The organism is Rugamonas sp. GW822-FHT03B10, from assembly GCF_058801745.1.
The window spans coordinates 435,070-492,740 of record NZ_JBXANP010000002.1 but is presented as its reverse complement, the minus strand read 5'-3'; the positions used below and the strand labels follow the sequence as shown (position 1 = coordinate 492,740).

Genomic DNA, 57,671 nt, shown 5'->3' with positions numbered 1-57,671 from the left:
CATCTCGCCGTCGCCGCAGAAGGCCCACACCTTACGCTCGGCCGTGTCGGCGATCGAGCGCGCGTGCAGGTACTTCAGGAAGCGCGCCTGGTAGATCGCCATCAGCGGGCCCAGGCCCATGGACACGGTCGGGAACTGCCAGAATTTCGGCATCAGTTTCGGGTGCGGATACGACGACAGGCCCTTGCCGTCCACTTCGCGGCGGAAGTTCAGCAGTTGTTCTTCCGTCAGGCGGCCTTCGAGGAAGGCGCGCGCGTAGATGCCGGGCGAGGAGTGGCCCTGGATGTACAGCAGGTCGCCGCCGTGGGTGTCGCTGGGGGCTTTCCAGAAGTGGTTGAAGCCGATGCCCAGCATGTTGGCCAGCGAGGCGAAGCTCGACAGGTGGCCGCCCAGGTCGCCGTCGGCGCGGTTGGCCTTGACCACCATCGCCATCGCGTTCCAGCGCATGAACGAGCGCAGGCGCTCTTCCAGTTCCAGGTTGCCCGGGCAGTGCGCTTCCTGGTGTTGCGGGATGGTGTTCACATAGGCCGTGTTGCTGGAGAACGGGATTTGGGCGCCGCGGCGGCGCGCCAGGTCCACCAGACGCTCCATCAGGTAGTGCGCGCGGTCCGGCCCCTCTTGCTCGAGCACGGCTTCCAGTGCATCAAGCCATTCTTTCGTTTCTTGCGAATCAGGGTCGATGGCGGTGAGCGCCGTTACCTGGTCAAGTTGAGCTGACATGTATGAAGTCTCCTGTGTGAATGCCTTGATCCAGGGATCGCCGGCGGACGTACTACGCTGATTATTTACCAATACGACAATTTAGTGGGTAGATTCTAACAGCACTTCCACGCTTTTTCAAATTGCGATATGAGTTTTTATAATGTGGAATGCTGTGTCGTTTTTCGTCACGATGGGTGCTGCATCGCAGCATGCACGCGCGCGCGAAGATCGCCGGAAATGCGGCAAGAATGCCCGTCGCTAAAGGAAGAAGCACGAAATCGCAAGTTGTATAGGCAGCACTTGACAGACATGGCGGCGAGGACTAGGACTGCCAGACTGTCTTATTTCACCAATGGAAATTACAGGAGATTTGCGCGCAATCGGCCGGAAGAAGCGGCGACACCGGTCGGCTCACGGCTTGAGCATCCACTACCATATAACGCGCTGGCGTACGCCTCAAGGGGCTACGCCAAGCCATCATGGCCACGCAGAATGAGCGCGTGCAGTCCGTGCGCGCGGCCTGCGTCGCACATCCGACAGCATCAAATTCCTCCAACCGGACTATCTTTCTCGCATTACAATAAAAGACGCCCCCCCACCCGCGTTCATGACATGTCGCCGATGAAAACTCGATGCCGCCAAAAAGCGATGCTATGCAGCCTGGTGTTTGGCCTGCTCTGCGGTAGAGTCAGCGCCGAGGGCATGAGCTGGTGGCTGACCGACTTCCCGCCCTACTCCAGTCCGGAGAATGGCGCGCCTGGCAGCGGCGCGGTGGATCAGGTATTGCGCGGTGTCATCGCCGCCTGGCCGGAGAAGATGGACCATCGCTTCTGGGTCGCCAACACCAGCCGCATCTGGACTTCGATTGATGCCGGCACCGAGGCCTGCTATACGAGCGCCTTGCATACGCCGCAACGGGCCAGGCAAGCCTACCTCAGTGACGTTTTCATGCTGCCGCCGATCCAGCTAGTTGTCCGCAAGGACCGCCTCGACAAGGTGCCGATGAACGCGAACGGGGAAGTGCAGTTCGCCGCCCTGCTGGCCCGGCACGACATCAACGGCATCCTGGTCTCCGGACGCGCCTACGGCACGGAACTCGATGCCGCCCTGGCCGGCAGCCGGCATGGCGACAATCTCACTTTCAGCAGCACCAAGGTGCTTGGCGCCAATCTGTTCAAGATGATCGCGGCGGGGCGGGCCGACTACACGCTCGATTACGATTTTATCCTGTCCTACCAGACCAAGGACGCGGCCGCGCTCGACACCCTGACGACACGCCCCATCGATATCGCCAATACGCCCCTGATCGGCAGTTTTGCCTGCCCGCGTACCTTGTGGGGGCACAAGATGATAGAGCGGATAGACCGCATCGTCAGCCAGCTCGCCCAGGACGCGCACTACCGCGACCAGTTCGAACAATGGCTCAATCCCGGCACCCGGTCCCACTATGCCGCCAGGTTCGAGCAGTTCTACAGGAACCGGGCCAGGAACCACCCATTCAATCCCTGACAACCGCGCCGGAACCGGCGCCGATGGCCGGCCAGGCCTGCGAGACTCGTCGCCCACCCCCGCCCGGCTTTATAATCGTGTTTTTCCCTCCAACTGCCAAAATCATGCCTGCACAACTGATCGACGGAATCGCCCTCTCCCAAAAACTGCGTGGTGAAATCGCCGCGCGCGCCGCCGCGCTGACCGCCAAGGGCAAGCAGCCCGGCCTGGCCGTGATCCTGGTCGGCGAAGACCCGGCCAGCCAGGTCTACGTGCGCAACAAGGTCAAGGCTTGCGGCGACGTGGGCTTCCACTCGGTGCTGGAAAAGTACGACGCCGACCTGTCCGAGGCGGCCCTGCTGGCCCGCATCGCCAAGCTCAACGCCGATCCCGCCATCCACGGCATCCTGGTGCAAATGCCGCTGCCCAAGCACATCAACCCGCACAAGGTGATCGAGGCGATCTCCACCACCAAGGACGTGGACGGCTATTCCGTGCTCAGCGCCGGCGAACTGATGACGGGCCTCGAAGGTTTCCGCCCCTGCACGCCCTACGGCTGCATGAAGCTGATCGAATCGACCGGCGTCGACCTGCGCGGCAAGCACGCGGTCGTGATCGGCCGCAGCAACACGGTGGGCAAGCCGATGGGCCTGCTGCTCTTGCAAGCCAACGCCACCGTCACCATCTGCCATAGCGCGACGCCGGATCTGGGCGTGCATACCCGTCAGGCCGACGTGGTGGTGGCCGCCGTGGGCCGCCGCAACACGCTGACGGCCGACATGGTCAAGCCGGGCGCCATCGTGATCGACGTGGGCATGAACCGCGACGACGCGGGCAAGCTGTGCGGCGATGTCGATTTCGCCGGCGTCAAGGAAGTGGCCTCGCACATCACGCCGGTGCCCGGTGGCGTGGGTCCGATGACCATCACCATGCTGCTGATGAACACGGTGGAAGCGGCCGAGCGCCTGTAAGAAAAACAGCCCGGGGCGCCCGCCGGACGCCCCGGTCAGCAGTACGTCGTTCCCGCGCAGGCGGGAACCCATACCCGGCGTGCCACCAGTCTGCAAGGCGCGTGGCGACACGCCCGGTATGGAGCCCCGCCACCGGCGGGGACGACACCGAACCACCACACTGGAACCGCCATGACCACCGACGCCCTCAATCCCCTGCTGGACTTTAGCGGCCTGCCCCGCTTCGACGCGATCAAGCCCGAGCACGTCACGCCCGCCATCGACACGCTGCTCGAACGCAGCCGCGCCGTGGTGGCGCAACTGGAGGCGGACGCGGGCGCCGTGAGCTGGGACGGCTTCGTGGCGCCGCTGGAGAACGCCACCGAACTGCTGGGCCGCGCGTGGGGCATCGTCAGCCACCTCAACAACGTGGTCGACACGCCCGAGCTGCGCGCCACCTACAACGAGAACCAGCCCAAGGTGACCGAGTTCTGGACCGCGCTGGCCCAGAACGAGGCGCTGTTCGGCAAGTACAAGGCGCTGCGCGCCAGCGCCGAATTCGCATCGCTGGCGCCGGCCCGCCAGCGCATCATCGACAACGCCGTGCGCGACTTCCGCATGGGCGGCGCCGAACTGCCGGCCGAGCAGAAGGAACGTTTCGCCGCGATCCAGGAAGAACACGCGGCCGTCTCCACCCGCTTCTCCGAGAATGTGCTCGACGCCACCAACGACTACAAGCTGCTGGTGGCCGACGAGGCCGACCTGTCCGGCGTGCCGGACGACGTCAAGCAGGCCGCCCGCGCCGCCGCCGAGAAGGAAGGCAAAGCCGGCTACGCATTCTCGCTACACTTCCCGTCCTACTTCCCGATCCTGCAATTCGCCGACAAGCGCGAGCTGCGCGAGACGGTCTACCGCGCCAACGCCACCAAGGCCTCGGCCGAGGGCACCATGTTCAGCGAGCGCGACAAGTGGGACAACACGGCCAACATCGTCACCCTGCTCAAGCTGCGCGACGAGGAAGCCAAGTTGCTCGGCTACCGCAACTTCGCCGAAGTGTCGCTGGTGCCGAAGATGGCGCAAAGCCCGGAACAGGTGATCGCCTTCCTCGAAGACCTGGCCAAGCGCGCACGTCCGTTCGCGGAACAGGACCTGGCCGAGCTGCGCCAGTTCGCCAAGGACGAGCTGGGCCTGGCCGAGCTGGCCGCCTGGGACTTGCCGTACGCGTCGGAAAAACTGCAGGAGCGCCGCTACGCGTTCTCGGCCCAGGAAGTGAAGCAGTACTTCCCCGAGCACAAGGTGATCGACGGCCTGTTCCGCCTGGTGCAGAACCTGTTCACCGTCACCATCCTGCCGGACACGGCCACCACCTGGCACAAGGACGTGCGCTTCTTCCGCATCGAGCGCCATGGCAAGCTGGTCGGCCAGTTCTACCTCGACCTGTACGCGCGCGCCGGCAAGAGCGGCGGCGCGTGGATGGACGACGCGCGCGGCCGCCGCATCGACAGCGGCGGCGCCGTGCAGACGCCGGTGGCCTACCTGACCTGCAACTTCACCGAGCCGGCCGTGGTGGACGGCAAGGCCCAGCCTTCGCTGTTCACGCACGATGAGGTGATCACCCTGTTCCACGAGTTCGGCCACGGGCTGCACCACATGCTGACGCTGGTGGACGAGATCGGCGTGTCCGGCATCTCCGGCGTGGAGTGGGACGCGGTGGAACTGCCGTCCCAGTTCATGGAGAACTTCTGCTGGGAATGGGAGGTGCTCGAACATATGACGGCCCACGCGCAGACGGGCGCGCCGCTGCCGCGCGCGCTGTACGACAAGATGCTGGCCGCCAAGAACTTCCAGTCCGGCCTGCAGACGCTGCGCCAGGTGGAGTTCTCGCTGCTCGACATGCACCTGCACTTCGACTACGACCCGAACGGCACCCAATCCGTGCAGCAGCTGATCGACGACGTGCGGCGCCAGTTCGCCGTCATCATCCCGCCCGCGTTCAACCGCTTCCAGAATTCGTTCGGCCACATCTTCGCCGGTGGCTACGCGGCCGGCTACTACAGCTACAAGTGGGCCGAGGTGCTGTCGGCCGACGCCTACGCCGCCTTCGAGGAAGCCAAGGCGCTGGGCGGCGCCGACCTCACCTCCGAGACCGGCAAGCGTTTCCAGCAAGAGATCCTGGCCGTGGGCGGCTCGCGCCCGGCGCTGGAATCGTTCACGGCCTTCCGTGGCCGCGAACCGAGCATCGACGCGCTGCTGCGCCACAGCGGCATGGCGGCCTGACACCCACGGCGGCAACCACGAGGAGCGCACCATGACCAGCACGCCAGCCGTATCCCGCATCCAGCACCGGGCCGCCCCGCTGGCGGCGATGCTGGCCTTGTCGTTGTCGCTCTGGGCCGGCCCCGCCGCCGCGCAGATGTTCAAGTGGGTCGACGGCAACGGCGTCACCCACTACAGCGACGCGCCGCCGCCACCGGGCGCGCCGGCCCACACCCGGGTGGAGATCAAGTCCTTCTCATCCGGCCCGCAGGCGGAGCTGCCGCCGCAGCTGGCCGAGGCGATGCGCTACCGCCCCGTCACCTTGTTCAGCACCAGCCCGTGCGACGTCTGCGACCAGGCCCGCGCCATGTTGCGGGCGCGCGGCATCCCGTACACGGAAAAGACCGTCAACACGGTGGAAGACCACGCTGCCCTGAAACAAGCGGGCAGCAACGGCCAGTTGCCGCTGTTGCTGGTGGGACGCCGCAAGCAGATCGGCTACGAGCAGAACAGCTGGGATGTGCTGCTCAGCGACGCCGGCTATCCGGTGGACAATGTGCTGCCGCCCGACTACCGCCAGCCCGCCCCCGTGCCGGCCGCGCCGCCGCCCCAGCCCGGTGCCGCGGAACAGGCCGCCGCCGCGGCCAGGGCGGCCGCCGAGGAAGCGGCCAGGCTGAAGAAATTGCCACCGCTCAATGCAACGCCTGATTTTCAGTTTTAACATGGCGCCTATACAATCGAGTTCCGGCTCCCCGACCACCCGACTATGACCCGCATCGACTTCCACACCAACGTTCCCGACAAGCTGGCCTACGCCTGCCGGCTGGCCCGCAAGGCTTACACGGCCGGCCACCGCATCGTTCTGATGACCGAGGATGCGGCGCAGCTGACCGAACTTGACGGCATGATGTGGACGTTTTCCGCCACCGACTTCCTGCCGCACGTGCCCGCCGGCGATGCGCTGGCCGCCGCCACCCCCATCGTCCTGACCGACAGCGACGACGCTGAACTGCCGCACCACGAGCTGCTGGTGAACCTGTCGCGCCGCATCCCGGCCGGCGTGGACGGCTTCCAGCGCGTGATCGAAGTCGTGTCCGCCGACGAGGCCGACGCCGCCGCCGGCCGCCAGCGCTATGCCGCCTACAAGCGGCAAAGCCATCCCCTGACCCACTTTGTCGCCAACAAGTCATGACTCCAGCCCATCCGTTTGACGCCAGCATCCCCGTCCTGACCGAAGTATTGCGCGACGACCCCGCGCCGGCCGCGCACAGCGCGCCCGTTCCGCACGCCGACGAGGACGGCCAGCTGGAAGCGCGCGCGCTGGCCGGCTTCAGCGACGACGAGTGGGACATGCTGGAACAGCGCCTGGCCACCCGCATCGTGCAGCAACTGCAAAGCCGGGTCGATTTCGTGCTGGAACAACGCATCAAGGACAGCATGGCCGAGGTGCTGAGCCACGCGCTGCGCGACCTGACCAGCGAAATCCGCAGCGGCCTGCAGGGCACGATAGAAAAGATCGTGGCCCGCGCCGTGAGCCAGGAGCTCACGCACCTGCAGGCCCGCAAATAATCCAGGGGTCAGACGCCCGGTCCCGCCGACAACAAATCGTCCTTTGCGAACGCGATAATTTGTTGTACCTTTTGCCCTTGTACAAATTTCCTCCCGGCCTGGCCGGGGCGCCGCCGTGATCTATTCATTGGAGAATGTTTATGCTGTTCAAGACTAAGTTCATCCCACTCGCCATCGCCCTCGCGTTCGCAGGCAGCGCCGGCGCGCAAGAAGTGGTCAAGATCGGCCACGTGGGCCCCGTGTCGGGCGCCTCCGCCCACCTGGGCAAGGACAACGAGAACGCGGCCAAGATGGCGATCGACGACTTGAACGCCAAAGGCGCCAAGATCAACGGCAAAGCCGTGAAATGGGTGCTGGTGCCGGAAGATGACGGCGCCGATCCGAAACAGGGCACGGCCGTGGCGCAGAAACTGGTCGATGCCAAGGTCAATGGCGTGATCGGCCACCTGAACTCGGGCACCACCGTGCCCGCCTCCAAGATCTACTATGACGCCGGCATCCCGCAGATTTCGCCGGCCGCCACCACGCCGCAGTACACCAAGCAGAACTTCAACACGGCCTTCCGCGTGGTCGCCAACGACAACAAGCTGGGCGGCACGCTGGGCGCCTACGCGGTGCAGAAGCTGAACGCCAAGAAGATCGCCATCATCGACGACCGCACGGCCTACGGCCAGGGCGTGGCCGAGGAATTCGTCAAGGGCGCCAAGAAGGCGCTGCCGGGCGTGCAGATCGTCGGCAAGGAATTCACCAACGCCAACGCCACCGACTTCAACGCCATCCTGACCAGCATCAAGGCCAAGAACCCGGACCTGGTGTTCTTCGGCGGCATGGATTCGGTGGGCGGCCCCATGCTGCGCCAGATGAAGGCGCTGGGCATCAAGGCCAAGTTCATGGCCGGCGACGGCGTGTGCACCGAGGCGCTGCCGCGCCTGGCGGGCGACGGCATCGGCGAAGGCCAGGTCACCTGCGCCGAAGCGGGCGGCGTGACGGCCGACCAGCAGAAAGGCATGGACGACTTCCGCGCCCGCTACAAGCAAAAATACAATATGGACGTGCAACTGTACGCGCCCTACGTGTACGACGCCGTGATGACCATGGCCACCGCGATGCAGGACGCCAAGTCGGCCGAGCCGGCCAAATACCTGCCCTACCTGGCCAAGGTCAAATACCAGGGCGTGACGGGCCTGATCACCTTCGATCCGCATGGCGACATCAAGGATGGCGCGCTGACCCTGTTCACCTACAAGGGCGGCAAGAAGACCAAGATGGAAGTGGTCAAGTAAATCATGTAAGTAAGCACTCACGGCCGGGCCATGGGCCCGGCCCCGCTTGTCGAGGGGACAAAAAAAACGCGCCGTCACCGGCGCGTTCGTTTTTTGGATCCGGGCGGATTACTTCTGCGCCAGCACCCACTTCACCAGGGTGTGGGCTTCCGCCTCGGTCACCTGTGGATTGGCTGGCATCGGGATCGCGCCCCAGGTGCCGGAACCGCCCTTCATGACTTTTTGTACCAGCTTGGCTTCAGCATCCTTTTGACCAGCGTATTTCGCGGCCACATCCTTGTAAGCCGGACCCACCAGCTTGCTGCTCACCGCGTGGCAAGCCAGGCAGTTTTTCGATTTGGCCAAATCCAACCCCGCGTCCGCCATCGCAGCTTGCGAAGCGAAAGCCGACACTGCAACCATACCAACCATCATCAAAGTGCGTTTCATCGTCATCTCCATAGTAAAACCAGCGGCAATTCTACCGTGTTTTGCGCCAGCGCACGGCAGCGAACGAGAATACAACGCCGTCCATTCGTTTGCCGTTGACGTTCGGACGAAAATTGCCCCCTGTAAAGCCCATTTCTTTGTAAGATGATGTAATACGAGGAGTTGCCATGCCACTGATATTGCTGATCGTCGCCCTGGTCGGGCTGCGTTATTTTGAAGTCTGGCGTTTCGCCCAATTGTCGTGGTGGTGGATCGTCGGCGTGATGGTGTTCGCCTTCATCTGGTTCGAATTCCTGGAGCCGATGCTGGGCCTGGACAAGCGCAAGGCGCACGACGTCGACGAACAGCGCCGCAAGGCGCGCGTCAAGCAAAGCTTCGATAAGAAAAAGAAGTGATGGCGGGCACTGCCACTAGTGCCGCTGAGTTATGCCCCGGCTAGAAAACCGTCATTCCCGCGAAAGCCGGAATGACGGTATTTAGGTTCCGGGCCTGAACTTAGCTGCATTCGGCCCTGGCACCGTCGTGAATCAGCGCTTGAGCTGCGACAGGTCGCGCACGGCGCCGCGATCGGCCGAGGTGGTCAGCGCGGCGTAGGCCTGCAGCGCCTGCGAGACGTAGCGGTCGCGGTTGACCGGCTGCCAGGCCTGGTCGCCCTTGGCTTCCATGGCGGCGCGGCGCGCGGCCAGGTCGGCGTCGCTGATGCGCAGGCTGATCGTGCGGTTCGGAATGTCGATGTCGATCATGTCGCCCTCCTCCACCAGGCCGATGGCGCCGCCTTCGGCCGCTTCCGGCGAGGCGTGGCCGATCACCAGGCCCGACGAGCCGCCCGAGAAGCGGCCGTCCGTCAGCAGCGCGCAGGCCTTGCCCAGACCCTTGGATTTGATGTACGAGGTCGGGTACAGCATCTCCTGCATGCCGGGGCCGCCTTTCGGACCTTCGTAGCGGATGATGACCACGTCGCCTTCATGCACGGTGTCGCCCAGGATGCCTTCCACGGCCGCGTCCTGGCTTTCGAACACGCGCGCCTTGCCGCTGAATTTCAGGATGCTTTCGTCCACGCCGGCCGTCTTCACGATGCAGCCGTTTTCCGCCAGGTTACCGTACAACACGGCCAGGCCGCCGTCCTGCGAGTAGGCGTGCGCCTTGTCGCGGATGCAGCCGGTGGCGCGGTCGGTGTCCAGCGACGCATAACGCTCCGATTGCGAGAACGCGACCTGGGTCGGCACGCCGCCGGGCGCGGCGCGGAACAGCTGCTGCACGGCCGGGTCGGCGCTGACCTTGATGTCGTTGCGCGCGATGGAGTCGGCCATGGTCGGCGCGTGGATGGTCGGCAGCGAGGTGTCGAGCAAGCCGGCGCGGGCCAGTTCGCCGAGGATGGAAACGATGCCGCCGGCGCGGTGCACGTCCTCGATGTGGAACTTGTCGGTCATCGGCGCCACCTTGCACAGGCAGGGCACCTTGCGCGAGATGCGGTCGATGTCGGCCATGTCGAACGCCACGCCCGCCTCGTGCGCGGCGGCCAGCAGGTGCAGCACGGTGTTGGTGGAGCCGCCCATGGAGACGTCGAGCGCCATCGCGTTCTCGAACGCGGCCTTGGTGGCGATCGAGCGCGGCAGCACCGAGGCGTCGTCCTGCTCGTAGTAGCGCTTGGCCAGCTCGACGACCAGGCGGCCGGCGCGCAGGAACAGTTCCTTGCGGTCGCTGTGGGTGGCGACGATGGTGCCGTTGCCGGGCAGGGACAGGCCCAGCGCCTCGGTCAGGCAGTTCATCGAGTTGGCCGTGAACATGCCCGAGCACGAGCCGCAGGTGGGGCAGGCCGAACGTTCGATCTCGGCCACGTCGGCGTCGCTGACGGTGTCGTCGCCGGCCTTGATCATGGCGTCCACCAGGTCCAGCTTGATGATCTTCTGCGCGCCGTCCACCACCTTCAGCACCTTGCCGGCCTCCATCGGACCGCCGGAGATGAACACCACGGGGATGTTCAGGCGCATGGCGGCCATCAGCATGCCGGGGGTGATCTTGTCGCAGTTGGAGATGCAGACCATGGCGTCGGCGCAGTGGGCGTTGACCATGTATTCGACCGAGTCGGCGATCAGGTCGCGCGAGGGCAGCGAGTACAGCATGCCGCCGTGGCCCATGGCGATGCCGTCGTCCACGGCGATGGTGTTGAATTCCTTGGCCACGCCGCCGGCCGCTTCGATCTCGCGCGCCACCAGCTGGCCCAGGTCCTTCAGGTGCACGTGGCCGGGCACGAACTGGGTGAACGAGTTGACGACGGCCACGATCGGCTTGTCGAAGTCGCCATCCTTCATGCCCGTGGCGCGCCACAGGGCGCGCGCGCCTGCCATGTTGCGTCCGTGGGTGGTGGTGCGTGAGCGGTATTGCGGCATGATGTCGGTCTCCAGAGTGAAAAGCTAAGGGCTATCTAAGCCCAGCGTAATACCATCAGGGTGCCTTGCGCGGGTGGCCCTGTCAAATATATGATTTACCCGTCTGTGAGTCGCAAAACATATCGAAACTTTCAAAACGAATAGAAACCCATATCAATGAACCTGGAATTGCGGCAATTACGCTATTTCGTCACCGTGGCCGAGGAACTGCACTTCGGCAAGGCGGCGCTGCGCCTGCACATGACCCAGCCGCCGCTGTCGCAAACCATCCAGGCGCTGGAGGAATTGCTGGGCGCCGCGCTGTTCGAGCGCAACCGGCGCGGCGTGACGCTGACGGCGGCCGGCGCCGCCCTGCTGCCCGAGGCGCGCCGTATGCTGGCCCAGGCGCAGGAGCTGCCGCAGCTGGTGCAGCGGGCCGCCGCCGGCGAGGTCGGGCGGCTGTCGCTGGCCTTCGTGTCGTCGGCCGACTACAGCGTGCTGCCGCCGTTCCTGCGCGCCTACCGGGCCGCCTATCCGCAGGTGCAGATCAACCTGCAGGAGGCGACCTCCGACCTGCAGCTGGACGACCTGCTGCACGCGCGCATCGACGCCGGCCTCTTGATCCCGCCGCTGCCCGACAAGAGCCGCGCCGAGCTCGACTACCTGCCGGTGCTGAACGAGCCGCTGATCCTGGCCGCGCCGGCCGGGCTGGACGCGCTCAGCACGCCCGGTCCCGTGGCGCTGGCCGACCTGCCGCCGCTGCCGCTGATCATCTTCCCGCGCGCCATCGCGCCCGCGCTGTACGACGCCGTGCTGGCCGTGTTCGGCGCGGCCGGCATCACGCCCGAGATCGGCCAGCAGGCGATCCAGATGCAGACCATCGTCAGCCTCGTCTCGGCCGGCATGGGGCTGGCGCTGGTGCCGCAATCGGTGTCTAACCTGATGCGGCCCGGGGTAGAATACCGCTCGCTGCGCGACCCCACGCCGCTGGTCGAAACGGGACTGGCCTGGCGCCGCGACCACGTGACGCCCGTGCTGCAAGGCTTTTTGGATTTACTACGAAAGAACACACCATGCTGATACACCCTATGCCCGATCCGGTCGCCGTTCATCTGGGCCCGATCGCCGTCCACTGGTATGGCCTGATGTACGTGCTGGCGTTCGCCATGTTCATCGGCCTGGGCCGCGTGCGCATCAAGCAGCCGCACATCGCCGCGCTGGGCTGGAAGAACCAGGACCTGGACGACATGCTGTTCTATGGCATGCTGGGCGTGGTGCTGGGCGGCCGCCTCGGTGAAGTGCTGTTCTACCGGCCCGCCTTCTTCTTCGCCAACCCGATCGAGATCGTCGAGGTGTGGCACGGCGGCATGTCGTTCCACGGCGGCTTCCTCGGCGTGATGGTGGCCATGTGGCTGTGGTCGCGCAAGGCCGGCCGCAACCTGATGGACGTGTACGACTTCATCGCGCCGATGGTGCCGCTCGGTTACGCGGCCGGCCGGCTCGGCAACTTCATCAACGCCGAACTGCCGGGCCGCGTGGTCAGCGACCCGTCGCTGCCATGGGCCATGCTGTGGCCGGACACCAGCTACCCGCTGCTGCCCAACCCCGTGTTCCTGCAAGGCCTGCGCCATCCGTCGCCGCTGTACCAGATGCTGATCGACGGCATCCTCGTGTTCGTCATCCTGTGGCTGTACGCGCGCAAGGCGCGGCCGCGGCTGGCCGTGGGCGCCATGTACACGCTGCTGTATGGCTGCGCGCGCTTCTTCACCGAGTATTTCCGCACGCCGGACTGGGAGGTGAACTGGGGCGGCATCCCCATCACGTCGGGCCAGATGCTGTCGCTGCCGATGATCGTCGGCGCCTTGATCCTGCTGGCGTGGTCCTACAAGCGCAATGTGGTGATGGGCGTGCCGCCCGCCACCAAGCCGGCCTGACCTGCCAAAAGGACAAAAGGGTCAGCCCCTGGGGTCCGACCCTGTGGTGAGGCCCTAGCGCAGCGCCTTCCACAGCATGTACGCGGCCAGGCAATACAGCACCACCGCGAACATTTTCTTCAGCGACTGTACCGGCAGCCGGTGCGCCGTGCGCGCGCCGACCGGCGCCAGCAGCACGCTGGACGTCACGATCACCCCCAGCGCGGGCAGGTAGATGAAGCCCAGCGAATACTGCGGCAGTCCCGCCACATTCCAGCCGAAATAAATATTCGACAGCGTGCCCGCCAGCGCAATGGGAAAACCCAGCGCGGCGCTGGTGGCCACGGCGTTGTGGATCTTCACGTTGCACCAGCTCATGAACGGCACCGAGATGAAGCCGCCGCCCGCGCCCAGCAGGCCGGCCAGCACGCCGATCACGCCGCCGGCCGCGAACATGCCCGCCCTGCCCGGCAACTCGCGGCCGGCCGCCGGCTTCCGGTTCAACAGCATCTGCGTGGCCGAGAACGAAATGAAAACGGCGAACACCAGCGCCAGCGTGGGCGACGGCAACTGCTTGCCTATCCACGGCCCCACCCACGACCCGACCAGGATGCCAGGTGCCAGCAGTGCCGCGATCGGCCAGCGCACGGCCCCGTGCAAGTGGTGCGCGCGCACCGACGATAACGATGTAAACAGTATGGTGCCCAATGAGGTGGCGATCGCCATGTGCACGATCACCTCGGGCGGGAAGCCCTTGGCGCTGAAGATCATGGTGATGAACGGCACCAGGATCATGCCGCCGCCGATGCCCAGCAGGCCGGCGCAAAAGCCGCCGAAGGCGCCCATGGCCAGCAAGGCCGCGATCAGGGTCCAGTCCATCAGGCGTCCTTGTCCAGCAGCTTGACGATGGTGTTCCACTGGCCCTTGGTGACGGGCGTGATGGACAGCCGGCTACCCTTCTGCAGCAGCACCATGTCCTCCAGCGCGGCGATGGTGCGCAGTTCGGCCAGCGGCAGCAAGCGCGTCTTCCTCGTCGCGCGCACGTCGATGGAGATCCAGCGCGGCTGCTCCGGCGTGGCCTTGGGATCGTGGTATTTGCTGTGCGCGTCGAACTGGGTGGCGTCCGGATACGGCGTGCCCACCACCTCGGCCAGGCCGGCGATGCCGGGCTGCGGGCAGCTCGAATGGTAGAACAGCACACCGTCGCCGGGGCGCATGGCGTCGCGCATGAAGTTGCGCGCCTGGTAGTTGCGTACGCCGAACCATGCCACCGTGTGCGCGGGCGCGGCCAGCACGTCGTCGATACTGACTTCGTCCGGTTCGGATTTCATCAACCAGTATTGCATGGGCACCGCCTCTCAAAACATACGGACGTAAAAAAGCGGCTGCGCATTCATCATGCTCGCAACCGCTCTTTTGGAATGAAGCCCCGCCTGTGCCGTTATGCCGGCATCCCGAACCTGATGGTTCAAGGTGGTCACAGTTAGTTCAATTTCGGGTTCGTCGGACTAGCGACGCTCACGCCCACCAAACAAAATCCCGCGACCGATGCACATAAATGGTTCAAGGAATATATGGCATTCGCGAACACTGCAGGGTGACACGGAGTTTACTCTCTCAGCCCGTTTTGGGGAAGGCGTTTCGCGCACTAAAACAGGGTTTCTTGTGGCGTCAGCGCGTTATCGAGCACCTGATTCATGGCCGCGATCTTCTGCTGCACTTCCAGTATAGACAAGTCCGACAACGGTCCCTGCGGCGCCTTCACGGACAGGAATTCGGCCGCCACGGCCAGCGCCGCCATCACGGCGATGCGGTCGTTGCCCTTGACTTTGCCGGCGTCGCGGATCGCGCACATCTTCTTGTCGAGGAAGGCGGCCGCCTCGCGCAGCGCGCGCTCCTCGTCCGCCTTGCACATCAGGCGGTAGGGCTGGCCCATGATGGTGACGTCCAGCTGCTTCATTGATTCTGCTCCTGGTCAGGCAAGGCGCCGTCGGCTTCCGCATCCGCTTCGCCGTCGAGCGCGGGGATCTGTTCGAGCAGGGCCGAGACGCGGCTGTGCGCCTCGCTCAGGCGCTTCTGATAACCGATGTTTTCCACCACCAGCGCGGCGTTTGCCTGACGCAACTGGGCGTTCTCGCGGCGCAAGGCCGCGGTCATCTCGGCCAACTGGTCGATCTTGTCGGAAAGTTCTTGGAATTCTGAAATCATCCCGTCACTATAGGATGGCTTGCGAAGGCGCGTCAACCGCTACACGGCAGAGAACACGCATATTTTTGAGGCAAGACAGGAATGGCACAGGCACGGACGCGCGGGCCGCGTCAAGGGGCGACGGCGGCCTGCGCGCGCTTGCGCCAGGCGCCGGGGCCGACGCCATGGTGGCGCTTGAAGGCGCGGTTGAAGGCGGCCTCGGACTGGTAGCCCACCGTTTCGGCGACGCTGCCGGTCGCCTGCTTGCCCTGGTCCAGCAGCCGCGCCGCCTGCGCCATGCGCAACTGGGCCAGCACGTCGGCCGGGGTGGCGCCGGCCGTCTGCCTGAACAGGCGCGCGAACGTGGCGCGCGACACATGGCACAGGGCCGCCAGTTGCGCCAGATCCCACGGCCTCTCCGGCTGCGCCAACATGGCGTGCAGGGCCGCCTGCAGCCGGCGCTCGGCCAGCAGCGCGAACAGGCCGGGGACCGTCAGCGCCTGGTCCATCCAGGCCCGGATCAGCAGCGCGAACAGGGCCGACGCCAGCTGACCGACGATCGCGCCCGAACCGGCGCGCGGCATTTCCGCCTCCGACTGCAGCATCGCCATCAGGCTGCGCAGGCTGGCCGCGTCGGGCCGGTCGGCGGTGCGCACAACCAGCAGCGGCGGCAAGGCGGCCAGCAGGCCACGGCCGCCGCCCGCTTCCGCATCGAAGTGGAATTCGCCGCACAGGATGTCGGCGGCGGGGCCGTCGCCGCCGTTGCGCACCTCGCGCAGCAGATGCTCGCCGGGCAGCACGTGCAGCGGCGACGCGGCGCCCGCCTCCCCCAGCGACAGGCGGTGCGCGCCGCCGTGCGGAAATACCACAATGTCGCCGGCCTGCAACGGCACGCCGTTTGCGGCGGCGCAATCGAGCGCCGCGCTGCCGCGCACGATCAGGTGGTAAGGCGCGATGCCCGGTCCGGCGGCCGGGTGGTCCAGCACCCACGGCGCGCCGAAATGGCAGCGCACGTCCAGGGCGGTACGCAGGGGATAGACGGCGAGCAGGCGGCTGAGAGCATCCATGGCGGTGACGAGGACGGTGACGGTTGAGACGAATGAGCAAATTCTAGCGCATTTCGAGCATTAAAAATCTCACGGACGACGCCTACACTGCTCTCCATGGCATCGACATCGCATGCCAACTCTCTTAACCACTGAAAGGAATCACCATGGACCGTCTGTTCACCCAACCCGCCGCCAACGCCACCGGCGCTGCCGCCCAACTGTTTACCGCCATCAAAGGCGCGATCGGCAAGGTGCCCAACGCCTATCTGGCGCTGGGCAACAACAGCCCGGTGGCGCTGGAGGCGGCGTTGAACCTCGACGGCGCGCTGCGCAAAAGCACCCTCAGCGCCAAGGAAGTCGAAGTGATCAAGCTGGCCGTCAGCCAGCAAGCGGGTTGCGACTATTGCGTGGCCGCGCACACGCTGATGGGCGGCAAGGCCGGCCTGAGCCCGGCGACCATGCGCGCCGTGCGCAGCGGCGATGCCAGCGGCGAAGCGCGGCTCGATGCGCTGGCGGCCTTCGTCCACACCCTGGTCGGCACCAGCGGCACGGTGCCGGCGGCGGCGGTGGAGGCTGTCAAGGCGGCCGGCGTGACGGACGCGCAGATCGCCGACACCACGCTGGCGATCGCCGCCATCACGCTGACCAACCTGTTCAACCGCGTCAACGACACCACGGTCGACTTCCCCGCCGTCGCCTGACGCGCGCCGTGACGTGATCCCTCCCCCGGCCGCCGCCCTCGCGCAGGCGGCCGGGCAATGGCCGGCGCCCGCCGAGGCCAACAGTTTGACAAGTATGTCTTGAAATACCCCCCCACCGTCCCTATAATTGGCACTCGTTAGCAAGGAGTGCTAACAACGATTTTCGCTGTTTCATCGACTGAAGCAGTCTTTGTGATTCTTTTGGCAACAACCCATTGATAGGAGTTTTGTATGAACCTTCGCCCCTTGAACGATCGCGTCATCGTCAAACGCCTGGACCAGGAAACCAAAACGGCATCCGGCCTGATCATCCCTGATGCGGCTGCTGAAAAACCTGACCAAGGCGAAGTGCTGGCCGTCGGCAATGGCAAGATTCTCGATGACGGCAAAGTGCGTCCGCTGGACGTCAAAGTCGGCGACCGCGTCCTGTTCGGCAAATACGCCGGCCAGACCGTCAAGATCGACGGCCAGGAACTGATGGTCATGCGCGAAGAAGACATCATGGCGATCGTCACCAAGTAATTGGTCACCGCCTTAACAAATTCCACGAAATTCAGGAGAAAACAACATGGCAGCTAAAGAAGTAATCTTCGGCGACGCAGCGCGCGCCAAAATGGTCGAAGGCGTCAACGTCCTGGCCAACGCAGTCAAAGTCACCCTGGGCCCGAAAGGCCGCAACGTGGTGCTGGAGCGCTCGTTCGGCGCCCCCACCGTCACCAAGGACGGCGTGTCCGTTGCCAAGGAAGTCGAACTGAAAGACAAGCTGCAGAACATGGGCGCGCAGATGGTCAAGGAAGTTGCTTCCCGCACCAGCGACAACGCCGGCGACGGCACCACCACCGCCACCGTGCTGGCCCAGGCCATCGTGCGCGAAGGCATGAAGTTCGTGGCCGCCGGCATGAACCCGATGGACCTGAAGCGCGGCATCGACAAGGCCGTGGCCGCCACCGTCGAGCAGATCGCCGCCATCGCCCGTCCATGCACCACCACCAAGGAAATCGCCCAGGTCGGTTCGATCTCGGCCAACTCCGATTCCTCGATCGGCGAGCGCATCGCTGAAGCGATGGAAAAAGTGGGCAAGGAAGGCGTCATCACCGTGGAAGACGGCAAGTCGCTGAACGACGAGCTGGACATCGTGGAAGGTATGCAGTTCGACCGCGGCTACCTGTCGCCGTACTTCATCAACAACCAGGAAAAGCAAGTCGCCATCCTGGAGAACCCGTTCGTTCTGCTGTGCGACAAGAAGATCTCCAACATCCGCGACCTGCTGCCGGTACTGGAACAAGTCGCTAAAGCCGGCCGTCCGCTGCTGATCATCGCCGAAGACATCGAAGGCGAAGCGCTGGCGACCCTGGTGGTCAACAACATCCGCGGCATCCTGAAGACCTGCGCCGTGAAAGCGCCTGGCTTCGGCGACCGTCGCAAAGCCATGCTGGAAGACATCGCCATCCTGACCGGCGGCCAGGTGGTGGCTGAGGAAGTCGGCCTGACGCTGGAAAAAATCTCGCTGGCCGAACTGGGCCAGGCCAAGCGCATCGAAGTGGGCAAGGAAAACACCATCGTCATCGACGGCGCTGGCGAAGCTGCCGGCATCGAAGGCCGCGTCAAGCAGATCCGCGTGCAGATCGAAGAAGCGACCTCGGACTACGACCGTGAGAAGCTGCAAGAGCGCGTGGCCAAGCTGGCCGGCGGCGTTGCCGTGATCAAGGTTGGCGCTGCCACCGAAGTCGAGATGAAAGAGAAGAAAGCCCGCGTGGAAGACGCCCTGCACGCCACCCGCGCTGCCGTGGAAGAAGGCATCGTGCCAGGCGGCGGCGTGGCCCTGCTGCGTGCCCGCGCTGCGCTGAACGTGAAAGGCGACAACGCCGACCAGGACGCCGGCATCAAGATCGTGCTGCGCGCCATGGAAGAGCCACTGCGCATGATCGTGCAGAACGCCGGTGAAGAAGCATCGGTGGTCGTCGCGGCCGTGCTGGCTGGCAAAGGCAACTACGGCTACAACGCCGCCAACGGCACCTATGGCGACATGGTCGAAATGGGCGTGCTGGACCCAGCCAAAGTGACCCGCTCGGCACTGCAGAACGCCGCGTCGATCGCCGGCCTGATGCTGACCACCGACTGCATGGTCGCTGAAGTAGCCGAAGACAAGCCAGCCGGCGGCATGGGTGGCATGGGCGGCATGGGCGGCATGGGCGGCATGGACGGCATGATGTAATCGCCGGCTCCCGGCACGCCGGGAGCACCGCAGCCCGCTGCAAAAAAGGCCAGCTTCTCCGGAAGCTGGCCTTTTCTTTTGCCCGCCCGCAAATTGCGGACGTGACATAAATTTCAAATGTGTTACGTCCCCAATTTCCGGCCTGAGCCGGCACGTTGCCCACGGACGGGCTTTGCTTTAGTATGGCCGCTTTCCACCGACACGTCCCCCGCTCCCCGTCCATGGCATCGTCCCCCCCGAATCCCCGCCGTACCGCCATCGTCGCCGCCCTCGTGGGGGGACTGTCGGGTGGCATCGGCACCACCTACGCCGTGTTCTCGGCCTCGACGGGCGCGTCATCGGCGATCGACATGCAGGCCAAGGCCTCCGCGACGGTGCCCGCCGCCGTCGCCAGCCAGCCGGCCACCGCGCCGTCCAGCGCACCGGGCGCCTCGTCCGCACCCGCCGCGCCCGCCCACGCCAGCCGTAGCAAGGAACAAGCCGCCGCCGCCCTGATGGCGCTGCCGGAACTGCAAGCCTGGTCGGCCCTGCTGGAGAAGCAATCGGGCGGCAAGACGCACGGCGCGCTGATCGAATACGACCCCACGCTGCGCACGGTGCGCGGCAAGACTTATTGGCAATTCAGCTTCGTGGAGAACAGCGACGAGGCGGCGCTGCGATGGGAGAGTTTCCTGCTATCGACCAGCGACGATGAAATCCTGGTGGAAGACCTGGCCAACGACGAGCTGCTCAGCCTTGAGCGCTGGCGCAAGGAAAGACAACCCGGCAAGCGCACCAGCATCGACGGCTGACGCGCGCCGATGCCGCCGCCGAGCGCCCGTTCATGCGACGGACCGCGCGCCGGGCTGGCTGGCGCCGCTCACCTGCCCCACCCACGTCACCGTCAGCACCGTGATCCCGGCCGCGAGCCAGCCGTTGATGCCGTAACCGGCGATATGGCCGGCGCTGTCCGTCTGCAAGGTCAGCCCGCCCAGCAAGGCGCCCAGGCCGCTGCCCAGTTGCTGCAAGGCCGAGTTCACACTGAGGAAGGCGCCACGGCTGGCCGGCTCCGGCACCGTCGTCATCAACGCCTGCAACGGGATATTGCGGCCCGACACGGACATCATGAAGAACGGGAAGAACGCCATCACGGCCAGCAACGGCAGCTGCGGCATGTGCGTCATGAACAGGAAGCACAGCGCCGAGAACAGCGCCACGTAGCGGTACACCTGCGGCTTGCCGGCCCGGTCCGACCACACCCCGATCAGGCGCGCCGTGAACAGCGTGACGCAACCGCCGGCCAGGTAGACGTAGGTGATCTGGGCCGGCTCGATGCCGAGGTTCCCCACCAGCATGGGCGAGATGAAGGGAATGATCAGCATGCCCGCCATCATATTCAGCACCGACAGCAGGAAGGCGCGCAGATGGCGCGGCACGCGGAACAGCCCGATCAGGTTGGGCAGCACTTCGGCCAGCGGCGTCTTGCGGCTCAGGTGTCCGCTCAACGCCGGCAGCACGACCCAGCCGGCCATCCACACCAGCAGCGACAGCAGCACCAGCAGATAGAACGGCGAGGCCCAGCCGAAGTGGGCCGCCAGCATGATGCCGGTGGGGACGCCGGCCACGGCCGCCATGCTGAACGAGGTCATCACGATGCCCATGGCCGCGCCGCGCCGCTGCGCCGGAATCAGGTCGCCGATGATGGCCTGGCCGATGGCGCCCAGCACGCCGCCCGTGAGGCCGGCGAACGCGCGCGACCACACCAGCGTGGCGAAGTCCGGCGCCAGCGCGCACGCCAGGTTGGACAGCGTGAACAGCAGGAACACCGTCAACAGCAAGCGCTTGCGGTCGAAGCGGTCGATGTAGGTGGCCGCCAGCAGGCCGGACAGTCCGGCGCACCACGCATAGGCCGAGACGGCGCCCGACACGGCCGCCGGCGAAATGGAGAAGGCGCGCATCAACTGCGGCGCCAGCGGCATCATCACCATGTAGTCCATGATGACGGTGAATTGCGTGAGGGCGAGCAGCCACAGCACGTTGCGCTCGCGCGCGGGAGTCAAGATTGTTGGCATTGTTATCCTTGAAGATAGGGGAGACGCCGGAGGTCAGTCCAGCGCCCCGATGTCGGCGATGGCGCGGCGCAGGATGGCGCGCACCTGCTCCAGCCGCGCCGGGTCCGGCCGGCCGTCGCGCGCGCGCAGGTGGACCAGGTCGCGCAGCTCGTGCATGAGGTTGCGGATGTCGCCGCGCGCGTCGCACGGTTCGGCCATGCGGGCCAGGATGGCGTCGACGAACTGGCGGTTCTCGGCCAGGAAGGCCTCGCCCTCGGGCGTGATGGTGTGCAGCTTCTTGTTGCCGTCGGCGATGGCCGACACGTGGCCCATGTCGAGCAGCATGGACAGCAGCGGATAGATGGCGCCGGGGCTGGGCGTGTAGCCGCCGCCCGAGCGCTGTTCGAGCTCCTTGATGATCTCGTAGCCATGGCGCGGCTTCTCCGCGATCAATTGCAGCACCACATAGCGCATGGCGCCGGCGTCGAACATCTTCGGCCCGCGCCCGTGGCCGCGCCCGCCGCCATGGTGGCCGTGCATGAGCGAATGGAAACGATGGGAACCGTGCAGGAATCGGAACATGGGAAACTCCTTAAGATATATCGCAATAAGATATATCGTAAACGTATTCCGTCAGAATTCAAGCGCGAATTTGTAACAGCCGTGGAGAAGCGAAAACGCCAAACCAGGGTCAGACCCTGGGGTCTGACCCTCTACATACGTCCGCATACGAGTGGAGTTAGCTATCGAGGTGGGAGATCAGCAGGCGGCGCGTTTCCGATTCGATGCCCTCGCCTTTGCGTTCGAGCACCAGCTCGGCGTTCTGGGCGTCGAGCGAGATGCCGACCGACAGGATGTCGATCAGCAGCAGTTGCAGGATGCGCGAGATCATCGACAGGAAGGTGGTGCTGTCCTCGCTGTGGTCGACCGCCAGGCACACGGTGGCCTTCTTGGCCAGCGGCGAGTTGCTGGCCGTGATGGCGATGACGTCGGCGCCGGCCGCGCGGGCCGTGTCGACCGCGTCCAGCAGATCGGGCAGCTTGCCGGAATTGGAGATGGCGATCACCACATCGCCCGCCTTCAACAGGCCGGCCGCCAGCCCGAACAGGTGCGAGTCGCCATACGACGAGGTGGGAATGCGGAAGCGGAAGAACTTGTGCTGGCCGTCCAGCGCCACCACGCGCGAGTTGCCCATGGCGTAGAACTCGACCCGCTTGGCCTTGCTGATCAAGGCGATCGCGCGGTCCAGCGAGCGCACGTCGAGCTGGTCGCGGAATTTCAGGATGGCCGACACGGTGTTGTCGATCACCTTGGCGCTCAGGTCGTGCGTGCTGTCGCTGATGCGCACCTGGCTGTGGCGCACGGGGATGGCGCCGGTCAGGCTGCTGGCGAACTTGAGCTTGAAGTCGGCCAGTCCAAGGAAGCCGAGCGAGCGGCAGAAGCGGATCACGGTCGGCTGGCTGACTTCGGCCAGCCGCGCGATGTCGGCGATCGGCTCGTTGAGCACCAGGCGCGGCTGCTCCAGCACCAGACTGGCCACGCGCTGCTCGGCCGGCGTCAGTTCGTGCTGCAGATGCTGGACGCGCTCCATCAGCGTGTTGGCGCCGCTGCGCCCGCGCAGGTGTTCGGACAAAATCGTCGCCACACCGTAGAACGCCGGGTTGGGCGTGGTGATCACATAGGTCGGGATCTCCGACAAATAGCTGGTGAAGCGGCCCTTGGCTTCGAAGCGGGCGCGGAACGGCGAGGTCTTGAACCATTCGCCCAGGCGCGGCACGATGCCGCCGCCGATGAAGACGCCGCCGAACGCACCCAGCGTGACTGCCAGGTTGGCGCTGGCGCCGCCCAGCATGGCGCAGAAGCATTCGAGCACTTCCAGGCACAGCGGGTCCTTGTCCGTCAGCGCGCCGGACATGATCTCCTGATTGGTCAGGTCGCGCACCTGGCGGCCGTTGCGTTTGGCGATGGCGCGGTAGATGATCTCCATGCCGGGGCCGGAAATCAGACGCTCGGTCGACACGTGCGACCAGGTCTGCCATGCGTATTGCAGGATCGCGTATTCGCGCTCGTCGGCCGGCGCGAAGTTGGTGTGGCCGCCTTCACTACCGAGCGTGACGAAGCCATCGACGGTGGGAATCACGCCCGACACGCCGAGGCCGGTGCCCGGACCCAGCACGCCGATCACGGAGTTGCTGGCCGGCGTGCCGCCGCCCACCTGCATCAGGTCGGCCGGTTTGAGGCCGGGCAGCGACATGGCCAGCGCCGTGAAGTCGTTCACCACCAGCAGCGTGTGCAGGCCCAGGGCGCGGCGCACTTCGTCGGTGGAGAATTCCCAGTCGCGGTTCGTCATGCGCACCTGGTCGCCGCTGACCGGATTGGCCACGGCGAGCGCCGCGTGGTTCAAGGTGATGTCGCCGTGCGCCGCCAGATAGGAGCGCAGCATGGCCACGATGTCGGGGAAGTCGTCGCACTTGAGCACGCTGACGGCGCGGAACTCGCCGGGCGCCGTCTGCAGCGCGAAACGGGCGTGGGTGGCGCCGATGTCGGCCAGCAGACGGGGACCGTCGGCGAACGCGGTGCGATTGATTTTTGGGTCAACTTCAGCTTGTTTCATCGTCGATACTGTCAAGTCGTTGAGCGGCAGGTTTTGTTTGGAAGATAACGCGCCGGAAGGCGGCAAGCATAACCGAAATACGGTCCATAAAGAAGAAAACCCCGCACAATCTGATCGTACGGGGTTTCGCGTTCCTTACTGGCCAGCCGGGAGCAAACCGAACCAGGCGCCGTAGGCCGGCAGTCTGACCTGATCGCCCTGCACTTCGCCGGGCAGGCCGTAGCCGCTCATCTGTTCCGCCCCGGCCGCCTGCGGCAAGTTGAAGCTGACCGGATCGCCACCGAGGTTGAAGATGGCGACGATGCCGCGCTCACCGTCCAGATCGCGCCGCAGCGCCAGCACGGGCTCGGGCGCGTCGAAGAAGGTGATGCCGCCGCGCGTCAGCTGCGGCAGCGCGCGGCGCCACGCGATGAACTGGCGCGTGAAGGCCAGTGACGATGCCGCGTCCTGTTCCTGCACCGACGCGGCGCGTGCCAGCTGCGGCGCCACCACGGGCAGCCACGGCTTGCCGCTGGTGAAGCCGCCATGCGTGGCGCCGTCGTCGGTCCAGGCGATCGGCGTGCGGCAGCCGTCGCGGCCCTTGAACTCCGGCCAGAACGTGATGCCGTACGGGTCTTGCAGCAGTTCGTAAGGCACGTCCGCTTCCGGGAAGGCCAGCTCGTCGCCCTGGTACAGGCACGGCGTGCCCTTGAGCGACAACTGCATGGCCAGGATCATCTTGGCGAAGGCGACAGGCGCGTCCGGGCCGCCCCAGCGGGTGGCCACGCGCTGCACGTCGTGGTTGCCGACCGACCACGAGGCCCAGCCGCCTTTGACGCGCGCTTCGAACTGCTCAACCTGCTTGCGGATGTAGTCGGCCGAGCAGGTCGGCACCAGCAGGTTGAAGCTGTAGGCCATGTGCAGTTTGTCGCCGTCGGCCGTGTATTCGGCCATCACGGCCAGCGAATCGTCGGCGCCCACTTCTCCGATGGCGACGGCGTTGTATTCATTGAGCAGGCTGCGTAGCTTTTTCAGGAAGGCCAGGTTCTCCGGACGGCTCTTGTCGTACACGTGCGCTTGCATGCCGTACGGGTTGACGTCGGACACGGTGGCCGTGTCGCGGTTGACGGCCGGCGGATTGCTGCGCAGCTCAGTGTCGTGGAAGTGGAAGTTGCAGGCGTCCAGCCGGATGCCATCCACGCCGCGTTCGAGCCAGAAGCGCAAGCAGTCCAGGTGGGCTTGCTGCACCTCCGGGTTGTGGAAGTTCAGGTCGGGCTGGCTGACCAGGAAGTTGTGCATGTAGTACTGGCGACGGCGGCTGTCCCACTGCCAGGCCGGGCCGCCGAACACGGACATCCAGTTGTTGGGCGGATTGCCATCGGGCAGCGGATCGGCCCACACATACCAGTCGGCCTTGGGATTGTCGCGGCTGGAGCGGCTTTCCTTGAACCACGGATGGTCCTCGGCCGAGTGCGACATGACCTGGTCGATCATGATGCGCAGGCCGAGGCGGTGGGCCTTGTCGATCAGCGCGTCGAAATCGGCCAGCGTGCCGAACAACGGGTCGACGTCGCAATAATCGGACACGTCATAGCCGAAATCCTTCATCGGCGATTTGAAATACGGTGAAATCCAGACGATGTCCACGCCCAGCGATGCGATATAGTCCAGCTTGGCCGTAATGCCGGGCAAATCGCCCACGCCGTCGCCATTGGTGTCGAGGAAGCTGCGCGGATACACCTGGTAGATGATGGCTTCGCGCCACCACTGGCGTTGCTGATCGGAAGGCTGGGAGAGTTGTTTGGTCATGGCAGGGCCCGATATTGAATTTGTAGACAATATACATCAGCAATATGATTTTCTCAATGGGGAGACGGTTTTCGCAACACCAAGCAAAAACCAATTAAATCAATAACTTACAAAGTTAAATGAGAACAGGGGTAACAATGAATAGTAGTCAAACTACACAAAAAGTAGCGCAACCCGTGGAAATAGAGGCCGGCAACGGCCCGATGCCGCGTCAAATTCCCTACATCATCGCCAACGAGGGCTGCGAGCGCTTCAGCTTCTACGGCATGCGCAACATCCTCACGCCCTTCCTGATCAGCACCCTCCTGCTGTTCCTGCCCCTGCCCGACCGGGCCAGCGAGGCCAAGCACGTGTTCCACACGTTCGTGATCGGCGTGTATTTCTTCCCGCTGCTCGGCGGCTGGGTGGCCGACCGCCTGTTCGGCAAATACAACACGATCCTCTGGCTGAGCCTTGTCTACGTGGCCGGCCACGCCTGCCTCGCCATCTTCGAAAACAACCTGCAAGGCTTTTATTTCGGCCTGTTCCTGATCGCGTTCGGCTCCGGCGGCATCAAGCCGCTGGTGGCGTCGTTCGTGGGCGACCAGTTCGACCAGAGCAACCGCAACCGCGCCAAGGTGGTGTTCGACGCGTTCTACTGGATCATCAACTTCGGCTCGTTCTTCGCCTCGCTGCTGATGCCGATCTTCCTGCGCGACTATGGCGCGGCCGTGGCGTTCGGCATCCCGGGCCTGCTGATGTTCATCGCCACCGTCGTGTTCTGGATGGGCAACAAGCAATATGTGCACGTGCCGCCGTCACCGGCCAATCCCCATTCCGTGCTGCGGGTGGCGCGCACGGCGCTGCTGGCGCGCCAGCCCGGCCAGTCGCGCCCGGGCCTGACGGTGGCCGCCATCGGCGCGGCCGGCGCGCTGGCCTCGCTGGCCATGACGCCGCAATGGGGCTTCGTGATCTCGGCCTGCCTGGCGCTGGTGCTGGTGCTCGCGTTCGGCGGCCTGGGCACGGCCATGCAACTGGAGCGCGCTCGCGGCGCCCATCCGGACGAGACGATCGAAGGCGTGCGGGCCGTGCTGCGCATCCTGATCGTATTCTCGCTGGTCACGCCGTTCTGGTCGCTGTTCGACCAGAAGGCCTCGACCTGGATCGTGCAGGCCAACGACATGACCAAGCCGGACTGGTTCCTGCCCGCGCAGATGCAGGCGCTCAACCCCTTGCTGGTGATGCTGCTGATCCCGTTCAACAACTTCGCGCTGTTCCCATTGCTGCGCCGAATGGGCTGGGAACCGACCACGCTGCGCCGCATGACGGGCGGGATCGCCTTCACGTCGCTGGCCTGGGTGGTGATCGGCGCCATCCAGTTGCAGATGGATGGCGGCACGCCGACCTCGATCGCGTGGCAGATCCTGCCCTACACCCTGCTCACCTTCGGTGAAGTGCTGGTGTCCACCTCGGGACTGGAATTCGCGTACAGCCAGGCGCCGGCCTCGATGAAGGGCACCATCATGAGCTTGTGGTGCCTGGCCGTCACCATCGGCAGCCTGTGGGTGCTGATCGTCAACGCGGGCGTCAAGAACGATGCCATCACGGCCATGATCGCCACCACCGGCCTCAGCTCGATCGCGTTCCAGATGTTTTTCTTCGCCGCCTTCGCGCTGGTCGCCGCCATCCTGTTTGGCTGGTACGCGCGCAGCTACCGCATGGTGAACCACTACCGGCCAGCCTGAGCCAATCCTCCCGCCCTGGGCGGAAATCCGCATGCGGCGCCGCGCCGCTGGCGGATTTCCGCCCAGTTTGCTGACGGCGCGCAAGCAGCGTGCCGCCGCGATCCGATATAAATCAACACCTTAGCGTCCGCGATGGGTTTCCCTTGTGGCTGGCACGGAACCTGCAATTGGTTCTGGCACACAACACCACAAAGGAGACCAGCATGTCCAAGTTCCGCCTGATCGCACTCGCCGCCGCCGTCCTCTGCACCGCCGCCCAGGCGGAAGACGTGGTCCGCCTCGGCAATCTCAAATTCGCCCACTACGGCGCCGTTTCCTACATCAAGGAAATCGCGCCCAAGTGCGGCATCAAAGTGGAGGAACACGTGTTCGCCAAGGGCCCGGATGTGATGCAAGCCATCCTGGCCGGTGAACTGGACGTGGGCGCCACCGCCTCCGAGGCCGCCATTTCCGGCCGCGCCAACGGCGCGCCGATCTACGTCGTCGCCGGTTTCGCCAAAGGCGGCGCGCGCCTGGTCGCGCGCCCCGATGCCGGCATCAAGTCGATCAAGGATTTGAAGGGCAAGAAGGTGGGCGTCACGCGCGGCGGCATCCATGAGGTGCTGCTGGTGGCCGAACTGGCCCAGCACGGCATGACGGCGTCCGACCAGCCGGGCAAGGATGTGCAGCTGATCTACCTCGCGTTCGCCGACTTGAACCAGGCGCTGCTGGGCAAGAACCTGGACGCCATCATGCAAAGCGAACCGCAATCGTCGCAGGCCATCAACAAGGGCTACGGCGTGGAGGTGATGAAGCCGTACGACACGCCGATCGGCGCGCCCGTGCGCACCATGGTGATGAGCGAGAAGTTCTACAAGGAGCATCGCCCGGTGGCGGCCAAGTTCATGAACTGCTTCGTGCAGGCGACCAAGCTGTTCATCGACAACCAGGCCGTGGCCGAGAAATACGTGCGCGAAGTGATCTTCAAGAACCAGATCACGAAGAACGACTTCAATGACGCCATCAGCAATTCGCCCTACAGCTACGACATCACGCCCGAGCACATCCAGCTCACCACCGACGTGATGGCGAAAACCGGCACCGGCAAGATGCGCACGCCGCCTGTGGCCAAGGACTGGGTCAAGACCGACCTGCTGGAAGCGGCCAAGAAAAGCCTCAACATCCAATAAGCGGGGACGCCATGAAACAACAACACTGGCGTGAACTCGCCGCCGGCATCGTGGTGCCGGTGCTCGTCGTCGCCCTGTGGCAGGTTTCCGCCATGCTGGGCTGGGTCAACCCGCAGGTGCTGCCGTCGCCGGCGGCCGTGGTGCACAAGTGGTTCGAATACCTGCTGCCGCTGCAGCCCTACGATCCGGCCGCCGGCTCGTGGCTGGCGTGGGCCTTCTCCGGTGAGCTGGTGGGCGATACGCTCAGCAGCATGTACCGGGTGGTGGTCGGCTTCGCGGTGGGCGCGGGCCTGGCGCTGCCGCTGGGCCTGGTGATGGGGTCGAGCAAGCGCATGTACGCGTGGCTCAACCCGCTGATGCAGGTGCTGCGGCCGATTCCGCCGATCGCCTACATTCCGCTGGCGATCCTGTGGTTCGGGCTTGGCAACGCGCCGGCCGTGTTCCTGATCGCGCTGGGCGCCTTCTTCCCGGTGCTGATGAACACCATCGCCGGCGTGCGCCAGGTGGACGGCATCTACATCCGCGCCGCCCGCAACCTGGGCGTGGGCCAGCACACCATGTTCGTGCGGGTGATGCTGCCGGCCGCCGTGCCCTACATCCTGTCGGGCGTGCGGATCGGCATCGGCACCGCGTTCATCGTCGTCATCGTGTCGGAGATGATCGCCGTGAACAACGGGCTCGGCTTCCGCATCCTGGAGGCGCGCGAGTACTTCTGGTCGGACAAGATCATCGCCGGCATGATCAGCATCGGCTTGCTGGGACTGGCGATCGACGTGGCCATGAACAAATTGAACAACCATCTGCTGCGCTGGCACCGCGGCCTGGAGAACTGACATGAGCGCATCCCACATCGCCGTACGCGGCGTCAACAAGGTATTCCAGGCCGATGGCCGCGACGTCGTCGCCCTCAAGAACATCGAGCTCGACATCCCGCAGGGGCAGTTCGTCTGCCTGCTGGGGCCATCGGGCTGCGGCAAGTCCACGCTGCTGAACGCCGTGGCGGGATTTTCGCTGCCCTCGTCGGGCACCATCCACGCGGACGGCAAGCTGGTGACGGGCCCCGGCCCCGAACGCGGCATGGTGTTCCAGGAATACGCGCTGTTCCCGTGGATGACGGTGGCGAAGAACATCGCGTTCGGCCTGGAGATCAAGGGCATGGGCCAGCGCGAGATCGACGCCAAGGTGGCCGATCTGCTGAAGATGCTGTCGCTGCAGGACTTCGCCCAGCGCTATCCGAAAGACCTGTCGGGCGGCATGCGCCAGCGCGTGGCGATCGCCCGCGTGCTGGCGCTCGACTCGCCCATCATGCTGATGGACGAGCCGTTCGGCGCATTGGACGCGCTGACCCGGCGCAACCTGCAGGACGAACTGCTGCGCATCTGGTCGGAGCTGAAGAAGACCATCATCTTCGTCACGCACAGCATCGAGGAAGCGATCTACCTGGCCGACCGCATCATCGTCATGACCTACCGGCCCGGCACGGTCAAGCGCGACATGCTGGTGGAGCTGCCACGGCTGCGCGACCCGGCCGCCGCCGAGTTCAATGCCCTCAAGCGCGAACTGGGGCAGCTGGTGATGGAGGAACAGCAGCGCCACCACAACGACGAAATCCGCATCGCCGCCGTCGATTGAGGGACCATCCACGGGGCGCGCAATACCGTTAAACGAAATATCGTCGTTCCCGCGCAGGCGGGAACCCATACACAGCAAGCGATTGCACAGCGCATGCGTTCTATGGGTACCCGCCTGCGCGGGTACGACGGCTTAACTTTGCGACTTGAAGATGCGTCCCCGGCCCCCCTCAGCTTTACGGTACAGTAGCATCATGAAGCGCGCATTCCCCTCCCTGCTGCTGTTCCCAGCCCTGATCCTGGCCGCCTGCATCGTGGCGGGCGCCTGGCTGCTCGGCACCCGCCACGCCCGCGCCGAGCTGCAGGACCAGGCCCAGCGCCAGCTGCAGCTGATCGCCCCCGACCTGCAATCGGTGCTGCAAAAATTCGAAACCCTGCCCTTCGTGCTCGGCTTCCAGCCCGACCTGATCCAGGCCCTGGCCCACCCCAACGACCCGCAAGCCATCGCGCGCCTGAACAGCACCCTGCACACCATCCAGCAGCAAGCCAAGGTGGGCGCCATCTACGTGATGGACCGCGACGGCCTCACGCTGGGCGCCAGCAACTGGGACCAGCCGCTGGGATTCGTCGGCAAGAACTTCTCGTACCGGCCCTACTTCCGCGCCGCGCTGCACGGCCAGGCGGGCCGCTTCTACGGCATCGGCACCAGCACCAGCGAGGCTGGCTACTTCATCGCCCAACCCGTGTACCGCGACGGCAGCGCGCGCGGCGCCGTGGCCGGCGTGGTGGCCGTCAAAATCAGCCTGGCCGAATTCGAGCGCACCTGGCGCAGCAGCGCCGATCCCATCGTGCTGGCCGACCGCAGCGGCGTGATCTTCCTCAGCAACCGCCCGGACTGGATCTACCGCAGCCTGCACCAGCTCGATGCGGCCACCGTGCAGGAACTGGCGCGCACCCAGCAATACCTGGACAAACCGATCGCGCCGCTGCCCGCCAACGTCACCCGGCCCGTCACCCAGCCGGTCGGAGAACTGGGCTGGCAATTGATGCTGTTCCCCGGCCAAGCGCGCGTGGCGCGCGCCGGTGTGCAATGGGCGCTGGCGGCCGCGCTGCTGCTGGCTTGCGCGGCCGTGTCGCTGTGGGCCATCCACCAGCGCCGGCGCCGGCTGGAGGAAGCCCAGGCCTCGCGCGCCGCGCTGCAACGGGCCGCGCTGCAACTGGAAGACCGCATCGCCGAACGCACCGACCAGCTGCGCCAGACCAACGCCAGTCTGGAAGCGCGCTACGCCAAGCTGCAGGAGACGGAGCAGTTGCTGCGCTCGACCCAGAATGAACTGATCCAGGCCGGCAAGCTGGCCATGCTGGGCCAGATGGCGGCCGGCGTCACGCATGAACTGAACCAACCGCTGGCGGCCATCCGCGCCTTCGCCGAGAATGCCCGCACCTTCCTGGAGCGTGGCATGACGGCGCAGGCGGCCGGCAACCTGGGACACATCGCCGACGCCAGCGCGCGCATGGGCGCCATCATCAGCCAGCTCAAAGGCTTCGCGCGCAAGGATGAAAGCGTGGCCACGGTGGACCTGGCGGCCTGCGTGCGGGCTGCCTGCTTCCTGCTGCAAAGCGAATTCCGCCGGCTCGGCGTGGCGCTGGAGGTGACGGCCGACGATGGCTGCTGCAAGGTGTCCGGCGACGCCGTGCGCATCGAGCAGGTGCTGATCAACCTGCTGCGCAACGCGCTCGACGCCGTGGAGGCGGGCGCGCCGGACGCGCCGCGCCGCGTGGACGTGGCGCTCGCGCGCGAAGATGCGTCCGACCATGCGCAGGCGCTGGTGAGCATCAGCGACAGCGGCCCGGGCATACCGGAACAGGTGGCGGCCCACCTGTTCGAACCGTTTTTCACCACCAAGCCATCCGGCAAGGGATTGGGGCTGGGACTGGCGATTTCGTCGTCCATCGTGCAGGCCATGAACGGCCAGCTCACGGCCCGCAACCTGCCGGAAGGCGGCGCGCGCTTCGAACTGCGCCTGCCATTGTTGATAGAAGGAGTGTGACGTGGAGTGCGATGTGAGCGCGATGCAGGCGATCCTGGTTGAAGATGAAGCGGCGCTGCGCCTGGCTACCAGCCAGACGCTGGAACTGGCCGGCTTCACCGTGCAGGCGTGCGACAGCGCGGAGCAAGCGCTGCCCCTGCTGCGGCCCGACTACGCCGGGGTGGTGGTGACGGACGTGCGCCTGCCCGGCCGCAGCGGCCTGGAATTGCTGGAGCAGGTGGTGGCGCTGGACGCCGAACTGCCCGTCATCGTCGTCACCGGCCACGGCGACGTCAGCATGGCGGTGGCGGCCATGCGCGCCGGCGCCTACGACTTCATCGAGAAGCCATTCGCCGCCGAGCGCCTGCAGGAGACGGTGCGCCGCGCCCAGGAACGGCGCGCGCTGGTGCTGGAGAACCGCGCGCTGCGCGCCCAGCGCGCCCTGCATCCGGACCTGCCCGATCTGGTGGGACGCTCCGAGGCGATCGAGCGCCTGAAGGTCATGATCCGCAACGTGGCGCCGGCCGCGGTCGATGTGCTGATCCACGGCCAGACCGGCACCGGCAAGGAAGTGGTGGCGCGCCTGCTGCACGCGGCCAGCGGCCGCAAGGGCCAGTTCGTGGCCATCAATTGCGGCGCCCTGCCGGAGTCCGTGTTCGAAAGCGAAATCTTCGGCCACGAGGCGGGCGCCTTCACGGGCGCGCAGAAGCGCCGCATCGGCAAACTGGAATATGCCAACGGCGGCACGGTGTTCCTGGACGAGATCGAGAGCATGCCGATGGCGCTGCAAGTGAAGCTGCTGCGCGTGCTGCAGGAACGCCGGCTGGAACGGTTGGGCGGCAACGACAGCATCGCGCTTGACTGCCGCGTGGTGGCCGCCACCAAGACCGACCTGCTGCAACAGGCCGCGCAAGGCCTGTTCCGCGAAGACCTGTACTACCGCATCGGCGTGGTCAGCCTGGAGCTGCCGCGCCTGCGCGACCGGCCCGACGACATTCCGCTGCTGCTGGCCCACTTCGTGCGGGACGCGGCGGCCCGCTTCCAACGTCCCGTGCCCGCATGGAGCGCGCAGCAGATGGCGCAGTGGCAGGCCGCCGACTGGCCCGGCAACGTGCGCGAACTGCGCAACTTCGCCGAACGGCTGGTGCTGGGCGTGGCGCAGATGCCGGGCGCCGCCGCCATCGCAGCAACCACGACAGCGTCTGCGGCTGCGACCGAACCGGCCAGCGCGCCACAGGCGGAATCGGCCAGCCCTTCCCTGCCCCAACAGGTCGACCAGTTCGAACGCGAACTGATCGTGCGCGCGCTCGACGCCACCGACGGCAACGTCGCGCTGGCCGCCGACCACCTGGCCGTGCCGCGCAAGACCCTGTACGACAAGCTCAAAAAGTACCAGATCGGCACAGGAAAGAAATAAGCCCGACGCAAATTCGTATCAAAACTACAGAAATTGGATTACCATATCCGGCAAATTCAAGGGCATCAACTACATTTTTGTAGTTGCACTACCAAATGATGATACGGAGATGAGCTGATGGGCGCACACCAGACCGGCGCGTGGCAACGCGTGGCACACCTTACGGCGGGCGGCGCGCTCGCCCTCACCTGCCTGGCTGCGGCGGCCGCCGACACGGTGGATCTGGCCAGCTGCAACGGCCCGTTCGCCATCGTGCAGCACCCCGCCGCCGCCACCGATGCGCGCGCCTACTGGTTCAACCGCCAGCTGCTGCGCTGGCCGGGCGCCGACGCCGGCGCCACCTTCAAACTCTACTACTCGGTCGCCGGCACGCTGGACGCCACCGCCGGCGCCAAAGTGCGCGGCGCGGATGGCGCCATCACGCTGGAACGGCACGACGCCGCCTTGCCCTCCGATCTGGCGCAACGCTTCAAATTCGTCGCATCCGGCGCCACGCTGGCCCTGCCGGCGGCCGACGCGACCCGCGCCGGCGCACTGCTGCGCCAGCAACTGCTGCTGGTGCAGGAGGCGCCGGACGGCACCGTGCGCGACGCCACCAGCGTGCAGATCGCCGGCGCGCTGGACGACCTGTACGCCAAGGCCGGCGAGGTGGCCGACCTGGGCGTGGGCGTGGCGCCCGGCCGCAGCACCTTCAAGCTGTGGGCGCCCACGGCGCGCCAGGTGGCCGTGTGCGTGTACCCGAGCGGCAGCGCCCCCGCCAGCGCCGTCGTGCCCATGGCGTTCGACGCGGTCACCGGCATCTGGTCGGCCTCCCGCCCGGCCGACCTGTCGGGCCAGTACTACCAGTACGCGGTGGACGTGTTCGCCCCCAGCGCCGGCATGGTGCGGAACCTCGTCACCGATCCGTATTCCATCAGCCTGACGACGGATTCGAAGCGCAGCTACATCGCCAGCCTTGACGCGGCCAAGCTGAAACCGTCCGGCTGGGAGCGCGACCGCGCACCCAACAAAGTGGCGGCGCAGCCCGACATGGCCGTCTACGAACTGCACGTGCGCGACTTTTCCATCAACGACCAGACGGTCAGCGCCGCCCATCGCGGCAAGTACGCGGCCTTCACGGAAACCGGCTCGAACGGCATGAAGCACCTGGCCGCGCTGAGCCGCGCCGGCCTGACCGACGTCCACCTGCTGCCCGTGTTCGACATCGGCAGCGTGCCCGAAAAGGGCTGCGTGATGCCCCATCCATCGGGCGCGCCCGACAGCGACGCGCAGCAGGCGCTGATCAAATCCACCCAGCTCACCGACTGCTACAACTGGGGCTACGACCCCTACCACTACAACGCACCGGAGGGCAGCTACGCCACCGATCCGGCCGACGGCGCGCGCCGTGTGATCGAGTTCCGCCAGATGGTGATGGCGCTGCACAAGGCCGGCCTGCGGGTCGGCATGGACGTGGTCTACAACCACACCTACATCGCGGGCCAGAACGAGAAGTCGGTGCTGGACCGCGTGGTGCCCGGCTACTACCACCGGCTGGACGCACAGGGCAAGATCGAACGTTCGACCTGCTGCGACAACACGGCCACGGAAAACACGATGATGGCCAAGCTGATGATCGACTCGGTGGCCCAGTGGGCCCTGCAGTACAAGATCGATTCGTTCCGCTTCGACCTGATGGCGCACCAGCCGCGCGCGGCGATGGAGCAGTTGCAGCGCCGCGCCGACACGGCCACCGGCCGCCACGTGAACCTGATCGGCGAAGGCTGGAACTTCGGTGAAGTGGCCAACGGCGCGCGCTTCGTGCAGGCGTCCCAGCTGTCGCTCAACGGCAGCGGCATCGGCACCTTCAGCGACCGTGGGCGCGACGCCGTGCGTGGCGGCGGCGCGGGCGACGCAGGCCAACAGCTGTTCAGCAAACAGGGCTACATCAATGGGCTGGTCTACGATCCCAACGCGCAGGCGGGCCAGCACGCGGCCAGCGAATTACTGCACGCGGCCGACATGATCAAGGTCGGGCTGGCCGGCTCCATCCGCAGCTATCCGCTGACGCTGGCCGACGACAGCACGCGCGAACTGCAGGCCATCGACTACGCGGGCCAGCCGGCCGGTTATGCGAGCGAGCCCGGTGAAGTGGTCAACTACGTGGAGAACCACGACAACCAGACCATGTACGACAACAACGTGTTCAAGCTGCCGCTGGCCACCAGCACGGCCGACCGCGCGCGCGTGCAGATGCTGGGCGCGGCCATCAACGCCTTCAGCCAGGGCGTGGCCTACTTCCACGCCGGCTACGACATCCTGCGTTCCAAGTCGCTGGACCGCAACAGCTTCGAATCGGGCGACTGGTTCAACCGCCTGGACTGGAGCTACCGCGACAACAACTACGGCGTGGGCCTGCCGCCGGCCGACGACAACGGCAAGGACTACGCCCTGCTCAAGCCATTGCTGCGCGACGCGGCGCTGAAGCCAACGCCGGCCGATATCGCCTACGCGCGCGACGCGTTCCGCGACCTGCTGGCCATCCGCGCCAGCAGCACGCTGTTCCGGCTGCGCACGGCCGACGACATCAAGCGCCGCCTGCGCTTCTACAACACGGGTTCGCAGCAGCAGCCGACCGTGATCGTGGGCCACCTGGACGGCGAAGGCTACGCGGGCGCACGCTTCAAGTCGCTCACCTACCTGATCAACGTGGACAAGGTGGCGCACACGCTGGCCGTGCCGCAGGAACGGGGCCGCGCCTACGTGCTGCACCCGGTGCACCTGCGCGCGGGTGCGGCCGACCAGCGCCCGGCGCGCGCGGCGCGCTTCGACGGCGCGACGGGCACATTTGCAGTTCCGCCACGCTGCGCCGTCGTTTTTGTCGAGAATAGATAAGATTATCAAAGTTTCATGTTATCTTTTTGGCTTTGCAATTTCACCAGAAAGAAGACATGAAGCGTTCGTCCCTGCCGCAGCTGCTGTCGTCGATGGCCCTTTGTTCGACTCTGTTGTCATTGACCGCCTGCGGTGGCGGCGACGCCGGCCCGCCCAAGAACGTGGCCCCCGTCGCCAACGCCGGCGCGGGACAGACGGTGGACGCGGGCACGCTCATCAAACTCAATGGCAGCTACACGGACGCCAACCAGGACCTGGTCGGCTACACGTGGACGTTGTCCAAGCCGGCCGGCAGCATGGCCTCGCTGATCAATCCGAAGGTGGCCACGCCCGACTTCATCGCCGACGTCGCCGGCACCTACACGGCCACGCTGACCGTCAACGACGGGGAGCTCAATAGCGCGCCGGCCACTGTGTCGTTCACGGCGCAAGTGCCGGTGGCGGCCTTCGTCGCGCTGTGGGACGGCGATACCTGCGCCACCTCGCGCCGCGTCTACGTGGTGGACGGCCACCTCGTGTACACGCAACAGGGCTCGACCACCTGCGCCGACACCAACAGCGCGAGCCTGTACGAAAGCACGCCGGCCCGCCTGTTGTGCAGGAGCGGCGGCCTCGTCTCGTTGCCGTGCACCGAATCGGCCAACCAAACGCTGATGACCAGCATCCAGACCGACATCGTCCACTTCCTGCGCAACGAGCCGACCGTGGACCACAGCATCAAGCAGGTCTACACCTACGGCCCGTAACGACGGGCGCCGCGCCTACTGGCCGATCAGCACCACGGCGTTGTGGGCCGGGAACGTGACTTTGCCCTTGACCACCACGGCGCTGGTGCCCGAGTAGTAATCGCGCACCCGCGCGCCGTCGGCGAACACGCCATGCAGGTCGATGGCGGACGGTTTGTCGGTCGGCTGCTCCAGCGCCACCACCACCTTGTCGCGCAGCGCGCCGCGTTCGAACGTGCGCTTGAACACGTAGGGGTGGGCCTGCAGTTGCTGGTGCACGCCCGCGCCCACGGCCACGTGGTCATGGCGGAACAAGGCCAGTTTGGCCCAGTGACGGCGCACGGCGGCCACGCTGTAGCCGTCGCGCCTGGCGTCGTTGGCCAGTTCGTCCCAGTTCATGTAGGAACGCAGCTTGGCGTCGCCCTGCGCTTCGGCCGGATCGAGCCGGCGCGCCGTCTCGTCGCCGTAGTAGATCTGGGCCGCGCCGGGCGCCAGCAGCAGCTTGTTGGCGCTTTCGAACGGCTTGGTGCGGGCCGGATCGAACGGCTGGTCGAAGTCGTGCGAGGCCAGGTAATTAAGCACCGTGTAGCCTTGCAGCTCGCCGTGCAGCTTGGCCGAGTAGCTGCTGAACAGCGTCTCGTAATCCTGTTTCGCGTCCCACACCAGGCCGAAATTGATGATGCTGTCGAAGCCGCCGTCCTTGTAGTAGTTGACCTTGTGGCCGCCGCCCAGGTCGAACTGCTGGCCGTTGGCGATGTTGTAGCCAAACAGCTCGGCCGTCATGAAGAACTTGTCGTCGCCCAGCTTGCGGGTGGGATGGTCACGCTTCCATTCCTCGTAGGCGAGCGACGCCTCCTTGCCCAGCTCCTTCCACGCGCCCACCTCCACGTGCTTGACGGTGTCGGCCCGGAAGCCGTCGAAGCCGTACTTGCGCACCCAGTCCGCGTGCCATTTGATCAGGTAGTAGCGCGGCGCGCGCGGGTAGCCGGTGCGGGCGAAGAAGGCGTCCAGTTCCGCCACCTCGCGCTCATAGCGGCCCTCGGCCTTCCACTTGGCCACCAGCGCCGGCGGCAGCGCCACGTTGTCGTTGCTCTCGGTGCGCACGTCGGGCAGGTTGGCCACCAGGGTGCAGGAGATGGTGGTGGCCGGATCCTTGTAGGTGCACACGGGGCCGGTGCGCACCCACTCGGGCGGCCACACGGGATCCTGCTCCGTCACCGGGCCGGTCTGGTTCATCACCACGTCGAGCAGCACGCGGATGCCGTGCGCGTGCGCCGCGTCCACCAGCGCGCGCATGTCCTGCTCCGTGCCCAGGTTGGCGTCCACGCTGGTCCAGTCGCGCGCCCAGTAGCCGTGGAAGCCGTAGGACTTGCCCGTACCCTCGTCGGTGCCGCCGTGGATCTGCTCCACAGGCGGCGTGATCCAGATCGCGTCCACGCCCAGGCTGTCGAAATAGCCTTCGTTGATCTTGGCCGTCACGCCGGCCAGGTCGCCGCCCATGTAGCCGCGCAGCGGCGCGGCGTCGGCCTGGCGGCCGTAGGCCAGATCGTTGGCCGGGTTGCCGTTGTTGAAGCGGTCCGTCAGCAGGAAGTAGACGGTGGCGTTCTCCCACAGGAATGGCCTGGCGGCCGCGCGCGCGGGCGCGGCCTGCGCCGCCTTGCCCGATGCGGCCGGCGCCGCCATGGCGCTCGGCGCGACCAGCGCGACCAGCGCCAGGGTCATTGCGAGAGGAGTCTTGTTCATGCTGTCTTTTCCTGTGTGGTTGACGGTGCGGTTGAAAATCAGGTGATCACGCTGGGCGCGGCGCGGCCCGTGTAGGCGCTGATGCCGGCCACGTGTTCGGCGACGGCGATCAGGCCGGCCAACGCCTGCTGCGTGGGCAGGTGGTGCTGCGCCGGATCGGCTTCGTAGCGCTCCAGGTAGACGCGCAGGGTGGCGCCCTCGGTGCCGGTGCCGGACAGGCGCAACACCACGCGCGAGCCGTCCGTCATCACGATGCGCACGCCCTGCTGGCGCGCCACGTTGCCATCGACGGGATCGGTGTAGCAGAAGTCGTCGGCCAGGTCCACCGTGTATTCGCCCAGGCGCTGGCCGGCCAGTCCGCCCAGGCGCGCGCGCAGGGCGTCCATCAGTTCGGCGGCGGCGGCGCTGTCGATGGCTTCATAGTCGTGGCGCGAATAGTAGTTGCGGCCGAAACGGCTCCAGTGCTCCTGCACCAGCGCCGCCACGCTCTTGCCGCTGGCGGCCAGCAGGTTAAGCCAGAACAGTACGGCCCACAGGCCATCCTTCTCGCGCATGTGGTCCGAGCCGGTGCCGTAGCTCTCCTCGCCGCACAACGTGACTTTGCCGGCGTCGAGCAGGTTGCCGAAGTACTTCCAGCCGGTGGGCGTCTCGAAGCATGGCACGCCCAGCGCGAGCGCCACGCGGTCGGCCGCGCGCGAGGTGGGCATGGAGCGGGCCACGCCACGGATGCCGCCCCGGTAGCCCGGCGCCACGGTGGCGTTGGCGGCCAGCACGGCCAGGCTGTCGGACGGCGTGACCTCGAAACGGCGGCCGACGATCATGTTGCGGTCGCCGTCGCCATCGGAGGCGGCGCCGAAATCGGGCGCGTCCCCGCCGGCCATCACGGCGATCAGGCCGGCGGCGTTGACGGGGTTGGGATCGGGATGGTGGCCGCCGAAATCCTCCAGCGGCACCGCGTTGATGACGGTGCCGGCCGGCGCGCCCAGCATGCCTTCCAGGATGGCTAGGGCGTAGGGGCCGGTGACGGCGCTCATGGCGTCGAAGCGCATCGTGAAGCCGCGCGCGAACAGGGCGCGGATGGCGGCGAAGTCGAACAGGCCCTCCATCAGTTGCGCGTAGTCGGCCACGGGGTCGATCACTTCCACCATCATTTGCTCGATGCGTGTGCCGCCCAGGGTATCGAGGTCCACGTCGGGCGCATCGCTGGCCTGGTAGCGGTGCAGCGCCACGCTGTGCTGCCACACGGCCTCGGTCAGCGCTTCCGGCGCCGGGCCGCCGTTGGCGATGTTGTACTTGATGCCGAAGTCGCCGTCCGGCCCGCCCGGATTGTGGCTGGCCGACAGGATGATGCCGCCGGACGCGCCATGCTTGCGGATCACGCAGCTGGCGGCCGGCGTGGACAGGATGCCGCCCCGCCCCACCAGCACGCGCGCGTAGCCGTGGGCGGCGGCCAGCCGCAGGATGGTCTGCACGGCGGCGCGGTTGTGGTAGCGGCCATCGCCGCCCAGCACCAGCGTCTTGCCGGCGCAGTCGCCCAGCGTGTCGAACAGGCTTTGCACGAAATTGTCGAGATAGGCGGGCTGCTGGAATACCGTGACCTTCTTCCGCAAGCCCGAGGTGCCCGGCCGCTGGCCGGGATACGGCGTGGTCGCCACCGTCTGTATCGTCATGTTCGCTCCACGTTGGTTGAGGGGACAGCGGACGATACTAACGCAAACGGCGCAATTCAGGCGGCGGCCTTGATCCCGGCGTCCTTGGCGGCGGCGGCCGCGTTGTCCTTGACGAACAGCGTCAGCACGCCGGCCAGCACCATGCTCGCGCCGCCCAGCATCACGGTATTGATCGTGTGGCCGGCGAAGAAGTGCTTGGTGATGGAACCGAGCAGCAGGCCGCTGCAGATCTGCGGAATGACGATGAAGAAGTTGAACACGCCCATGTAGTAACCCATGCGCTTGGCGGGCAAGGCGCCGGCCAGGATCGCGTAAGGCATGGTCAGCACGCTGGCCCACGCGATGCCCACGCCGATCATGGGCACGAACAGCAGGTTCAGGTTATGGATGGCGAAGATGCTGATCAGGCTCATGCCGCCGATGGCCAGGCAAGTCATGTGCACGAACTTGCGGCTGGTGTACCGTGCGAACACGGGCAGGATGAAGGCGGCCAGCGCCGAGACGCCGCCATAGACGGCGAACATGACGCCCACGTGGTTGCCCGCCTCCTGGAACGCGGCCGACTGCGCGTCCACCGTGCCGAACACGTTTTCCGCGACGGCCGAGGTGGTGTAGATCCACATGGCAAACAGCGCAATCCAGGTGAAGAACTGCACGAACGCCAGTTGCACCATGGTCTTGGGCATGCGCGCGAAGCCGCCCAGGATTTCCGCCATGGCATGAGCCAGGCCCTTGCTGCGCGCGCGCTCGGCGCGGAACGCTTCCAGGTCGTCCGGCGGCGCTTCCTTGGCCGTCAGCACGGTCCACATCACGGAAAACAGGTAGATGGCGCCGCCGATGTAGAACGAGTAGCGCACGGTGTCGGGAATCGCGCCGTTGACGGGCACGTTGCTCACGCCCAGCAGGTCCGAGAAGATGGTGGGCAGCAGCGAGGCGATCACCCCGCCCCAGCCGATGAAGAAGGTCTGCATGGCGAAACCGGCCGTCTGCTGCGCGGGACTGAGCTTGTCGCCCACGAAGGCGCGGAACGGTTCCATCGACACGTTGATGGCGCCATCCATCAGCCACAGCACGGCGGCGGCCATCCACAGGACGCTGGAGTTGGGCATCAGAAACAGGGCGATCGAGGCCAGCACGGCGCCGACGAAGAAGAACGGACGGCGGCGCCCCCAGAACGGGTGCCAGGTGTTGTCGCTGAGGTAGCCGATGATGGGCTGCACCAGCAAGCCGGTGACGGGGGCGGCCAGCCACAGGAAGGCCAGGTCGTCGGGATTGGCGCCCAGCGTGGAAAAGATGCGGCTGGTGTTGGCGTTCTGCAGCGCGAAACCGAACTGGATGCCGAAAAAGCCAAAGCTCATGTTCCAGAGCTGCCAGAACGTCAGCCTGGGCTTGTTGGAAGAAGGTTGCATGCCTGCGTGTCCCCGTTATGTGGTCCGGTCTGAAGGCCGGAGCTCAGCGTCAAAATGCGAATTTGTAGCAAAGTAACACGCTCGACTACAGGTGTCAATCGAAACAACTTCATAGTAAAATAAAGGAGTTAGCCACACACCGCACCGTGGTTTTGTAGTCAAATGTAGTCAAATAACAGAAATCAAAACCAGACCCGGAACCAGTGAGACACCTCCACATGACAAGCAAACATTACGCCGGCCTGGCCCTGCTGATCGCCGCCAGCCCCGCCGTCCTGGCCCAGAACCTGGAACGCCGCTTCGACAGCGCCACCCTGCACGGCAACCAGCTGGACATCCGCACCAGCGACGGCCAGTACCTGATCAAGCCCTACTCGACCCGCATCGTGGAGACCACCTTCGTGCCGGCCGGGCAAAGCGTGGAGCCGGAGTCGCACGCCGTGGTGCTGGCGCCGGCCCCGGTGCAGGCCACGCTGAAGAACAAGGGTAACACCGTCGAATACACGACCGGCGGCCTGTCCGTCACCATCACCCGCGCGCCGTTCCGGATCGCCTATGCCTACAAGGGCCGGCCGCTGGTGGCGGAAAAGCGCGGCTACGGCAAGACCGGCTACGGCGAGCGCATCGAGTTCGCGCTGGACGCGACGGAAGCGCTGTACGGCGCCGGCGCCCGCTCGATGGGCATGAACCGGCGCGGCCACCGCTACACGCTGTTCAACAAGGCCGATTACGGCTACAGCGACCATTCGGAACTGATGAACTTCACCATGCCGCTGGCGCTGTCGTCCAAGCGCTACCTGCTGCACTTCGATAACCCGCAAACGGGCTACCTCGATTTCGACAGCCAGGGCGACAACAGCCTGACCTACGAGACGGCGGGCGGGCGCAAGACCTACCAGGTGGTGGCCGGCGACAGCTGGGAAGACATCATCGCCAGCTACACCAGCCTGACGGGCCGCCAGCCCATGCCGCCGCGCTGGGCGTTCGGCAATTTCGCCATGCGCTTCGGCTACCACACGGAGGCGGAGGCGCGCGCCACGGTGGACAAGTTCATCGCCGACGACATCCCGGTCGACGCCATCGTGTTCGACCTGTACTGGTTCGGCAAGACCATCAAGGGCACCATGGGCAACCTGGCCTTCGACCCGGACAACTTCCCGCACCCGGCGCAGATGATCGCCGACTTCAAGGCCAAGGGCGTGAAGACGGTACTGATCACTGAGCCGTTCATCGTCGACACCTCGTCGCACTGGCAGGAGGCCGTGCAAAAGCACATCCTGGGCACGGACGCCAACGGCGCGCCGCTGGCCTACGACTTCTACTTCGGCCACACGGGCCTGATCGACATCTTCGGCCAACCGGGCCGCGACTGGTTCTGGAACGTCTACAAGGGCCTGCACGACATGGGCGTGGCCGGCGTGTGGGGCGACCTGGGCGAACCGGAAGTGCATCCCGGCTCGATGCGCCACGCCACCGGCACGGCGCAGCAGGTGCACAACATCTACGGCCACCAGTGGGCCAAGCTGGTGGCCGATGGCTACCGCCACGACTACCCTACCGAGCGCCCGTTCATCCTGATGCGGGCCGGCTACTCCGGTTCGCAGCGCTTCGGCATGATCCCATGGTCGGGCGACGTGGACCGCAGCTGGGGTGGCTTGAAGTCGCAGCCGGAGATCGCGCTGCAGATGGGCATGCAGGGCATGGCCTATATGCACTCGGACCTGGGCGGCTTCGCCAACGCGAATCTGGACGATGAGCTGTACACGCGCTGGCTGCAGTACGGCGTGTTCCAGCCCGTGTTCCGCCCGCACGCGCAGGAGGAAGTGCCGTCCGAGCCGGTCTACCGCGACGCGCCCACCAAGGCGCTGGCGCGCGACGCGATCCGGCTGCGCTACCGCATGCTGCCGTATAACTACACGCTGGCCTTCGACAACCACCAGCAAGGCTTGCCGCTGATGCGCCCCATGCTGTACGAGGAGCCGGACAACGTGCAGGCGCGCGCCATCGCCTCCACCTACCTGTGGGGCAAGGACTTGCTCGTCACCCCCGTCACCAGCAAGGGCGCCACCGAGCAGCAGGTGTGGTTCCCCGCCCACAGCGCGTGGTTCGACTTCTACACGGGCCAGCGCCAGGACGGCGGCGCCAGCCGCAGCGTGAAGCTGGCGCCCGACCACATTCCCGTCTACGTGCGGGCCGGCGCCTTCATCCCGCTGGCGCCCGTGGTGCAGACGACGCGCGACTATTCGACCAAGGCCATCGAACTGCACTACTACCACGACCACACCGCCCGCAGCGGCCAGGGCAAGCTGTACGACGACGACGGCGAGACGGCGCAAGCCTACGAGCAGGGCAAGTACGAACTGCTGCACTTCGCCAGCAAGCTGCAGGGCCGCGAACTGACGCTGTCGCTGTCGTCGGAGACGGGCGCGCACTACCAGCGCCCGCAGCGCAGCATCGCGCTGCAGGTGCACAACGTGGGCGCCAAGCCGGCCGGCGTGCGACTGGACGGCCAGCCGGTGGACTTCGCCTGGGATGGCGCGGCGCGCATGCTGACGGTGCAACTGCCGGCCAGCGACCATGCGATGCGCACGGTGGGCATTGCGCTGGCGGCGGGCGACGCACGCTAAAACCAGGGTCCGACCCTCTAAAACCAGGGTCAGACCCTCGATGCGCTCGCTGCGGCGGGCGACGTCCACTGACGAATTCGCAACACTTGGTAAAACCGCCACACGCGCCAGCCTGACGTGTATATTAATGGCCTTCGGACCGGACGGTTCGAAGGCCATTTTCACAACTCAGGGAGACACGCGTGTCATCTACCATCCTCAAGGCGCTGCTGGCGGCAAGCGCCATCACAGCCGCCAGCGGCGGCGCCTACGCGGCGCCGGCCGCCAAGCCTACCGTGGCCGAAGCCGAACGCTTCCTGGCCGACGCGGAAAGCCGGCTCAATAAACTCAGCATCGAACAGGCGCGCGGCGCCTGGGTCGGCGAGAACTTCATCACCGACGACACGGAAGCGATCAGCGCCTTCTTCTCCGAGCGCTACCTGACCGCGTCCGGCGAGATCGCGCTGGCGGCGCGCCGCTACAACGGCCTCAAACTCAAGCCCGAGTCCGCGCGCAAACTCAAGCTGCTGCAACTGACGCTGATGTTCTCCGACCCCAAGGAGCGCGAAGCCTACACGTCGGCCCAGACGGCCATGACGGCCGCCTACGGCAAGGGTAAATACTGCCCGAAGAACGCGGACGGCAGCGCCGGCGCCTGCATGGCGCTGGGCGACATGGAGAAAGTGCTGGCCGACAGCCGCGACCCGGCCCGCCTGAAGGAGGTCTGGCTCGGCTGGCACGCGCAGTCGCCCGCCTACAAGCAACGCTACAGCCAGTACGTGGCGCTGTCGAACAAGGGCGCCCGCGAGATGGGCTTCGCCGACACGGGCGCCCTGTGGCGTTCGCAGTACGACATGCCGCCCGAGCAGTTCTCGGCCGAGATGGAACGCCTGTGGCAGCAGGTCAAGCCGCTGTATGAATCGCTGCACACCTACACCCGCTACAAGCTGCGCCAGGCCTACGGCCCGGACGTGGTGCCGGCCACCGGCCCGATTCCGGCCCACCTGTTCGGCAACATGTGGAGCCAGACCTGGGACAACATCTACCCGCTGCTCAAGCCGGCCGGCGAGACGGCCAGCTTCGACCTGAGCAAGGTGCTGGCCGAGCGCAAGATCGGCGCCAAGGAGATGACGGCCGACGCGGAACGCTTCTACACCTCGCTCGGCATGCAGAAACTGCCGGCCAGCTTCTGGGAACGTTCGCTGCTGACCAAGCCGCGCGACCGCGACGTGGTGTGCCACGCCTCCGCCTGGCCGATGGACGACAAGGACGACGTGCGCATCAAGATGTGCATCACGCCCACGGCCGAGGACTTCAGCACCATCCACCATGAGCTGGGCCACGTCTACTACTACCTGGCCTACAACAAGCAGCCCTACCTGTTCCGCGCCGGCGCCAACGACGGCTTCCACGAAGCCATCGGAGACACCGTGGCGCTGTCCGTCACGCCCGACTACCTGAAGACCATCGGCCTGATGCCGAAGGACGCGGCGGCCGACGCCGACATCGGCCAGCTGCTGCAACGGGCGCTGACCAAGGTGGCGTTCCTGCCGTTCGGCTACTCGGTCGACAAATGGCGCTGGGACGTCTATTCCGGCAAGACCAAACCGGCCGACTACGACAAGCACTGGTGGGAACTGCGCGAGCAGTACATGGGCATGTCGCGCCCGGCCGCCATCAGCGAGCAAGGCTTCGACGCCGGCGCCAAGTACCACGTGGCGGCCGACGTGCCGTACGCGCGCTACTTCCTGGCCGACATGCTGCAGTTCCAGTTCCACCGCGCGCTGTGCCGCGAGGCCGGTTACACGGGACCGCTGCACCGCTGCTCGGTATATGGCAATCCCAAAGCCGGCGCCAAGCTGCAGCAGATGCTGGCCATGGGCGCCAGCAAGCCGTGGCCGGAGGCGCTGAAAGCCATCTCGGGCGAGGACAAGATCGACGGCAATGCGCTGCTCGAATACTTCGCCCCGCTCAAGACCTGGCTGGATGCGCAGAACGCGCAGTTCGCGGCGGCGGAACTGGCCGGTCCATCGGCCAAATCGGCTGCCAAGTAAGCACGCCGCCGGGCGGGCCTGGCAAACGGGGACGGGCGGCGACCGCCGCGCCGTCCGCCGTCAGCGCCCCGCCCCGCCCGTGGCCGGCGTGGCGAAGAACAGCAGCCGGCCATCCTCCGTGGCCAGTATCAGCTGGCCACGGTGCCACAACGGCGAGGCGGCGAACGCGCCCAGCCGCTTCACGTGCTCCAGCGCCGCGTACAACTCGTACGGCGCGCTGCCGTACAGGCGCTTGGTATCGAACTTCCCGCTCGCCTTGTCGATGATGGCGTAGGCGTCGCGCCGGCTCTCGTCGGTCCGGTAGCGCCAGCGCTGGCGCCCCGTGTCCGCGTCGAGCACGAAGGCCTCGCCCTTCATGCTGGCGACCACCAGCGCATCGCCCACCCGCAGCGGCGAGGCGAACGTCCACACGCCCATGTCGAAACGATAGCGCTCCTTGCCGCTGGCCTTGTCCAGCGCCACCAGCAGGCCCGTGTCCGAGGTGCCGAAATACACCCGCTTGTCGTCCAGCGCGGCCGTGCCGACCACCCACGAACCCTGCGCGTCGTAGCGCCATCTGATTTTTCCGCTGGCGGCGTCGATCGCGTAGAAGTGGCCGTCGCGCGAACCCGCGTACACGGTGTTGCCATCCACGCTGGGCGAGGCCAGGATGCCCAGCATGATGCTGTCCTTCTGCTCCGTCTCCGTCTGCACGCGCCAGCGCAGTTCACCGCTGGCCGCGTCCAGCGCGTACAGGGCGCCATCCCAGCTGCCCACCACGATATTGGCGCCGGCCAGCGCCGGCGAGGAATGCACCACGCCGCCCGTCTTGTAGGCCCAGCGCAGTTTGCCGGTGCGCGCGTCGAGCGCATACACGCACTGGTCGCTGCTGCCGAAGTAGACCACGCCGCCATGCACCAGCGGCGAGGACAGGTACAAATCCCAAGGGTCGGGCGCCGGTTCGCCGTCGCGCGGCAGGCCATACATGCCGTGGGCCGCGAACACAGCCTCGCCGCCCGTGCGGAAATGCCACCGGGGCGCGCCGCTGGCCGCGTCCAGCGCGTAGAAACGGCCGTCGCGGCTGAGGAAGTAGACCACGCCCTCGGCCACTGCCGGCGTGGAGGCGATGCCGCCGCGGCTGTGGAACAGCCATTGCAGCTGGCGCGTGTCGAAGTCGATGGCGTACAGGTTGCCGTTCTCGGCGCCAGCGAACAATTGCTTCCCCACCGCCACGGGCGAGGCGCTGATGGCCGCGTCCAGCCTGAACTGCCCGGCCAGCGCCAGCTGCGCGAGATCGGCCGGCGCCGCGCCCCCGGCCACGCCGGCGTGCGTGGGACCGCCCATCAGCATGGGCCAGTCGGCTTCGGCTCGCGCCGCGCCGCAGGCGATGAGCAGCACCACCGCCGCCATACGCAAAGTCTTCATCGAAGTTCCTCCTTCCAGGTTGCCATGCAAGTCGGGCCGGCCCCGCGTGCGCGGGCGCCCGGGCGAAAAAAAACCGCCATGTGGCGGTGCGACGATCTTGAGCGTCGCACGCGCACATGGCGGCTTTTTCGGCTTTCCAGCCGGCGGGCTTAGAACTTGTAGTTCGCGCCCACCAGGATGGTGCGGCCATACTTCTGGTATTCCAGCTGCTGGCTGCGGGTGCCGGTGTAGGTCTCGTAAGCCGAGTTGGTCAGGTTGTTGACCTGCAGCAGCAGACCCAGGCCCTTGTAGGCGCCTTCGTTGAAGGTGTAGCCAACCTGGAAGTCGACCACGTTCTCGCCGACCACATAACGCAGCGTGCGCGAGTTGGCGAAGTTGCTGATCTCACCCACGAAGTCCGAACGCTTGCGCTGGCTGATCCGGGTTTCGAAGCCGTTCTTCTCGTAGTAGGCGGTCAGGTTGGTGACGCGCTTGGACAGGCCGGGCAGCGGGATGTTGCTGCCGATGCTGCTGGTCGGATCTTCGATCTTGATGTCGCTGGTGCTGAAGGTGGCGCTGGCCTGCACACCGAAGCCGTCGAGCGACTTGGTCACCAGATTCATCGGCAGCGAGCCGGACAGCTCCAGACCCTTCATCGTGCCGCCCTGGCCGTTGTACGGCGCCGAGAACGGGCCGATGGCGGTGTTGAGCGAACCCAGCGCGCCGGTGTTGTACACATAGCCTGGCGGGATGAACGACGAGAAATCGTAGTCCTTGGTCTGGGTGTAGATGTAGCTGGTCAGCTTCTTGTAGAAACCGGCGATGGCATAGTAAGCCTTCTTGTCGAAGTATTTCTCATACGAGATGTCGAAGGCATTGGCGCGCCATGGGTCCAGCTTGGCGTTGCCGCCGTTGGCCGTCAGGCGGAACAGGGTCTTGTCATAGTCCATCTGGAACGCCGAGCTCAGCTGGTCCACGCGAGGACGGGCCAGTTGCTTGGCCACGGCCAGACGCACGGTCTGCTGGTTGTCGAAGCCGAACGCCAGGTTCAGGCTAGGCAGCACGTCGGTGTAGGTCTTGCCCAGATCGACAGGCTTGATCTCGGTGGTGCCGCTCGAATTGTCCACATAGCGCGATTGCGACGACTGGTTGGTGCGCTGCACTTGCACGCCCACGTTGCCGCGCACGCTCACGTCGCCCAGCTCGGCTTCGATGTTGGCCTTGACGAAGCTGGTGGTCACTTTTTCCTGCACGTCCCAGGCCTTGGTCACCAGGTAGGACAGGTTGTCGACCGGGTTGAACACCATGCCGCTGGCCACCACGCCCGGCACGTTCCAGGCTGGAATGGAGCCCACGCCGGCGAAGCTCAGGTCCACCGGCGAGTACTGCAGGTTGGACGGCACGGTGAACTGGTCGCCGGCCAGCGTGATCGCGCCCTCGGGCTGACGACGCTTCTTGCTGCGGTCGGCGTAGTTCACGCCAATGTCGACGCCGGAGAACAGTTTATCCATCATGTCCGGCACGGGCAGGCTGGCCACCAGCTTGAAGCCCTTCAGCTCGTCTTCCACGTGCGGCACCTTGCCGTAGCCGGAACCGTAGATGGTGTTGCGCACATACAGCTGGGACGGATCGCTGTAGTTCATGCCGGTCGTGATGGTCGGGAAACCGCCGCTTGCATATTTCAGGCCCACGCTGTCGAGGAACTGGGTGTCTGGCAGCGGGTTGTGCTGCAGGTTGTTTTCCAGGCTCAGCTCGTCGCGCTTGGCTTGCGAGTAGTTCACGTCGGCGAACAGCGACCAATCCTTGAAGCGGAACTCGTTGCTCCAGCCCGCCGCATGGATCTCGTCCTTGCGCTTGTTGTACATGCCGCGCACCAGCGGGAACACGCCGGTGGCCGTGCCGCCGGCCAGGCTGTTGCCGTTGAACACGGGGTTGACGTAGTTCAGGCCAGGGGTGTAACCACCGTTGTAGTTGCCGAGGTTGATTTCCAGCTGGTTGTTGGTCTGCTCGCTCTTGAACTCGGACGCGTAGACGTCGAAGATACTGGTCCATTGCTTGTTCGGACGGTATTGCAGCACGCCCATGAAGCCGTCGCGCTTGTTGGTGCCGCTGGTGGCAACGGCCTTGATGCCGTCGGTGATGTAGCTGCCGCTTGGAATGCCGGGACGCGAATCGGTCTTCCAGGGTTCGTACATGCCCGTCTCGTTGTCGAGGATGGGTGATTCCAGGTGGGCGAAGCCGAGCGCGATACCGATCGTGCGGTTGGCGAACTGGTCGATGTAGCTGGCGCTGAAGCGGTTGCCGTTGGCCGAGGCGCCGGCGATGCTGCCCAGCGAGTTGTGTTCGCCGCGCGCGTTCAGCGCCACGGTGCGGCCGCCGAACGACAGCGGACGCACGGTCTGCATGTCGATGGTGCCCGACAGGCCCTGGCCGACCAGGCCGGCGTCCGGGGTTTTGTAGACGGTCACGCCAGCCATCAGCTCGGATGGGTACTGGTCGAATTCCACGGAGCGGTTGTCGCCCGTGCTCACTTGCTCGCGGCCGTTCAGCAGCGTGGTCGAGAAGTCCGGCGACAGGCCGCGCACGCTGATCACCTGGGCGCGGCCGGCCACGCGCTGGGCGGCCAGACCGGGCAGGCGGGAAATGGATTCGGCGATGCTGACGTCGGGCAGCTTGCCGATGTCTTCGGCCGAGATCGCCTCGACGATGGAGGTGGCATCTTTCTTGACCGAGATCGCGTCTTCGATACCACGACGGATGCCCGACACGGTCACGGTCGCCATCGGCGCCGCATCAGCTTGCGCGGCTGGCGCCGCCGTTTGCGCGTACACAGGTTGTGCCAACGCGGCCACGAACAGGGCGCAGCCTGCCGCCACCGGACTCAGTTGAAATGCGGCGCTGTCGCGCTTGCTTGCGAACTTACTCATTGTTAATGCCCCCTCACTCGACACCAAATATATTTCCCTAGCCACTAAGACTTCGCGGGATCCTTGGAATTCAACGTTCTTTGACGTTCCAGAAAGAATTTTGTACTAAAACTAGATCCAGTGTCAATCGAAGTTAAGTTCAACTACGTTTACGAGGCCCCGTGCGTAGGCGACTCCCTATGAGGAGCGCACTATGGCGTTGTATTTCGGCTACAGCACCCACGGCCATGCGATGTAATCGAACTACAAGATGATGGACAAAACGTGCCGCCACACCCTCCATTCGCGACACCCCCGCCACCCCGCACCCGGCGGTGTCCGCCGGGTGCGGGGCATGACAGCGACGACGGCGGAGGCCAGCGACGGGACAGCACGGCCATTCTGTACTCCAACTAAAATTTCACCAATGAGAACCGAATAAAACATGAGAGTTCGTTGCTAAGTGACTGTTTTTAAATTATTATTTTCAAATCATCAAAGAACCGGCGATTTGTAGTCTGCCTACCCACGAGAAAGAAGAGAGCGATGAAGCGCATGATCATGCTGGCCACGCTGGCCACACTGTCCTCGTCACCGGCGCGGGCACTGCCTCCGCACACCATCGACCATCTGGAACCGCCGTCCTGGTGGACCGGCATGCAGGACCGGCAACTGGAACTGATGGTGCACGGACCGCGGATCGCCGAACTGGAGCCGGCGCTGCACTACCCGGGCATCCGCGTCGTCCAGGTCGCGCGCGCAAGCAATCCCAACTACTTGTTCATCAAGCTGGAGATCGGCCCCGACACGCCGCCAGGCCAGGTGACGCTGCAATTCCGCCAGCATGGCAAGACCGTGCTCAGCTACCCGTATCCGCTGCAGGCGCGCGCGCCCGGCTCGGCCGACCGGATCGGCTTCACCAGCGCCGACGCCATCTATGAAGTGATGCCCGACCGTTACGCCAACGGCGACCCGGCCAACGACAACGCGCCCGGCATGACCGAGCGCGCCGACCGCCAGGACGGCTCCGGCCGCCATGGCGGCGACCTGGCCGGCATGGCAGCCCACCTCGACTACGTGGCGGACATGGGCTACACCATGCTGTGGCCGACCCCGTTATTGGAAGCAAATATGCAGCGCGGCTCGTACCACGGCTACGCCACCACCGACCACTACCGCATCGACCCGCGCTACGGCAGCAACGACGACTACCGCACCTTCGTGGCCCAGGCGCGCAAGCACGGCATCGGCGTGATCCAGGACGTGGTGCTCAACCACATTGGCGACCGCCACTGGTGGATGCAGGATTTGCCCAGCGCGGACTGGATCACCCACCAGGGCAAGTTCGTGCCCACCCAGCACCACCGGGTGGCCTTGCAGGATCCGTACGCCTCGCAGGCGGACAAGCGCGACTTCACGCAGGGCTGGTTCGTCGCCACCATGCCGGATCTGAACCAGGCCAATCCCCACCTGGCCACCTACCTGATGCAGAACAGCATCTGGTGGATCGAGTACGCGGGACTGGCCGGCCTGCGGGTGGACACCTACAGCTATTCGGACAACGCCTTCCTGAGCGCCTGGTCGGCCCGCATCATGCACGAGTATCCGAAGCTGAACCTGGTGGGCGAGGAATGGAGCCCGCACATCCCCATCGTCGCGCGCTGGCAGGAAGGCAAGCACAATTTCGATGGTTACATATCGCACATGCCGGGCATGATGGACTTTCCGCTCAACGACACGCTGCGCCGCGCGCTGGCCTCGGACGACGCCGACGGCGCCCAGTACAGCCTGACGAGCCTGTATGAAACCCTGTCGCAGGATTATCTGTACGCCGATCCCGGCAACATGGTGCTATTCGAAGGCAACCACGACCTGGCCCGCATCTACAGCGACCTGCACGAGGACGACGCGCTGTTCCGCATGGCCATGGCCTACGTGCTGACGGCGCCGCGCATCCCGCAGTTCTACGCGGGCACGGAAGTGCTGATGACCAGCACCACCGGCCGCCGCGACGACGCCTCCTACCGCCACGACTTCCCCGGCGGCTGGGCCGGCGACACGGTCAACGCCTTCACCGGCGCGGGCCTGACAGCCAAGCAACTGGCGGCCCAGGCCTTCCTGAAAAAGCTGCTGAACTGGCGCAAGGGCCAGCCCGTGATCCATCACGGCAAGACCATGCAGTTCGGTCCCGAGCAGAATACCTATGTGTTCTTCCGCTACCTCGGCGACAAGAAGGTGATGGTGGCCTTCAACAAGAACCACAGCGACACCACGCTGGCCACGGCCCGCTTCCAGGAAATGCTGGCCGGCGTGCGCGGCGGCGACGACGTGATCAGCGGCCGGCACTATGCGCTGGGCGACACGCTGACCTTGCCTGCCCGCTCGGTGCTGGTGCTGGAGTTGCGCTGACAAGAAACACGCAGCGTCAAGCGCAATAGAAAAACCGCCATGTGGCGATGCGACGATCCGGATCGTCGCATGCGCACATGGCGGTTTTTTTTGTGCCGTCGGTTCAGAACTTGTAGTTCACGCCGAACAGGACGGTACGGCCATACTTGGCGTATTCCAGCATGTGGTCCTTGCTGTCGGCATAGGTCTCGTAAGGCGCGTCGGTCAGGTTGGTGACCTGCAGCAGCACACCCAGGCCCTTGTAGGTGCCTTCGTTAAACGAGTAGCCGACCTGGAAGTCGACCGTGGTTTCACCCTTGACGTAGCGCAGCGCGCGGTCGCCGGCGAAGTTGCCGATCTCACCCACGTAATCGGTGCGGGTGCGGCCGGAAACACGGGTCGAGAAACCATTCTTCTCGTAGTACAGGGTCAGGTCCGACACGTTGCGCGACAGGCCGGGCAGCGTAATCTTGCCGATCGTGGCGTTGACTTCCTTGATGTCGATGCCGCTCTCGGTGTAGGTGGTGCTGGCCGTCATGCCGAAGCCGGCCAGGGCGGGCGACAGCATGTCGAACGGGATCGAGGCCGACAGTTCCGCGCCCTTCACCGAACCGCCATTGCCGTTGTAGGACGTCTTGTACTGGCCCATGTTGGTGATGGCGACCGTGCCCGGCGTGAAGGCCGAGAAGTCGCGCGTTTCCGAGAAATCGTAGATGTAGGTGTCCAGCTTCTTGTAGAAACCGGCCAGCGCCACATAGCCCTTCTTGGCGAAGTATTTTTCCCAGGTGACGTCGAACGCCTTGGCGCGCCATGGATCGAGCTTGGTGTTGCCGCCGCTGCCGCTAGGCAGGCGGGTGCCCTGATCGACGGTGAACTCAAAGCCGGCGTTCAGCTGGTCGACGCGGGGCCGCGCCATCTGCTTGGCCACGGCCATCCGCACGGTCTGGTCGCCGGCCAGGCTGAAGGCCAGGTTCATGCTGGGCAGCACATCGGTGTAGGTGGTGCCATCGGTGAACGGATGGGCGACGCCGTTGTTGTCCGCGTACAGCGAGCTCGACGACTGGTCGGTGCGGATCACCTGGACGCCGACGTTGCCTTTCACGGGCACGCTGCCCACGGCGCTGTCGATGTTGGCTTTGAGGAAGCCGGTGGTGACTTTCTCGGTGACATCCCAGGCGCGGCTGATGGTGCCGGAGTTGTTCGCCAGGCTGTAGTTGATCGGGTCGAAGTACTTGGCGATCACGCCCGGCACGTTCCACGACGGCACGGTGCCGCTGCCGGCGAAGCCCAGGTCGACCGGCGCATACAGCAGGTCGCTGGAGATGGTGGGGTTGCCCTTGGCGAACAGCTGGCCCGACGGCTGGCGCTTGGTCTTGGTGCGGTCGCTGTAGTTGAGGCCCAGGTCGTAGCCGCTGAAGTAGTTCTCCATCGCGCCGCTGGAAGGCAGGTTGGCGATCAGCTTGAACGCCTTCAGCGTGTCCTTCAGGTGCGGCGAGTAGGTGCTGCCGTAGCCGTAGATCGAGTTGCCGGTCAGCAGTTTGGTCGGATCGCTGTAGTTGAACTTGCCGCCCAGCTGGGCGAAGTTGCCGGGGTTCCAGCTCACGCTCATCAGCGGATCGTTCAGCGCGCCGCCACCGGGCGCCTGCAACTGCAGGTTGTTTTCCAGGTAGGTCTCGTCGCGCTTGGCTTCCGAGTAGTTCAGGTCGGCCAGCAGCGACCAGCCATCGAGGTTGAACTTGTTGGCCCAGCCGGCCGTGTTGATCGAATCCTTGCGGTTGTTGTACTGGCCGCGCACCAGCGGGTAGGCGCCGGTGGCGGTGCCGCCCATCAGCGTGCCGTTGACGATGTTGGTGCTGTTGTAGGCGAAGCCGGCCGGATTGTTGCTGCCGTTGTAGCCGCCCAGGTTGACTTCGAACTGGTTGTTGGTGTCGACCTGCTTGAAGTCGGAATGGAACACGTCCAGGGTGCTGGTCCACTGGCGCGAAGGACGGTATTCCAGCACGCCCATCACGCCGGTGCGCTTCAGCGTGCCGCTCTTGGCCAGCGACTTGACGCCGGCCGTGATGTAGGTGCCGTCCGGCACGCCATCGACGTGCTGCTTCTGGAACGGCTCGTAGGTGCCGGTCTCGTGGTCGAGGATGGGCGACTCCAGGTCGGCCACGCCGATCGCCACGCCGATGGTGCGGTTGGCGAACTGGTCGATGTAGGTGGCGCTGATGCGGTGGCCGGTGTCTTTGGCATTGGCGATCTTGCCGATCGAGTTCTGCTCGCCGCGCACGTTGACCGAGAAGGTGCGGCCCGGGAAGGCCAGCGGACGCACGGTCTGCATGTCGATGGTGCCCGACAGTCCCTGGCCGATCAGGCCCGCGTCGGGCGTCTTGTAGACGGTCACGGCGCTCATCAGTTCCGACGGGTACTGGTCGAATTCCACACTGCGGTTGTCGCCGGTGCTGACCTGCTCCCGGCCGTTCAGCAGGGTGGTCTCGAAGTCCGGCGACAGGCCGCGGATACTGATGGTCTGGGCGCGGCCGGCCACGCGCTGCGCGGCCAGGCCGGGCAGGCGGGCGATCGACTCGGCGATGCTGACGTCGGGCAGCTTGCCGATGTCCTCCGCCGAAATCGTCTCGACGATGGAGGTGGAATCTTTCTTGACCGAAATCGCGTCCTCGATGCCGCGGCGGATGCCGGACACCACCACGGAAGCGACCGGCTTGGCGCTCTCGCCCGCATCGGGCGCTTGTTGCGCGTACGCCGGGCCGGCCAGCACGGTCAGCAGCACGGCGCAGCCGGCGGCGACCGGGTTCAATTTAAATGCAACGGCGGCCGGTGCCGAACCGGTGCCCCGCTTCACGGCGGAATTCTTCATTCAAGTCCCCTCACTCATCACTTCACCATTCTTCCCGCTGACGACGTCGGCCACGGGTTCCAAGGAAAACAAGCGTTCTAACAGACGCTCTGGAAACAAGTCTGTACTAAAACTAGATTGCGAGTCAATGAAAGTTATGGGCACTTCGCCGTTTCCGGCCGCACACCCATTGGCTTGCTTGCTATTGTCCGAGCCTCGTTGCGTTTCGACCACACACCTAATCGACTTCTTAATGTAGCTTAACTACAAAATAGTGATGTTAGGCAATAGAGGCGCCGGGCCATGGTGGTCGTGCGGAAAGCGCCGGCAACGCGGGCGCGTGCGGGCGCGACGACGCGCCGGCCCCACTCCTGCCAGGGCGGCGCGTGCCGGGGGTGGCGGATGCGCTAACGCGGTCGGCGCGGCATCATGCCGGGCGCAACGCCCGCAATGCGGTGGGCGGTGCCACCTGCGCGGGGCGCCCCGCCCCCGCTGCGTCATTGAGTTTGAAGATGCTGACGGCCTCGTTCAAGCTAGCCGCCTGCTGCTGCAGGGCGTCGGCCGCAGCGGCGGCCTGCTCCACCAGCGCCGCGTTCTGCTGGGTCACATTGTCCATCTGGCTGATGGCCGTGCTGACCTGCTCGATGCCGTCGCGCTGTTCGGCGCTGGCCGCGGCGATCTCACCGATCATGGACGTGACCTGCCGCACGCTGGCCACCACCTGTTCCATCGTGGTGCCGGCCTGCCCCGCCAGGCGGCTGCCCGCCGCCACCCGTCCCACGGAATCGCCGATCAGTTCCTTGATCTCCTTGGCAGCCGCCGCGCTGCGCTGAGCCAGCGTGCGCACCTCCGACGCCACCACCGCGAAACCGCGCCCCTGCTCGCCCGCGCGGGCCGCCTCCACCGCCGCGTTCAGGGCCAGGATGTTGGTCTGGAACGCGATGCCGTCGATCACGCTGATGATGTCGACGATCTTGCGCGACGATTCATTGATCGAGCCCATGGTCTGCACCATCTGCTCGACCGCCTCGCCGCCACGCTGCGCCACGTTCGAGGCGGCGTCGGCCAGCCGGCTGGCCTCGCTGGCGTGGTCGTTGTTGTGTTTGACGGTGGTGCTCAGTTGCACCATGGAGGCGGCCGTCTGCTCCAGCGAACTGGCCTGTTCCTCGGTGCGGCTCGACAAATCCAGATTGCCGCTGGCGATCTCGACCGTGGCCTGATGGATGGTGTCCGTGCCCTGGCGCACCTGGCCGACGATGCGCGCCAGATTGTCCTGCATGGCCTTGAGCGCGCGCAGCAGGTCGCCGATCTCGTCCATGGTGCTGGCCCGCACCTCGCTGCGCAGATCGCCGGCCGCCACCGTCTGGGCCATGCCCACGGCCGCCCCCAGCGGCACGGTGATGCTGCGGATCAGCCAGCGCACGGTGACCAGACCGACCGCCAGCGTCACCAGCAGCGTGGCCCCCATGACGGTGATGGCGCCCCGGTATTCGCGCGCATTGCCGCGCGCCATCTCCGCCGTCAGCCGGTGCGACTCGGCGCCGATGAAGGCGACGATGTCGTTGATCCTGGCCGTGGGCGCCCGGTCGATGCCCTTGACCAGCTTGTCGACCA

Annotated in this window: 44 protein-coding genes and 1 other RNA gene (2 of these 45 only partly in view); 25 read left to right on the top strand and 20 right to left on the bottom strand. The window is 65.7% G+C overall.

Features of this window, described 5'->3' with window-relative positions; translation table 11 throughout:
- Nucleotides 1-720 carry the 5' end (the start) of a pyruvate dehydrogenase (acetyl-transferring), homodimeric type gene (aceE, locus tag AC1RQG_RS05305; protein ID WP_493129028.1) on the bottom strand. 1,977 nt of this gene lie to the left of the window's left edge, so the window shows 720 of its 2,697 coding nt (coding positions 1-720); its start codon is at nt 718-720; its stop codon lies off the left edge, out of view.
- Nucleotides 721-1,314: 594 nt separating this feature from the next.
- Between aceE and AC1RQG_RS05300 the strand changes: the two genes are divergently transcribed.
- The 7 genes from AC1RQG_RS05300 to AC1RQG_RS05270 all read left to right on the top strand — a co-directional run bounded on the left by AC1RQG_RS05300 (nt 1,315) and on the right by AC1RQG_RS05270 (nt 8,248).
- Nucleotides 1,315-2,211 carry a TIGR02285 family protein gene (locus AC1RQG_RS05300; protein WP_493129026.1) on the top strand — a complete coding sequence of 299 codons (897 nt, stop codon included), beginning with the start codon at nt 1,315-1,317 and terminating at the stop codon, nt 2,209-2,211.
- Nucleotides 2,212-2,315: 104 nt separating this feature from the next.
- Nucleotides 2,316-3,161, top strand: a complete 846-nt coding sequence (gene folD / locus AC1RQG_RS05295; protein WP_493129024.1) for a bifunctional methylenetetrahydrofolate dehydrogenase/methenyltetrahydrofolate cyclohydrolase FolD — start codon at nt 2,316-2,318, stop codon at nt 3,159-3,161.
- A gap of 171 nt (nt 3,162-3,332) precedes the next feature.
- Nucleotides 3,333-5,417 (top strand): M3 family metallopeptidase, encoded by a 2,085-nt coding sequence (locus tag AC1RQG_RS05290; RefSeq protein WP_493129022.1) that lies wholly within the window; start codon nt 3,333-3,335, stop codon nt 5,415-5,417.
- Nucleotides 5,418-5,448: 31 nt separating this feature from the next.
- Nucleotides 5,449-6,117 (top strand): DUF4124 domain-containing protein, encoded by a 669-nt coding sequence (locus tag AC1RQG_RS05285; protein WP_493129020.1) that lies wholly within the window; start codon nt 5,449-5,451, stop codon nt 6,115-6,117.
- Nucleotides 6,118-6,162: 45 nt separating this feature from the next.
- Entirely contained in the window at nt 6,163-6,588 is a 426-nt protein-coding gene (locus AC1RQG_RS05280) for a DNA polymerase III subunit chi (RefSeq protein ID WP_493129018.1), read from the top strand.
- A complete protein-coding gene (locus AC1RQG_RS05275; RefSeq protein WP_493129016.1) occupies nt 6,585-6,965 on the top strand; it encodes a DUF2486 family protein in 381 nt (126 codons plus the stop codon). Before AC1RQG_RS05280 ends, AC1RQG_RS05275 begins: the two co-directional genes overlap by 4 nt.
- 140 nt (nt 6,966-7,105) lie before the next feature.
- Nucleotides 7,106-8,248: a branched-chain amino acid ABC transporter substrate-binding protein gene (locus tag AC1RQG_RS05270; protein ID WP_493129014.1), complete on the top strand. Its 1,143-nt coding sequence runs from the start codon at nt 7,106-7,108 to the stop codon at nt 8,246-8,248.
- Nucleotides 8,249-8,356: 108 nt separating this feature from the next.
- Here the strand turns inward: AC1RQG_RS05270 and AC1RQG_RS05265 are convergent, their stop codons facing one another.
- A complete protein-coding gene (locus AC1RQG_RS05265) occupies nt 8,357-8,677 on the bottom strand; it encodes a c-type cytochrome (protein WP_493129012.1) in 321 nt (106 codons plus the stop codon).
- Nucleotides 8,678-8,844: 167 nt separating this feature from the next.
- Here AC1RQG_RS05265 and AC1RQG_RS05260 point away from each other — a divergent pair, with 167 nt between their 5' ends.
- Nucleotides 8,845-9,072, top strand: coding sequence for a TIGR04438 family Trp-rich protein (locus tag AC1RQG_RS05260; RefSeq protein ID WP_493129010.1), 228 nt, complete (start codon nt 8,845-8,847; stop codon nt 9,070-9,072).
- 132 nt (nt 9,073-9,204) lie between these two features.
- Here the strand turns inward: AC1RQG_RS05260 and ilvD are convergent, their stop codons facing one another.
- Complete coding sequence (ilvD, locus tag AC1RQG_RS05255) at nt 9,205-11,067, bottom strand: dihydroxy-acid dehydratase (protein ID WP_493129008.1); 1,863 nt, start codon at nt 11,065-11,067, stop codon at nt 9,205-9,207.
- A gap of 156 nt (nt 11,068-11,223) precedes the next feature.
- Here ilvD and AC1RQG_RS05250 point away from each other — a divergent pair, with 156 nt between their 5' ends.
- Together AC1RQG_RS05250 and lgt are read left to right on the top strand one after the other, a co-directional pair.
- Complete coding sequence (locus tag AC1RQG_RS05250; protein ID WP_493129006.1) at nt 11,224-12,126, top strand: LysR family transcriptional regulator; 903 nt, start codon at nt 11,224-11,226, stop codon at nt 12,124-12,126.
- On the top strand, nt 12,120-12,980 hold the full coding sequence (lgt, locus tag AC1RQG_RS05245; RefSeq protein WP_493129004.1) for a prolipoprotein diacylglyceryl transferase: 861 nt from the start codon (nt 12,120-12,122) through the stop codon (nt 12,978-12,980). The genes AC1RQG_RS05250 and lgt overlap by 7 nt, the downstream gene beginning before the upstream one ends.
- A gap of 54 nt (nt 12,981-13,034) precedes the next feature.
- On the opposite strand, the gene AC1RQG_RS05240 is transcribed toward lgt, so the two are convergent.
- From AC1RQG_RS05240 to AC1RQG_RS05215, 6 genes are all read right to left on the bottom strand, one after another.
- Nucleotides 13,035-13,838 (bottom strand): sulfite exporter TauE/SafE family protein, encoded by an 804-nt coding sequence (locus AC1RQG_RS05240; RefSeq protein ID WP_493129002.1) that lies wholly within the window; start codon nt 13,836-13,838, stop codon nt 13,035-13,037.
- Nucleotides 13,838-14,305, bottom strand: a complete 468-nt coding sequence (locus AC1RQG_RS05235) for an EVE domain-containing protein (RefSeq protein ID WP_493129000.1) — start codon at nt 14,303-14,305, stop codon at nt 13,838-13,840. Before AC1RQG_RS05235 ends, AC1RQG_RS05240 begins: the two co-directional genes overlap by 1 nt.
- 76 nt (nt 14,306-14,381) lie before the next feature.
- Nucleotides 14,382-14,561: non-coding RNA, 6S RNA (ssrS, locus tag AC1RQG_RS05230), on the bottom strand.
- Nucleotides 14,562-14,607: 46 nt separating this feature from the next.
- Entirely contained in the window at nt 14,608-14,919 is a 312-nt protein-coding gene (locus AC1RQG_RS05225; RefSeq protein ID WP_493128998.1) for a cell division protein ZapA, read from the bottom strand.
- Nucleotides 14,916-15,167 carry a hypothetical protein gene (locus tag AC1RQG_RS05220; RefSeq protein ID WP_493128997.1) on the bottom strand — a complete coding sequence of 84 codons (252 nt, stop codon included), beginning with the start codon at nt 15,165-15,167 and terminating at the stop codon, nt 14,916-14,918. Before AC1RQG_RS05220 ends, AC1RQG_RS05225 begins: the two co-directional genes overlap by 4 nt.
- A gap of 110 nt (nt 15,168-15,277) precedes the next feature.
- Nucleotides 15,278-16,213 (bottom strand): AraC family transcriptional regulator, encoded by a 936-nt coding sequence (locus AC1RQG_RS05215; RefSeq protein ID WP_493128995.1) that lies wholly within the window; start codon nt 16,211-16,213, stop codon nt 15,278-15,280.
- Between the two features lie 146 nt (nt 16,214-16,359).
- Between AC1RQG_RS05215 and AC1RQG_RS05210 the strand changes: the two genes are divergently transcribed.
- The 4 genes from AC1RQG_RS05210 (at nt 16,360) to AC1RQG_RS05195 (ending at nt 19,902) form a co-directional block, all read left to right on the top strand.
- Nucleotides 16,360-16,896, top strand: coding sequence for a carboxymuconolactone decarboxylase family protein (locus tag AC1RQG_RS05210; RefSeq protein ID WP_493128993.1), 537 nt, complete (start codon nt 16,360-16,362; stop codon nt 16,894-16,896).
- A gap of 231 nt (nt 16,897-17,127) precedes the next feature.
- The gene (groES, locus tag AC1RQG_RS05205; protein ID WP_161015212.1) at nt 17,128-17,418 is read left to right on the top strand and encodes a co-chaperone GroES; all 291 of its coding nucleotides are present in this window, start codon (nt 17,128-17,130) and stop codon (nt 17,416-17,418) included.
- A gap of 46 nt (nt 17,419-17,464) precedes the next feature.
- A complete protein-coding gene (gene groL, locus AC1RQG_RS05200) occupies nt 17,465-19,111 on the top strand; it encodes a chaperonin GroEL (protein ID WP_493128990.1) in 1,647 nt (548 codons plus the stop codon).
- 221 nt (nt 19,112-19,332) lie between these two features.
- The gene (locus AC1RQG_RS05195; protein WP_493128988.1) at nt 19,333-19,902 is read left to right on the top strand and encodes a hypothetical protein; all 570 of its coding nucleotides are present in this window, start codon (nt 19,333-19,335) and stop codon (nt 19,900-19,902) included.
- Nucleotides 19,903-19,932: 30 nt separating this feature from the next.
- On the opposite strand, the gene AC1RQG_RS05190 is transcribed toward AC1RQG_RS05195, so the two are convergent.
- The 4 genes from AC1RQG_RS05190 to AC1RQG_RS05175 form a co-directional block, all read right to left on the bottom strand.
- Nucleotides 19,933-21,162 carry an MFS transporter gene (locus tag AC1RQG_RS05190; RefSeq protein WP_493128986.1) on the bottom strand — a complete coding sequence of 410 codons (1,230 nt, stop codon included), beginning with the start codon at nt 21,160-21,162 and terminating at the stop codon, nt 19,933-19,935.
- 33 nt (nt 21,163-21,195) lie between these two features.
- Nucleotides 21,196-21,723, bottom strand: coding sequence for a PadR family transcriptional regulator (locus tag AC1RQG_RS05185; protein WP_493128984.1), 528 nt, complete (start codon nt 21,721-21,723; stop codon nt 21,196-21,198).
- Nucleotides 21,724-21,880: 157 nt separating this feature from the next.
- Complete coding sequence (locus AC1RQG_RS05180) at nt 21,881-23,755, bottom strand: glucokinase (protein ID WP_493128982.1); 1,875 nt, start codon at nt 23,753-23,755, stop codon at nt 21,881-21,883.
- Nucleotides 23,756-23,890: 135 nt separating this feature from the next.
- Nucleotides 23,891-25,543 carry an alpha-glucosidase gene (locus tag AC1RQG_RS05175; RefSeq protein WP_493128980.1) on the bottom strand — a complete coding sequence of 551 codons (1,653 nt, stop codon included), beginning with the start codon at nt 25,541-25,543 and terminating at the stop codon, nt 23,891-23,893.
- A 203-nt stretch (nt 25,544-25,746) separates the two neighbouring features.
- Here AC1RQG_RS05175 and AC1RQG_RS05170 point away from each other — a divergent pair, with 203 nt between their 5' ends.
- From AC1RQG_RS05170 to AC1RQG_RS05135, 8 genes are all read left to right on the top strand, one after another.
- The gene (locus tag AC1RQG_RS05170; RefSeq protein WP_493128978.1) at nt 25,747-27,267 is read left to right on the top strand and encodes a POT-type proton-dependent oligopeptide transporter; all 1,521 of its coding nucleotides are present in this window, start codon (nt 25,747-25,749) and stop codon (nt 27,265-27,267) included.
- A 203-nt stretch (nt 27,268-27,470) separates the two neighbouring features.
- Complete coding sequence (locus tag AC1RQG_RS05165) at nt 27,471-28,436, top strand: ABC transporter substrate-binding protein (RefSeq protein WP_493128976.1); 966 nt, start codon at nt 27,471-27,473, stop codon at nt 28,434-28,436.
- An 11-nt stretch (nt 28,437-28,447) separates the two neighbouring features.
- Entirely contained in the window at nt 28,448-29,269 is an 822-nt protein-coding gene (locus AC1RQG_RS05160; RefSeq protein WP_493128975.1) for an ABC transporter permease, read from the top strand.
- Between the two features lies 1 nt (nt 29,270).
- Nucleotides 29,271-30,068, top strand: coding sequence for an ABC transporter ATP-binding protein (locus tag AC1RQG_RS05155; RefSeq protein ID WP_493128973.1), 798 nt, complete (start codon nt 29,271-29,273; stop codon nt 30,066-30,068).
- A 193-nt stretch (nt 30,069-30,261) separates the two neighbouring features.
- Nucleotides 30,262-32,058, top strand: a complete 1,797-nt coding sequence (locus AC1RQG_RS05150) for a sensor histidine kinase (protein WP_493128971.1) — start codon at nt 30,262-30,264, stop codon at nt 32,056-32,058.
- Nucleotides 32,059-32,080: 22 nt separating this feature from the next.
- Nucleotides 32,081-33,454, top strand: a complete 1,374-nt coding sequence (locus AC1RQG_RS05145) for a sigma-54-dependent transcriptional regulator (RefSeq protein WP_493129289.1) — start codon at nt 32,081-32,083, stop codon at nt 33,452-33,454.
- Between the two features lie 117 nt (nt 33,455-33,571).
- The gene (locus AC1RQG_RS05140) at nt 33,572-36,328 is read left to right on the top strand and encodes an alpha-1,6-glucosidase domain-containing protein (RefSeq protein WP_493128969.1); all 2,757 of its coding nucleotides are present in this window, start codon (nt 33,572-33,574) and stop codon (nt 36,326-36,328) included.
- A 56-nt stretch (nt 36,329-36,384) separates the two neighbouring features.
- Complete coding sequence (locus AC1RQG_RS05135) at nt 36,385-37,074, top strand: PKD domain-containing protein (RefSeq protein ID WP_493128967.1); 690 nt, start codon at nt 36,385-36,387, stop codon at nt 37,072-37,074.
- 15 nt (nt 37,075-37,089) lie between these two features.
- Here the strand turns inward: AC1RQG_RS05135 and AC1RQG_RS05130 are convergent, their stop codons facing one another.
- From AC1RQG_RS05130 to AC1RQG_RS05120, 3 genes are read right to left on the bottom strand one after another with little or no spacing between them, the layout of a single operon-like run.
- The gene (locus tag AC1RQG_RS05130; protein ID WP_493128965.1) at nt 37,090-38,796 is read right to left on the bottom strand and encodes an alpha-amylase family glycosyl hydrolase; all 1,707 of its coding nucleotides are present in this window, start codon (nt 38,794-38,796) and stop codon (nt 37,090-37,092) included.
- A 38-nt stretch (nt 38,797-38,834) separates the two neighbouring features.
- A complete protein-coding gene (locus tag AC1RQG_RS05125; RefSeq protein WP_493128963.1) occupies nt 38,835-40,466 on the bottom strand; it encodes an alpha-D-glucose phosphate-specific phosphoglucomutase in 1,632 nt (543 codons plus the stop codon).
- Nucleotides 40,467-40,522: 56 nt separating this feature from the next.
- Nucleotides 40,523-41,875, bottom strand: a complete 1,353-nt coding sequence (locus tag AC1RQG_RS05120) for an MFS transporter (protein WP_493128961.1) — start codon at nt 41,873-41,875, stop codon at nt 40,523-40,525.
- 218 nt (nt 41,876-42,093) lie between these two features.
- Between AC1RQG_RS05120 and AC1RQG_RS05115 the strand changes: the two genes are divergently transcribed.
- Nucleotides 42,094-44,502 (top strand): glycoside hydrolase family 31 protein, encoded by a 2,409-nt coding sequence (locus AC1RQG_RS05115; protein WP_493128959.1) that lies wholly within the window; start codon nt 42,094-42,096, stop codon nt 44,500-44,502.
- A gap of 182 nt (nt 44,503-44,684) precedes the next feature.
- Nucleotides 44,685-46,535 (top strand): M2 family metallopeptidase, encoded by a 1,851-nt coding sequence (locus AC1RQG_RS05110; protein WP_493128957.1) that lies wholly within the window; start codon nt 44,685-44,687, stop codon nt 46,533-46,535.
- A gap of 60 nt (nt 46,536-46,595) precedes the next feature.
- On the opposite strand, the gene AC1RQG_RS05105 is transcribed toward AC1RQG_RS05110, so the two are convergent.
- A complete protein-coding gene (locus AC1RQG_RS05105; protein ID WP_493128955.1) occupies nt 46,596-47,939 on the bottom strand; it encodes an outer membrane protein assembly factor BamB family protein in 1,344 nt (447 codons plus the stop codon).
- A gap of 149 nt (nt 47,940-48,088) precedes the next feature.
- Nucleotides 48,089-50,845, bottom strand: a complete 2,757-nt coding sequence (locus AC1RQG_RS05100; protein WP_493128953.1) for a TonB-dependent receptor — start codon at nt 50,843-50,845, stop codon at nt 48,089-48,091.
- A gap of 525 nt (nt 50,846-51,370) precedes the next feature.
- Here AC1RQG_RS05100 and AC1RQG_RS05095 point away from each other — a divergent pair.
- Nucleotides 51,371-53,233 carry a glycoside hydrolase family 13 protein gene (locus tag AC1RQG_RS05095; protein WP_493128951.1) on the top strand — a complete coding sequence of 621 codons (1,863 nt, stop codon included), beginning with the start codon at nt 51,371-51,373 and terminating at the stop codon, nt 53,231-53,233.
- Between the two features lie 103 nt (nt 53,234-53,336).
- Here the strand turns inward: AC1RQG_RS05095 and AC1RQG_RS05090 are convergent, their stop codons facing one another.
- Nucleotides 53,337-56,078: a TonB-dependent receptor gene (locus AC1RQG_RS05090; RefSeq protein WP_493128949.1), complete on the bottom strand. Its 2,742-nt coding sequence runs from the start codon at nt 56,076-56,078 to the stop codon at nt 53,337-53,339.
- 406 nt (nt 56,079-56,484) lie between these two features.
- A protein-coding gene (locus AC1RQG_RS05085) for a methyl-accepting chemotaxis protein (RefSeq protein ID WP_493128947.1) crosses the window boundary here: on the bottom strand, nt 56,485-57,671 show its 3' portion. It continues 451 nt past the right edge of the window; the window shows 1,187 of its 1,638 coding nt (coding positions 452-1,638); the start codon falls outside the window, past its right edge; the stop codon is at nt 56,485-56,487.

Excerpts from the sequence above, each read along its gene's own strand:
- lgt (WP_493129004.1), top strand. The coding sequence starts at position 12,120 with ATGCTGATACACCCTATGCCCGATCCGGTCGCCGTTCATCTGGGCCCG.
- AC1RQG_RS05175 (WP_493128980.1), bottom strand. The coding sequence starts at position 25,543 with ATGACCAAACAACTCTCCCAGCCTTCCGATCAGCAACGCCAGTGGTGG.
- AC1RQG_RS05275 (WP_493129016.1), top strand. The coding sequence starts at position 6,585 with ATGACTCCAGCCCATCCGTTTGACGCCAGCATCCCCGTCCTGACCGAA.
- AC1RQG_RS05185 (WP_493128984.1), bottom strand. The coding sequence starts at position 21,723 with ATGTTCCGATTCCTGCACGGTTCCCATCGTTTCCATTCGCTCATGCAC.
- AC1RQG_RS05260 (WP_493129010.1), top strand. The coding sequence starts at position 8,845 with ATGCCACTGATATTGCTGATCGTCGCCCTGGTCGGGCTGCGTTATTTT.
- AC1RQG_RS05165 (WP_493128976.1), top strand. The coding sequence starts at position 27,471 with ATGTCCAAGTTCCGCCTGATCGCACTCGCCGCCGCCGTCCTCTGCACC.
- groES (WP_161015212.1), top strand. The coding sequence starts at position 17,128 with ATGAACCTTCGCCCCTTGAACGATCGCGTCATCGTCAAACGCCTGGAC.
- AC1RQG_RS05160 (WP_493128975.1), top strand. The coding sequence starts at position 28,448 with ATGAAACAACAACACTGGCGTGAACTCGCCGCCGGCATCGTGGTGCCG.
- AC1RQG_RS05155 (WP_493128973.1), top strand. The coding sequence starts at position 29,271 with ATGAGCGCATCCCACATCGCCGTACGCGGCGTCAACAAGGTATTCCAG.
- AC1RQG_RS05290 (WP_493129022.1), top strand. The coding sequence starts at position 3,333 with ATGACCACCGACGCCCTCAATCCCCTGCTGGACTTTAGCGGCCTGCCC.
- AC1RQG_RS05100 (WP_493128953.1), bottom strand. The coding sequence starts at position 50,845 with ATGAGTAAGTTCGCAAGCAAGCGCGACAGCGCCGCATTTCAACTGAGT.
- AC1RQG_RS05285 (WP_493129020.1), top strand. The coding sequence starts at position 5,449 with ATGACCAGCACGCCAGCCGTATCCCGCATCCAGCACCGGGCCGCCCCG.
- AC1RQG_RS05135 (WP_493128967.1), top strand. The coding sequence starts at position 36,385 with ATGAAGCGTTCGTCCCTGCCGCAGCTGCTGTCGTCGATGGCCCTTTGT.
- AC1RQG_RS05125 (WP_493128963.1), bottom strand. The coding sequence starts at position 40,466 with ATGACGATACAGACGGTGGCGACCACGCCGTATCCCGGCCAGCGGCCG.
- AC1RQG_RS05210 (WP_493128993.1), top strand. The coding sequence starts at position 16,360 with ATGGACCGTCTGTTCACCCAACCCGCCGCCAACGCCACCGGCGCTGCC.
- AC1RQG_RS05240 (WP_493129002.1), bottom strand. The coding sequence starts at position 13,838 with ATGGACTGGACCCTGATCGCGGCCTTGCTGGCCATGGGCGCCTTCGGC.
- AC1RQG_RS05280 (WP_493129018.1), top strand. The coding sequence starts at position 6,163 with ATGACCCGCATCGACTTCCACACCAACGTTCCCGACAAGCTGGCCTAC.
- AC1RQG_RS05195 (WP_493128988.1), top strand. The coding sequence starts at position 19,333 with ATGGCATCGTCCCCCCCGAATCCCCGCCGTACCGCCATCGTCGCCGCC.
- AC1RQG_RS05105 (WP_493128955.1), bottom strand. The coding sequence starts at position 47,939 with ATGAAGACTTTGCGTATGGCGGCGGTGGTGCTGCTCATCGCCTGCGGC.
- AC1RQG_RS05095 (WP_493128951.1), top strand. The coding sequence starts at position 51,371 with ATGAAGCGCATGATCATGCTGGCCACGCTGGCCACACTGTCCTCGTCA.
- AC1RQG_RS05150 (WP_493128971.1), top strand. The coding sequence starts at position 30,262 with ATGAAGCGCGCATTCCCCTCCCTGCTGCTGTTCCCAGCCCTGATCCTG.
- groL (WP_493128990.1), top strand. The coding sequence starts at position 17,465 with ATGGCAGCTAAAGAAGTAATCTTCGGCGACGCAGCGCGCGCCAAAATG.
- AC1RQG_RS05300 (WP_493129026.1), top strand. The coding sequence starts at position 1,315 with ATGTCGCCGATGAAAACTCGATGCCGCCAAAAAGCGATGCTATGCAGC.
- AC1RQG_RS05225 (WP_493128998.1), bottom strand. The coding sequence starts at position 14,919 with ATGAAGCAGCTGGACGTCACCATCATGGGCCAGCCCTACCGCCTGATG.
- AC1RQG_RS05130 (WP_493128965.1), bottom strand. The coding sequence starts at position 38,796 with ATGAACAAGACTCCTCTCGCAATGACCCTGGCGCTGGTCGCGCTGGTC.
- AC1RQG_RS05170 (WP_493128978.1), top strand. The coding sequence starts at position 25,747 with ATGCCGCGTCAAATTCCCTACATCATCGCCAACGAGGGCTGCGAGCGC.
- AC1RQG_RS05265 (WP_493129012.1), bottom strand. The coding sequence starts at position 8,677 with ATGAAACGCACTTTGATGATGGTTGGTATGGTTGCAGTGTCGGCTTTC.
- AC1RQG_RS05145 (WP_493129289.1), top strand. The coding sequence starts at position 32,081 with ATGCAGGCGATCCTGGTTGAAGATGAAGCGGCGCTGCGCCTGGCTACC.
- AC1RQG_RS05090 (WP_493128949.1), bottom strand. The coding sequence starts at position 56,078 with ATGAAGAATTCCGCCGTGAAGCGGGGCACCGGTTCGGCACCGGCCGCC.
- AC1RQG_RS05270 (WP_493129014.1), top strand. The coding sequence starts at position 7,106 with ATGCTGTTCAAGACTAAGTTCATCCCACTCGCCATCGCCCTCGCGTTC.
- AC1RQG_RS05190 (WP_493128986.1), bottom strand. The coding sequence starts at position 21,162 with ATGCCAACAATCTTGACTCCCGCGCGCGAGCGCAACGTGCTGTGGCTG.
- AC1RQG_RS05140 (WP_493128969.1), top strand. The coding sequence starts at position 33,572 with ATGGGCGCACACCAGACCGGCGCGTGGCAACGCGTGGCACACCTTACG.
- ilvD (WP_493129008.1), bottom strand. The coding sequence starts at position 11,067 with ATGCCGCAATACCGCTCACGCACCACCACCCACGGACGCAACATGGCA.
- folD (WP_493129024.1), top strand. The coding sequence starts at position 2,316 with ATGCCTGCACAACTGATCGACGGAATCGCCCTCTCCCAAAAACTGCGT.
- AC1RQG_RS05215 (WP_493128995.1), bottom strand. The coding sequence starts at position 16,213 with ATGGATGCTCTCAGCCGCCTGCTCGCCGTCTATCCCCTGCGTACCGCC.
- AC1RQG_RS05220 (WP_493128997.1), bottom strand. The coding sequence starts at position 15,167 with ATGATTTCAGAATTCCAAGAACTTTCCGACAAGATCGACCAGTTGGCC.
- AC1RQG_RS05115 (WP_493128959.1), top strand. The coding sequence starts at position 42,094 with ATGACAAGCAAACATTACGCCGGCCTGGCCCTGCTGATCGCCGCCAGC.
- AC1RQG_RS05120 (WP_493128961.1), bottom strand. The coding sequence starts at position 41,875 with ATGCAACCTTCTTCCAACAAGCCCAGGCTGACGTTCTGGCAGCTCTGG.
- AC1RQG_RS05180 (WP_493128982.1), bottom strand. The coding sequence starts at position 23,755 with ATGAAACAAGCTGAAGTTGACCCAAAAATCAATCGCACCGCGTTCGCC.
- AC1RQG_RS05235 (WP_493129000.1), bottom strand. The coding sequence starts at position 14,305 with ATGCAATACTGGTTGATGAAATCCGAACCGGACGAAGTCAGTATCGAC.
- AC1RQG_RS05250 (WP_493129006.1), top strand. The coding sequence starts at position 11,224 with ATGAACCTGGAATTGCGGCAATTACGCTATTTCGTCACCGTGGCCGAG.